Here is a 55063-nt window from a genome sequence, read left to right on the forward strand (position 1 = left end):
TGCAAGGGACACCTCATGACGCTCCGGAACCCCGGTCCCGACGGCTACCTGGGGCGCGACACGTTTCCCTGCGGAGGCAAGGTCACCGTGGAGACCGAGATCGGACGGCCGGCCATCGACACCGACCGCCTTCCCGTGGATCCGGAAACGCGTCCTCAGGCCTGAACCCCGCCGGGGGCGGCCCGGCGCCGGAGCCAGAACGCCGTCGCCACGCCCGTCGCCAGGCCGATCAGGTGGGCCTGCCAGCTGACGCCCGTCTGCAGTGGGGAGAGGCCGAACAGGATCGAGCCGCCCCAGACCGCACCCACCAACAGGCCGACCACGACGCCGAGCGGGCGGCGCTCCACGAAGCCGCTGACCAGCAGGAAGCCGAACAGGCCGAAGATCAGGCCGGAGGCGCCCGCCGTGTTGCTGTGCGCCGGGGCCACGAGCCACACACCCAGCCCGTCGGCCACGATGACGATCAGGCACACCGCGGCGAACCGGCGCAGGCCGCCCAGGGCCGCGAGAAACCCCATGACCAGCAGTGGCACGCTGTTGGCGGCCACATGGGCGAAGCCGAAGTGGATGAACGCGGCCGGGACGACGTCGATCAGTTCGGACGGCTCGCGCGGTGTGATGCCCAGGCCGTCCAGTGCGTGGCCGCTGACCACGTCGACCACTTCCAGCAGCCACAGCAGTGCGACCCAGCCCACCATCAGCTTGGCCGCGGCCTTCGCGCGATCCGCGCGCGACCACTCGAGTTCCGTACCCGACATGGCACCCCCACTGCTCCCTCGTCCCCTCCAGGGAACGCCCGGACCCCCTTGGCCGGTTCCCACCCCGCGACGCCGGATAGGCTCGGTGTCGTGAACCCAGTCAAGCCAGGAGAGACGCCGCGTACGCCTTGGATCGTAGGGGTCTCCGGCGCTTCCGGCACCCCCTATGCCGCCTCGGTGCTGCGCGCGCTGCTCGACGCCGGCGAGAGCGTGGACCTGGTGGTCAGCCGGGCCTCGCGGCTCACCCTGCTGGACGAGACGGGGATCTCCTTCCGGGACGCCCACTGGCAGGACGACCTGCGCGAATGGCTGTCCCGGGGCGCCGACGGAAAGCCCGGGACCTTTCCCGTGGACATCGAGGGCGTACGGCACTGGAGCGCGGGGGACCTCGCCGCCGGCCCGTCCTCGGGGTCGTATCCGAGCAAGGGCATGCTGATCGTGCCCGCCTCCACGGCCTGCGTTGCCGGTGTCGCGCTCGGCCTCTCCAAGGACCTGTTGCAGCGGGCGGCGAGTGTCGCCCTGAAGGAGCGCCGCCCGCTGGTCGTGGCCGTACGCGAGACCCCGCTCAGCGGCCAGACCCTGCGCCATCTCGTCACCCTGGACGACGCCGGCGCGAGTGTCGTACCGGCCTCACCGGGCTTCTACGCGGGCGCGACCCACATCCAGGACCTCGTGGACTTCGTCGCCGGACGGGTGCTGGACGCGGCGGGCGTCGAGCACGGCCTCTACCGGCGGTGGAAGGGCGAACTGGGCGGCGGTGCGCCGGGCCGGTAGCAGTACCTCTCACCTCTCATCACTTCGGGAACTCTTCAGCGGAAGGCTTCGATCGCATGGACGCGGTGGACAGGCAGCTCATCCAGGCCCTGAGGGAGAACGGCCGGGCCTCCTACGCGGAGCTGGGGCGCCTCGTCGGTCTGTCGGGACCCAGCGTCACCGACCGCATCAACCGGCTGGAGGCGGCCGGCGTCATCACCGGCTACCGCGCCACCGTCGACTCCGCCTCCCTCGGTCTCGGCGTCACCGCCCTCATCGGCATCTCGCTGTCCGACGCGGCCGACCACGAGGACGTGGCCCGCCGGCTGAAGGACCTCAGCGAGATCGAGGACTGCTGGTTCATCGCGGGCGACGACTCGTACATGCTCAAGGTGCGTTCGTCGGACGTGGACGGGCTGGAGAAGACCATCCGGCGGCTCAGCGGCACCAAGGGCGTGTCCCGGACCCGTACCACCATCGTGCTCTCCACGAAGTGGGAGAACCGGGTCGGGGAGCTGCCCGAAGAGGCGTAGACGTACGGTTGTCGAAGTGGTTCTTGCGGGGGTCGTCGGAGAGAGGTGTGGGCATGGACGTCGGGCTCAAGCGCGAGCTGGAGGAGAAGGTCAGGGCCGGTGAACGGCTGACCCGTGAGGACGGCGTCGCGCTGTACGAGTCGGACGACCTGGCGTGGCTCGGCGGCCTCGCGCACGAGGTGCGCACGCGCAAGAACGGCGACGTGGTTCATTTCAACGTCAACCGCCACCTCAACATGACCAACGTGTGCACCGCCTCCTGCGCCTACTGCTCCTTCCAGCGCAAGCCGGGCGAGAAGGACGCGTACACGATGCGCATCGAGGAGGCGGTGAAGCTCGCCAAGGCGATGGAGGGCGAGAACCTCACCGAGCTGCACATCGTCAACGGCCTGCACCCGAACCTGCCGTGGCGCTACTACCCGCGTTCGCTGCGGGAGCTGAAGGCCGCCCTGCCGGACGTCTCGCTCAAGGCGTTCACGGCCACCGAGATCCACCACTTCGAGACCATCAGCGGTCTGTCGGCGTCGGAGATCCTGGACGAGCTGATCGACGCGGGTCTGGAGTCGCTCACGGGCGGCGGCGCGGAGATCTTCGACTGGGAGGTCAGGCAGCACATCGTCGACCACCGCACGCACTGGGAGGACTGGTCGCGCATCCACCGCCTGGCGCACGAGAAGGGTCTCAAGACCCCGTGCACCATGCTGTACGGCCACATCGAGGAGCCCCGTCACCGCGTCGACCACGTCCTGCGGCTGCGTGAACTCCAGGACGAGACCGGCGGCTTCCAGGTCTTCATCCCGCTCCGCTACCAGCACGACTTCGTGGACCTGAAGGACGGCAAGGTACGCAACCGGCTGCAGGCCCGCACCCAGATGGCCACCGGTGCGGAAGCCCTCAAGACCTTCGCGGTCTCCCGGCTGCTCTTCGACAACGTCCCGCACGTCAAGGTCTTCTGGGTCATGCACGGCGTCCAGACCGCCCAGCTCGCCCTCCAGCACGGCGCGGACGACATGGACGGCTCGGTCGTCGAGTACAAGATCACCCACGACGCCGACAACTACGGCACGCCGAACAAGCTGACCCGCGAGGACCTCCTGGACCTCATCCGGGACGCGGGCTTCAGGCCGGTGGAGCGGAACACGCGGTACGAGATCATCAGGGAGTACGACGGCCCGGACGCGGCGCGTCGGGAGTCGCCGCAGCCGATGCGGGTGTGAGTCCTTCGGAGCGCAGGAGTACCCGGCGGGCGTGAGCCCTCGTACGACTGCGCCCGAGGACGCCTGCACGGCCGAGCCCTTTCCCTCGGCCGCGGCGGTCTCCCCGCCCACGCGCGCGTCATGTTCGTGGGCGAACAGCCCGGCGACCAGGAGGACCGACGCGAGCTGATCGTGGTGTCCGGGCGCGACGGCGGGGAGGCGCTGCTGGGCTCGTCGTTCAAGGTCACGCAGGTGCGCGGGACGGTGCTGGAGGAGGAGATCCACGGGCGCCGGGAGCGGCTGGTGCCGACCGTGCATCCGTTGTCGGTGCTGCGGGCGGACGACGGGGAGGCGGCGTACCGGGGCCTCGTCTCAGATTCCGAGGCGGCGGCGCGACCCTGGTAGGTAATCCGTACCATGACCCGGTGTCCCTTACTTTCACTCTTGACCCGGCCGTCGGACCCGTCCTGCGCGACGGCATCCTCGACCTGTGGACCGACGTCTCCAACGCGGGTGGTTCCGTGGGCTTCGTGCCGCCAGTGGCGCGCGAGGAGATACGTCCCGAGCTGGTCAGGCACTTCGTGGGGATGGCCGAGGGGCGCACCCGGCTGCTGGTCGGGCACGACGAGGAGGGGCGGGTGGCCGCCACCGCCTTCTTCAGCTTCAACACCCACCGGCTGATGACGCACTGGGTGTGGCTGTACACGGTGATGGTGCACCCCCGGCACCAGGGCCGCGGCTACGGCCGTGACCTGCTGGCGGCCGCCGCCGACGCCGCCCGCGGCTTCTCCGGCACCGAGGCGATACGGCTCACCTGCCGCGGCGGCAACGGCCTGGAGCGCTTCTACGGCTCCTGCGGCTACAAGGAGGTCGGCCGCGTTCCCGGCGCGATCCGCGTCGCTCCCGGCGACGACCGGGACGACATCTTCATGCTGCTGCCGCTCACCTGACCCCCGTCCGGCCCCGTCCGACCCCCGTCGAAGATCGCAGGCCCGGCGTGCTTCACTGGACGGTGCCCCTTTTTGGAACCGGAAGAGTGGATTGACATGCTCCGCTACACGCTGATGCGCCTCGGGATCTTCGCGGGCTGCCTCGTGGTCGTCTGGGGCCTCGTCTACTCCGGCGTCGTCCCGCGCGGACTCGGTGACTCCAACGGCATGTGGGTCGTCCTGCTGTCCCTCCTGATCTCGGCCCCGATCAGCTTCGTGGTGCTGCGCAAGGAGCGGGACCGGGCCTCGGTACAGGTCGTCGAGCGGGTCGACCGGATGAAGGCCAACCTTGAGGCGAACGCCGCCCAGGAGGACGGCGCGGACGACGCGGCGCGGGCGCAGGGGCAGACCTCGCAGTCGTAGTCGTTACGTGCGCGGGGGTTGGGAGTACGGCCGCCCAATTACCCTTGCCCCATGGGTGCCGTGAAGACCAAGCGGATGCCGCGCGCGGTCCGTGAGCAGCAGATGATCGACGCCGCCGTGCGGACCTTCGGGCAGCGCGGATACATGGCCGCGTCGATGGACGAGATCGCCGAACTGGCGGGCGTGTCCAAGCCGTTGGTCTATCTGTACCTGAACTCGAAGGAAGACCTGTTCACCGCCTGCATCCGCCGGGAGGCGAGAGCGCTGGTGGAGGCGGTCCGGGCCGGCGTACGGCCCGACGTGCCGGCCGACCGCCAACTCTGGGAAGGGCTGCGGGCGTTCTTCACGCACACCGGGCAGCACCCGGACGGCTGGGCGGTGCTGCACCTCCAGGCCCGTACCCGCGAACCGTTCGCGGCCGAGGTCACCGCGATGCGCGAGGAGATCGTCGCGTTCGTGACGGAGCTGATCGTGGTCGCGGCCCGGGAGGCCCACCGCGACCCCGACCTCCCCGAGCGTGAGGTCGCAGGCCTCGCCGAGGCCCTGGTCGGCGCCGCGGAGTCGCTGGCCGCCTGGGCGAACGCCACGCCCGCCACCACGGCCCGCCAGGCGGCGGCCACCCTGATGAACTTCGCCTGGGCGGGGCTGGGCAACCTCATGGAAGGGCGCCCGTGGGCGCCGCCCCCCACGCCGGAACCATGACACCTGTCACGCGGTAAGGCGGACGCCGGACACTGGGGGAGGGGAGGCCCGCGCCCGTACGTTCGTCCCATGACGCAGAGCGGCGGCGCGAACCCGCGGAAGACCGACATCAAGGTGAGCCTCCTCGGCGGTCACCGCCTCAAGGGCGAGACCCTCCACGAGCGCACCCTCACGGCCTCCCTCATCGGCGGCGCGGACATCGACCTGACGGACGTCGACATCCCGGACGGCGCCGAACCGCGCATCACCAAGCTGAGCCTGATCGGCGGCGTCAGCCTCAGGGTCCACCCCGACGTCCGCGTCGAGGTGCACGGCATCCGGCTGGGCGGTGTACAGGACGACGGTCCGGCCGAGCCCGGCGGCCCCTCGGTCCGCATCGACGCGTGGGGCCTGCTCGGCGGCGTCATCGTCCGCCGGGACTGAGGTGGTTCAGCCGGTCAGGGGTGTCACCCTCCCGCTCACGTGGACGCGGCCCTCGCTGCCGCGCAGCTCGAATCGCCCCCCGTCCGCCGCGTACGTGACGCTCCCCGGCAGCAGCACCGGAGCCCTGAACTCCGCTTCCAGCCGGGCCCGTTCGGGCGCCCCGTGTGCGGCGAGGCAGCGGGCCACCGTCCACATGCCGTGCGCGATGGCGCGGGGGAAGCCGAAGAGGTGGGCGGTGAGGGGGTGCAGATGGATGGGGTTGCGGTCGCCGGACGCCACGCCGTAGCGCCGGCCGATGTCCCCGCCCAGCTGCCACTCGGCGACCGCGGGCAGTGGCTCGGGCTCGTCCGCGGCCCGTGCGGGCATACGGCTCTGGGTCTGGTGCCGGGCCAGATACGTGCTCCGCGACTCCCACACCACATCCCCCTCGGCCCGCATCTCCGTGATCACCGAGGCCTCGGTGCCGCGCCGGTGAGGCTCCAACCCGCCGACGTGCACGGCGAGTTCGTACTCCCCGGTGGCCGCCGTCGCCCGCCGCCGGGTGATCTCGATCGACGTGTGGACGAGACCGAGCAGCGGCAGCGGGAAGCCCCGGTCGCTCATCAGCCGCATGGCCAGCGGAAAGCCCAGCACATGCGGATAGGTGAGCGGCAGCGCGTCGTCGCCGGTCGCGAAGCCGCAGACCCGCTCGTACGCCGCGAGCCGCGAGAGGTCGATGCGCAGTCCGGGCAGGACGAGCCGGTCGCGGGGGAACTCGGCGTCCGGGCGCGGGCGCTTGAACGGGGACAGCAGCGCCCCGCGGGCCAGCAGGGGACCGAGCGCGGGCGCACCGGGCAGGACGACGGACACCGACATCAGGCCCCCAGCAGGTGTTCTCCGGAGGAGGATCCCCCGGACCTCCACGGCGGATAGCGGTCGGCCATGTCCATAACTCCCCACGCGGACTGTCTGCTTACTCCAGAGTCAGGTTACCCGAGGTAAGGAGAGGTCAGAAGGTGAAAATCGCTCACCATACCGTCCGGTAGGGCTCGATCGGCAAGAAAAGCGACGAGGTTGCACATCCCCGACGCATCCCCACCGCCGGACAATCGCCGGACTTTCACTGTCCCATCACGCGAGCGCCGTACGATCTCCTCCCCTGACCTGCGGCAACTCTCCCGCAGGGCGCCTCCGTTGAACCTCTGGGGATCGCCCGTGTCCACCTCGCACCCGTCCACACCCGCGGCGGTCCACTCCACGACGTACGACGGCACACCGGTTCTCGTGGAACCCGAACTCCTGCGGCAGGACGGAGAGGTGCGCGAGGTCTCCGTACCGCCCTTCGTCCCGCGGCTGACGCACGGTTCGCTCGCCGACCTGCCCTTCGACAACGCGCGCATCGCCCCCGACGGCAACGTCCTCAGCCGCAGGACCGAGTCGGGCCGGTGGTCGGACGTGACGGCGGCCCGGTTCGCCGACGAGGTGCTGGCGGTGGCGAAGGGCCTGATCGCGGAGGGGCTGGCTCCCGGGGACCGGATCGCCGTCATGGCGCGGACCGTCTACGAGTGGACGCTCCTCGACTTCGCCGCCTGGGCCGCGGGCCTCGTCACCGTCCCGATCTACCCCACCTCCTCCGTCTTCCAGGCCCGGTGGATCCTCCAGGACTCCGGCGCCGCCGCGCTCGTCACGGAGACCGCCGCGCAGGCCGCGACCCTGGGCCCCGAACTCGACCGGGTGCCCGACCTGCGGCACCTGTGGGTCATCGACAAGGGCCATGTGGAGCGCCTGGGTGAGCACGGTGCGCAGGTGCCGGACCAGGAGGTGGCCGTACGGCGCGGGATGCTCGGCCCCGACACCCTGGCCACCGTCGTCTACACCTCGGGCACCACCGGCCGCCCCAAGGGCTGCGCGATCACGCACGGCAACTTCTTCGCCGAGGTCGACAACGCCGTAGAACTCCTCTATCCCGTGTTCCGGGCGCGCACGAGCGAGGAGGCCGCGGTCCTGCACTTCCTGCCGATGTCCCACATCTTCGGGCGCATGGTGGCGGTCGCCTGCATCCGCGCCCGGGTGCGCCTCGGGCACGCGCCGAGCCTGAAGTCGGAGGCACTGCTGCCCGACCTGGCGAGCTTCCGGCCGACCTGCCTGGTCGCCATCCCGTACATGCTGGAGAAGGTGTTCAACGTGGCCCGCGCCAGGGCCGAGGCCGGCGGCCGGGTCACGTCCTTCGACCGGGCGGTGGGCGTGGCCTGCCGCTACGGCGAGGCGAAGGAGGCCGGCAAGGCGGGCACCGGCCCCGGCCCGAGCGCCTCGCTGAAGGCGGCCCGCTCCTTCTACGACCCGCTCGTCTACCGCCGTATCCGCAACGCCATGGGCGGCAGGGTCCGTTACATGATCTCCGGCGGTTCCCCGCTGGGCCGGCGGCTGGCCTCCTTCTATGCCGGAGCCGGCATCGAGATCTACGAGGGCTACGGCCTGACGGAGACGACGGGCGCGTCCACCGTCTCCCCGCCCCTGAAACCCCGTCTGGGCACGGTGGGCTGGCCACTGCCCGGCACCAGGGTCCGCATAGCGGCCGACGGCGAGATCCTGCTGGCCGGCGACCACGTGCTGCGCGGCTACTGGGACCCGAACGCGGGCGGGGTCGTCCCGGCGACCCTCGACGGCTGGCTCGCCACCGGCGACATCGGCCGGCTGGACGAGGAGGGCTACCTCACCATCACCGGCCGCAAGAAGGAGATGCTGATCACGGCGGGCGGCAAGAGCGTCGCCCCGGCCCCGCTGGAGAACTGGCTGCGCGCCCACCCCCTCATCTCCCAGGTCATGGTCGTCGGCGACACCCGCCCCTTCGTCGGCGCCCTGATCACCCTCGACATGGAGGGCGTCAGCCACTGGCGCCGGATGCACGGCAAGCACCCGGTACCGGCCGAACTGCTCCTGGACAACGATGAGTTGAGGCAGGTCCTGCAGCGGGCGGTGGACGAGGCGAACAAGCTGGTCTCCCGCCCCGAGTCGATCCGCCGCTTCACGGTCCTCCCCGTCGACTTCACGGAGGAGGCCGGCCACCTGACCCCGTCGATGAAGCTGAAGAGGCAGACGATCGCAGAGCAGTTCGCGACCCAGATCGAGCAGCTCTACGACCCCTACGGCACGGGAGCGCCCCATTAGGGGCGCGGGAAACGGCGCAGTCTGTCAGGGGCGGGGGGAACAGGGCAGTGTTCTAGGGGCGCGGGGAACGGCGCAGTCTTTGAGGGGCGCGGGGAACAGGGCAGTGTTCTAGGGGCGCGGGGAACGGCGCAATCTTTGAGGGGCGCGGGGAACTGCGCGACCAGCCACGACGATCCCGCAGACGACAAACGGGCAGGCCACGGCACAACCCCACCGCAAAACCCCCGGAGGGCCCGCACCAACTCCCCATCCGGGCATCGTACGATCACCGTTCTAACCCGCGGTAACCCGTGAGCCGCGCACCGCCGGTGAACGTCTCGGCACGCACTGCACGTACTTCACAGCAGAGCGGGATCGAGCTGCACGCCCCAGGAGCTGAGCTGCCATGTCCGTGTCCGTGCCCTACCCGTCCGCGTCCGACTACGACGGCGTGCCCCAGCTCGTCGAGCCCGAGATCCGTCGGCTGGGCGGGGAGGTGCGCGAGGCGTCCGTGCCGCCGCTCGTCGCGCCGCCCACCCACGGCTCGCTCGCCGACCTGCCGTTCGACAACGCGGACGCCGCACCCGACGCGCGCGTCCTCAGCCACCGTACGCAGGACGGGGACTGGGCGGACGTGACGGCGACGGAGTTCGCGGCACAGGTCATGTCGCTGGCCAAGGGGCTGATCTCGGAAGGCCTGGTCGCCGGCGACCGTATCGCCGTCATGGCGCGGACGATCTACGAGTGGACGCTCCTCGACTTCGCCGCCTGGGCCGCCGGCCTCGTCACCGTGCCGATCTACCCGACGTCCTCCGTCTACCAGACGCGGTGGATCCTCCAGGACTCCGGCGCGGTCGCCCTGGTGACCGAGACCTCGGGTCAGGCCGCGGCCCTGGGCCCGGAGTTGAGCCGGCTGCCCGATCTGCGCCACATGTGGATCGTCGAGAAGGGGCACTTGGAGCGACTGGCCGAACTCGGGGCGCCCGTCCCCGAGCAGGAGGTCGCCGTACGCCGCGGCATGCTGGTCCCCGACACGCTCGCCACCGTCATCTACACCTCGGGCACCACCGGCCGCCCCAAGGGCTGCGTGCTCACGCACGGCAACTTCCTGGCGGAGGTCGACAACGCGACCGAACTCCTCTACCCGATCTTCAAATCGAAGTCGACGGAGGACCCGGCCACCCTCCTCTTCCTCCCCATGTCGCACGTCTTCGGCCGCATGGTGGCGATCGCCTGCATCCGGGCCCGGGTCCGCCTGGGCCACGCCCCGGGCCTGGACGCGGAAGGCCTCCTGGCCGACCTGGCCACGTTCCGCCCGACCTTCCTCCTCTGCATCCCCTACATGCTGGAGAAGATCTACAACAACGCGCGGGCCAAGGCGGAGTCCGGCGGCCGTGCTTCCGCCTTCGACCGCGCGGCGAGTGTCGCCGTCCGCTACGGCGAGGCGATGGAGGCCCGCCACGCCGGCACGGGCTCCGGCCCGAGCGCCGCACTGAAGACGTCCCGTGCCTTCTACGACCAGCTCGTCTACCGCCGCATCCGCAACGCCATGGGCGGCAGGATCCGCCACCTCATCTCCGGCGGCTCCCCGCTCGGCCGCCGCCTCGCGGCCTTCTACGCGGGCGCGGGCATGGAGATCTACGAGGGGTACGGCCTCACCGAGTCCACCGGCGCCGCCACGGTCACCCCACCCCTCAAACCCCGCCTGGGCACGGTCGGTTGGCCGATGCCCGGCACGAAGGTCCGTATCGCGGCCGACGGCGAGATCCTGCTCAGCGGCGGCCAGGTCTTCCGCGGCTACTGGGACCCGCAGGGCGGCGGGGTGATCCCGGCCCACACGGACGGCTGGTTCCCGACCGGCGACATCGGCCGCCTGGACGACGAGGGCTACCTCACCATCACCGGCCGCAAGAAGGAGATCCTGATCACCGCGGGCGGCAAGAACACGGCGCCGGCGCCCCTGGAGAACTGGCTCCGCTCGCACCCCCTGATCTCCCAGTGCATGGTCGTCGGGGACCGCCGCCCCTACATCGCCGCGCTCATCACCCTGGACATGGAGGGCGTCAGCCACTGGCGCCGGATGAACGGCAGGCACCCCGTTCCCGCCGAACTCCTGGTCGACGACGAAGAGTTGAGGGTGATCCTGCAGCGGGCGGTGGACGAGGCGAACAAACTGGTCTCCCGCCCGGAGTCCATCCGCCGCTTCGTCATCGTCCCCGGGGACTTCACGGAGGAGGCGGGCCATCTCACGCCGTCGATGAAACTGCGCCGGGAGACGGTGATGCGGGACTTCGCGGCGCACGTGGAAGCGTTGTACGAGCGCTGAGGTGCCCGCCCGCCCCCGTCACACGGTGAGCCCGGGCAGGGGCCGCGCCGGGCCGGTCACGGCGCCGTACCGCACGTACCACTCGGTGGACATCACCCTGGCCCGGACCTCCGGCGCGAGCGCGGCCAGCCGCCCCGGCAGGGCGCCCCGCTCCACCTCACTGCGATGAGCCAGTACGGCGTCCAGCTTCCGCCCGATCCACGGCCCGACGTCGACGGCCGCGGTGATCCACTCGTCCGGCACGCTGTACATCGCCCGGCCCGGCCGCAGCAGGACGCCGCCCAGCGCGCGGGCGGCGGAGTCGGGATGCGTGGCGAGGTGCAGGGCGCCCGGCCGCCAGGGCGCGCCGGCCTGCGGGTACAGCCCGCCCCAGCCGGCGGCCTGCACCGCGAGCACGGTCACCCGGTGGGCGTGGACATGGTCGGGATGCCCGCTCAGCCCGCCGTACGCGTCATGAGTGACGACGATGTCCGGCCTGAACTCCCGGATGTGCCCGACCAGCCGCCCCACCGCCTCGTCGAGCGGCGCGTCGCAGAAGCGGGGGCTGCCCGGAGCCGACTCCGGCACCTTCGCGTCGGCGTACCCGAGCATCCGGGGCCTTCCGGCCCCGAGGACGCGCAGCGCGTCGGCCAGCTCCGCGGCACGCCACGTCCCCTCGGCCCAGGTCGCCGTGACGACGGCGGTCCGAGCCCCCGAGGCCGCGTGCCGGGCGAGCACACCGCCTGCCGACAGGGACTCGTCGTCGGGGTGCGCGAAGACCGCGAGGAGGTTCGGCAGGGGCATCGAGGAGTCACCTTCCGCTGCGGGAGCCGGGCCACATCACCGTGCCATCTTCCGCCGACGGCGCACCGGAGGGAGCGGGTGCCGGACCGGCGTCCCGGCTAGTGCCCCGACAGGCAACGTTCGCCCCGCCGCGACGCCCGGCACGCTCCCCCACTGCCTCAAGGGCGTGGGAGGTGCCCCCACTCGCCGCACCGGGCACAGACCCGAGTACGTCCGTCCAGTACGAGGGCCCGCACCCGGCACTTCCCCCAGCCTCCGGCCGGGGGACCCCCAGAGCACGCACCGGACGCCGCTCCTCAAAGGGCAAATGTTGCCTGCCGGCGCACTACCCGCGGGGCTTGCGGGCGATGAGGCAGGCCTGCGGGACCAGCTCCGCGAGTTCCTCGTCCGGCTCGCGCACGGTCCGGGACAGCAGCGCGAACCCCGCCTCCGCCAGCAGGTCGGCCATGTGTTCCGGGCGGCGTCGCTGGAAGTCCAGCGAGACCGGGTGGCCCCACGGGTTGTCGTGGCGGCGCGGTACGTCTCCGGCCTGGAAGGCGAGCAGGAGGTGACCGCCGGGAGCCAGCACACGGTGGAACTCGGCGAACAGGGACGGGAGCCGGTCCACAGGGGTGTGGATGGAGGAGTAGTAGGAGACGACACCTGCCAGGCTGCCGTCCGCATGGCCGAGGTCCAGCATCGACCCCTGCTCGAACCGCAGCCCCGGGTTCTCGCGGCGCGCGATCGACAGCATCCCCTCCGACAGGTCCAGCCCGAACACCTGCAGACCGAGCGAGGCGAGGTACCCGGTGGTCCGGCCCGGTCCGCATCCCAGGTCGGCCACGGGCCCGTCACCGCCCACGAGTTCGGCGTAGGCGGTGAGCAGGGCCCGGTCCAGGGGCCGGTGGGTGAGTCCGTCGCGGAACTGGTCGGCGTAGTCGTCGGCCACGGCGTCGTAGAAGGTGCGGGTGGCGGTGAGGAAGTCGGTGTCGGTCATGGCCGGGGACGCTACCGGCGGCCACTGACAGCGCCGCCCCGCCCCGGCACCCGGCCGCTCACCCCACCCCGGTCATCCGCAGCACCGCCGTCGTCACCGCCGCCCCCAGCACCACCACTGCGAACGGCGCCCGCCGCCAGGCCAGCACACCCGCCACCAGCACGCCGCCCGGCCGCGCCCACCCGGCGAAAGCGCCGCCCTCGGTCAGCGCCCCCGTCGCCAACAGCGCGACGAGCAGGACGACCGCCCCGGCCGCCATCAACTCCTGCAGCCGGTCCGGGAGTTCCACCCGCCCGTGCAACACCGGCCCCACCAGCCGGAAGGCGTACGTCCCCACTGCCAGAGCCAGGATCAGCGCAACGGTCGCGGTCATTTCGCCGCCTCCTTACGGCCGTACAGGAACAGTCCGGCCAGTGCCATCAGCACCGGCACCCCCGCCGGAACGGCCGGTGTCACCGCCAGGGCCACAGCGGCTCCGAGCAGCGCACACCGGCGTATGCGCGCGTCCTCGCGCAGGGTGGGCAGGACCAGCGCCACGAGCACCGCGGGGAAGGCCGCGTCCAGGCCGTACGTCGCCGTGTCCCCGAGGGCGTCCCCGGCCAGCGCTCCGGCCAGGACGCCCACGTTCCACACGACGAACAGGCCGATGCCCGAGACCCAGAACGCCGCCCGGCGCCGTACCGGATCCGGCTGGGCGAGAGCGAAGGCCACCGTCTCGTCGGTGACCAGATGGGCGCCCAGCAGCCGCGCCGCGCGCCCCCGCCCGAGGATGTCCGCCACCGCGAGGCCGAACGCGGCCGTCCGGGTGTTCAGGAGCAGGCCCGTGGCTGCCGCGGCGAGCGGACCGCCCCCGGCCAACAGCACGCCCACCGCGCTGAACTGGGCCGATCCCGCGTACACCACCAGCGACATCACCACCGGAACCCACACCGGCAGACCGCCGGCCACGGAGATCGCGCCGAAGGACACACCGACGATGCCGCTCGCGAGCCAGACCAGTGAGCTGTCACGGACGAGGTCTTTGCTGAGGCCTGTGCCGATGCCTCTGTCCAGACCCCTGCTGAGTGTTCGTTGCAGCGAACGCATGTTCTCTAGAATGGACAACAGCTGCCGTGTTCGTCAAGGCGAACGATCGTACCGATGGAGCGAACAACATGTCCGACGCGCCTCCGCCCTCCCGGCTCCCCCTCGACTGGATCGCCGCGGCGCTGCGGCGCGAGCGCACCCGGGCCGGGCTCTCCCTGTCCGAGCTGGCCAAACGGGCCGGGATCGCCAAGTCCACGCTGTCCCAGCTGGAGGCGGCGAGCGGGAATCCGAGCATGGAGACGATCTGGGCGCTGGCGGTGGCGCTCGGCGTGCCGTTCAGCGCACTGGTGGAGCCGCCGGCACCGGCCGTTCAGGTGATCCGGGCGGGCGAGGGGCCCACCGTGCACTCCGAGCAGTCCAGCTATCTGGCCACCCTGCTGTCGGCCAGTCCGCCTGGAGCCCGCCGGGACATTTACTCCGTCCGGCTGGAGCCCGGCACCGTCCGCGACTCCCGACCGCACATTCCGGGGACCGTCGAGCACATCGTGGTCAGCGCCGGCCGGGTGAAGGCGGGCCCGCCGGACGACGAGGCGGAGCTCGGCCCGGGGGACTACATGGCGTACCGAGGAGACGTGCCGCACACGTACGAGGCGCTGGCGCCCGGGACGACATTCGTGCTGGTGATGCAGCACGTGTGAGTTCTCGCGCGGGACACGCGTGAGTTCTCGCCCACGAGCTGTGTGGCCGTGCGGGAAAGGCAGGAGCCCCGTTGCCTTGCGGCACGGGGCTCCTTGGGTACTGCTATCTGTTCCGGATCAAAGCACCAGGCTCCGAATACCGAAGACTCAGACGGGGGTGACGTTCTCCGCCTGCGGGCCCTTCGGACCCTGGGTCACGTCGAAGGAGACCTGCTGGTTCTCCTCCAGCGAGCGGAAGCCGCTCGCATTGATCGCGGAGTAGTGAACGAAGACGTCGGGGCCGCCGCCTTCTTGGGCGATGAAGCCAAAGCCCTTTTCGGCGTTGAACCACTTCACGGTTCCGGTAGCCATAAGCCCTCCTTGGGCCCAAAGGGTTGCCCTGCTCCAGAACCCTGCAAGTGTGAAAACAAGTCCCGCACTACTGCATACGTCTGAAAACGACTAGAGCCCGCGGTTACATGCTCCGCAGGCTCTGTACTGCAAGGGAAACCAAACTGCAACTTGCGGCGAGCCTAGCACGCAGGCAGCCGAAAGCAATAGAGGGCAAGATCACGTCACCCGAACGTTTGAAAGTGCCGCAAGGGGCTGACGGGACACCGGCAAAGGCGCCGCACCACCCTGAAGGGTGCACCGTACCCCATAGGGTCTAGCCTCGCGATGTGGACAATTCTCGCACCCGGCCGCGCGTCGGCCACATCCAGTTCCTGAACTGCCTGCCTCTGTACTGGGGGCTCGCGAGGACGGGCACGCTCCTCGACTTCGAGCTGACGAAGGACACCCCGGAGAAGCTCAGCGAGCAGTTGGTGCAAGGAGACCTCGACATCGGGCCCATCACCCTGGTCGAGTTCCTCAAGAACGCGGACGACCTGGTCGCCTTCCCGGACATCGCGGTGGGATGCGACGGCCCGGTGATGTCCTGCGTGATCGTCTCGCAGGTCCCGCTGGACCAGCTGGACGGCCGCCGGGTCGCCCTCGGGTCGACCTCGCGCACCTCCGTCCGTCTCGCCCAGCTGCTCCTCGCCGAGCGTTACGGCGTCCAGCCCGACTACTACACCTGCCCGCCCGACCTCAGCCTGATGATGCAGGAGGCCGAAGCGGCCGTACTCATCGGGGACGCGGCCCTGCGGGCGAACCTCCTCGACGGGCCGCGGTTCGGCCTCGAGGTGCACGACCTCGGCACGCTGTGGAAGGAGTGGACGGGCCTCCCCTTCGTCTTCGCCGTCTGGGCCGCCCGCCGCGACTACCTCGCGCGCGAACCGGAGATCACCCGCAAGGTCCACGAGGCCTTCCTCGCCTCCCGCAACCTCTCCCTGGAAGAGGTCGGCAAGGTCGCCGAGCAGGCGGCCCGCTGGGAGGAGTTCGACGAGCGGGTCCTGGAGCAGTACTTCACGACGCTGGACTTCCGCTTCGGAGGCCCGCAACTGGCGGCAGTCACGGAATTCGCCCGGCGCGTGGGGCCGACGACGGGGTTCCCGGCGGATGTGAAGGTGGATCTGCTGGAGCCGTAGGGAGAGCCATGGCCGGGCCCGACGGGGCGGCGAGGTCAGAGTTCGCCCCCCGCCAGGGTCGCCTCCTTCATGTACCCATGTACCGCGGCTCGGTCGATCTCCCGCCCGAGCCCCGCCACCCTCCCTCGTACCGTCGATCACTACTGTGTCTGCGATAGCGAACGCCAGCACGCGAAGTGAAGACGACGGGGGAACAGCTCGCCATGGACGCACTACAGCCTGACGATCCACGGGAGTTGGGCAGCTACCGCATGCTGAGGCGCCTCGGTGCCGGCGGCATGGGGCGCGTCTATCTCGCCCGTTCGCCCGGTGGCCGTACCGTCGCCGTGAAGGTCGTACGGCCCGATCTCGCGGCCGACGCCGACTTCCGTGGCCGCTTCCGGCACGAGGTCGAGATCGCGAGAGCTGTCTCCGGCCGCTACACGGCGCCCGTCGTCGACGCCGACCCGGACGCGCCGCTGCCCTGGCTCGCGACGTCGTACGTGCTCGGCCCGGACCTCACGGACGTGGTCGCCGCGCACGGCGCGCTGCCGGAGCGGACCGTGCGCGCGCTCGCCGCCGGGCTGGCCGCCGCGCTCCAGGAGATCCACGCGGCGGGCCTGATCCACCGCGACCTGAAGCCGTCCAACGTGCTGCTGGCCGCCGACGGCCCGCGTGTCATCGACTTCGGCATCGCGCGGGCGGTGGACGGAAACCGTATGACGCAGACGGGAGTTGTGGTCGGGTCTCCCGGTTACATGTCGCCGGAGCAGGCGCTCGGCCGGGATGCCGGTACCGCGGGCGACGTCTTCTCACTGGGCGCCGTGCTCGCCTTCGCGGCAACCGGACGCGGCGCCTTCGGAGATGGCGCTGTCTCGCACGCCGCGCTGCTGTACCAGGTCGTGCACGGGGAACCGGACCTCGACGGCGTACCGCAGTCCCTGATGGGGCTCGTCCGCGCGTGTCTGCAGAAGGACCCGGCGAACCGGCCCGCTCCCGCCGAGATCGTGGCCGGGCTGGCACCGCAGGGCGTCGAGCGCGTGCTCAACGACTGGCTCCCCTCGGCGGTGGCCTCGACGATCGCCACGCACGCGGCCGGGATCCTGGACCTGGAGGCGGAGGCCCCGCCTGCCCCGGTTCCTGCCGCAGCTTCCTTCGGACCGGCGCCGACCGGTATGCCCGCACCGGCATACGGCTATCCGCAAGCGCCCGGATACGGTGGCGCGCCCACCCCGGGCTACGGGACGCCGGCAGCCGTCAACCCCTACGCGACCCCCGCCGACGGCACCGTCCAACTGGGCGCTGCCCCAGCACCCGCTGGCAGATCGCCCTGTCGGGCAACCGGCTGCTGGTGACCGGCGGGCAGGAGGTCTACGCCTTGCCCGCCGTCTGACGCCGTCGTCCGCCGCTGACGCTGTCGTCCGCCGCCGGTCGCCCGATGCCCGATGCCCGGGCGGCCGAGCGCGGAAGCAGCCACTGCCATTAGTCTCCGTTAGCTGATGTAACGCACGTGGCCACAGGGGCCGACGGGAGGATGACCGCCATGCGGATGCTGGTCACGGTCGTGCAGGAAGGTGGTGAGCCGCACGACGTTGTGATCGCAACGGACGACATGGCCACCGCCGGCGATGTCGCGGAGGTGTTGGGGGCGGCCCTCGGGCACCCCGCACCGCACCCAGGCCACGGCACGGGGAACGTGGTGCAGATGCCGGGCACCACCGCGGTACCGATGCCCGGCTACGGAGCGGCCGACACCCGGGCTCCCTCGCTGTGGGCCGACGGTCTGTACTGCGATCCGGCGGCACCGGCCGCCACCGTACTGCGCGACGGCATGCGCGTCTCCGTGGACGACTCGATAGGCCCGCTCCTGCGCAAGGGCGAGCCGGTCGGCCAGTACGAGTTGAGGGTGGCCGGCGGACCCGCGGCCGGCCGGGTGGTCCGGCTGGGCGTGGGAGCGGCGACCGTGGGATCCGCGCCGACCTGCACGTTGCCCGTGTCCGACCCGTCGCTGCCGCAGGTCGCGCTCCGGGTGACGATCGACCTGCAGGGCGAGACCAAGGTCAGTGCCGAAGGCGGCGCCGAGGTACTGCTCGACGACGAAGCGGTGGAGACCGGGGCGTCCTGGCCGCTCGGCGGCGTCGTCCGGGTCGGCGACTCGCTCCTCGTCCTCGACCGGGTGGCCGAACCCGACGCCCATCTGTCCCTGATGAGCGAAGGCGGCCTCGCCTACAACCGCCCGCCCAGGCTGTCCCCCCTCAGACCACGACGAAGGCTCGTGGTGCCGGTCCCGCCCGGCAAGGGGGAGAAGGCCAAGTTCCAGCTCCTCATGGCGATCATGCCCCTGTTCTTCGGACTGGGCATGTACTTCGTCACCAAACAGGTCTACATGCTGGCGTTCTGCCTCATGAGCCCGCTGATGATGCTCGGCCAGTGGATCAGCGAGAACCGCGAGGGCAAGAAGAAGGACAAGACCTCGCTGAAGCAGTACAAGAAGGACCTCGCTCAACACAAGGCCGAACTGGTCGTCCTCGGCAAGGAGGAGCAGCGCGCCCGCCGTCAGGACGCCCCCGACCCGGCCGAGATCCTGCTCTTCGCCACCGGCCCGCGCCGTCGCCTGTGGGAGCGCCGTCTCACCGACCCGGACGCGATGCTGCTCAGGATCGGCGTCGGCGGGCTGGAGTCCGACGTCGAACTCGCCCTGGCGCGCGGCGGCCTGTCGGGCGACGAGGACACCCCGCAGCCCCCGGTGCTGCCGGACGTCCCGGTCACCCTCCCCTTCACCAGGCTCGGCGTCGTCGGCATCGCCGGTGACCGCGCGCGGGCGATGGCCACCGCCCGGTGGATCAGCGTCCAGGCCGCCGTCCTGCACAGCCCCCGCGACCTCTCCCTCGTGTCCCTGTCGGCGACCCAGGCAGCCGGAGCCGAGTGGCACTGGACCCACTGGCTGCCCCACACCAACCCCGAACAGGGGCAGGACTGCGTGGCGTTGGTCGGCTTCGACTCCGAAGGCATCACCCGCAGGGTCAACGAGCTGCTGAACGAGCTGACCCGCCGCAAGGCGGCCCGCGAACAGCAGAACGCGATGGGCCAGCTGTACCCGGACGCCAACATCCTGCTCATCCTGGACGGTGCACGCCTCCTCCGCCGCGTGCCCGGCGTCCCCCAACTCCTCACGGAGGGACCGCAGTACGGCATCATCGCCCTCTGCATCGACGAGGACGAGCGACTCCTCCCCGAGGAGTGCAAGGCCGTCGTCGCCTGGTCCCCCGACGCCGCCCACCACGTCCGGGTGCGCGGCTACGGCATGGAGGGCGTCGGCGACATCCTGGCGGACCAGGTCACCTACGAGTGGTGCGAGCTGCTCGCGCGCTCCCTGGCGCCGGTGCGGGACGTCAGCCGCGACGACGCCGGCGCCGCGCTGCCGACCTCGGCCCGGCTGCTGAACCTGCTGAACATGCCCAACCCCACGGGTGTGGACGTGGAGCGCATCTGGCACACGGGTGGCGCGACGACCGCCGCCCCGATCGGCATCGCGGCGGACGGTCCGTTCGTCCTGGACATCCGCAGGGACGGACCGCACGCCCTGGTGGCCGGTACGACGGGTGCCGGTAAGTCGGAGCTGCTGCAGACGATCATCGCCTCACTCGCGGTGGCGAACCGTCCGGACGCCCTGAACTACGTCCTCATCGACTACAAGGGCGGCAGCGCGTTCATGGACTGCGCCCGGCTGCCCCACACCGTCGGCATGGTCAGCGACCTCGACGCCCATCTGACCGAGCGGGCCCTGGCCTCGCTCGCGGCCGAGCTGCACCGGCGCGAGCGGATCCTCTTCGACGCGGCCGCCAAGGACATCGAGGACTACAACGACACCCGCAAGCTCCGCCCCGAGCTGGAGCCCATGCCCCGACTGGTGCTGGTGATCGACGAGTTCGCGTCCCTGGTCGCCGAACTCCCGGACTTCATCGCGGGCCTGGTCGACATCGCCCGTCGAGGCCGTTCACTGGGTGTGCACCTGGTGCTGGCGACGCAGCGCCCGGCGGGTGTGGTGAGCGCGGACATCCGGGCCAACACGAACCTCAGGATCGCGCTGCGCGTGACGGACGCCTCGGAATCCCAGGACGTCATCGACGCCCCGGACTCGGGCGCGATCGCGAAGTCGACGCCCGGTCGCATGTACGTCCGCTCCGGCGCCCAGTCCCTGGTCGGCGTGCAGTCGGCCCGTATCGGTGGACGCCGCCCGGCAACGGGCCAGACCGGCCCGAAGGCGACACTCCAGCCCCTGGCCTGGAACGCCTACGGCCGCCCGCTCCCCAAGCAGAACCAGGCCGACGACGACGGCACCATGGTCACCGACCTCGCGGTCCTGGTCGACGCGGTCCGCGACGGCGCGGCCCGCATGGGCTACGGCGAACAGCGCAGCCCGTGGCTGCCGCCGCTCGGGGAACAGGTGACCCTCCAGGAACTGGAGGGATACGGGGCGGCGGGCTCCGGTGCCGACGTCGCACCGATCCCGTACGGCCTCATCGACCTTCCCGCGAAGCAGAGCCGCACGCCGCTCGCCCTGGACCTGGTCCACGGCGAGCACACGCTGCTGCTCGGCGGTGCCCGCTCCGGCCGCTCGACGGCCCTGCGCACGCTGGCCGGTTCGCTGGCCCGCGCCACTTCCCCGCACGACGTGCACCTCTACGGCATCGACTGCGGCTCCAACGCCCTGCTGCCGCTGATGCGGCTGCCGCACGTGGGCGCCGTGGTCACCCGCGACGAACCCGATCGCGTACGACGCCTGATCGACCGCCTGCTCGCGGAGATCGCCCGCCGGCAGCGGCTGCTCGCGATGGAGGGCGCGTCCAGTACCGCCGAACAGCGCGCCTCAGCGGCGCCGGAGGACCGGCTGCCGTGGATGGTGCTCCTCCTGGACAGCTGGGAGGGCTTCGCCTCCACCTTCGAGAACTACAACTACGGCTCGCTGCTCGAAGCGGCCCAGCGAATTTTCCGTGAAGGTTCGGCAGTGGGGCTGAAAGTGGTCATGACGGCCGACCGCAGCGGCCTCAGCGGTCATGTCTCCTCCGCCTTCGCGGACCGGCTCGTCATGCGTTTCGCCGACCCGAGCGACTACGCCACGGCCGGGCTCCAGCCTCGCGAGGTCCCGAAGAACATGCCTCCGGGCCGTGCGCTGCGGATCACCGACACGGGCGTGAACGAGACCCAGATCGGCCTCCTGGCCGAGGACCCGGCGGGACAGGCGCAGGTGCGTGCCCTGCGTGAGATCGCGGAGGAGGCGCGAGCACAGTACGCCCGTATTCCCGCCAACCGCCGCCCTCTGCGGGTGGACGCGCTGCCGTCCCGCATCACGGCGTCGGAGGCACTGGCCCTGGACCTCGACTTCGCTCCGTCGTCCCGCCTCTGGGCGCTGATCGGCGTCGGCGGCGACGAACTCCACCCCGTCGGCGTCGACCTGGAGGAGAACGGCCCCGGCTTCGTCATCGCGGGCCCGCCGAAGTCCGGCCGCTCCACACTGCTGCTGGCCGCGACCGAGTCCCTGCTGCGTGCCGGAACCCCGGTAGTACTGGTCACCCCGCGACGCTCCCCGCTCCGTGACCTGGAGGGCAGGGACGGAGTCCTGGGGGTGCTCAACGCCGACAGTCGCGAGGACGACCTGGAAGAGCTGACCACCAAGGCGCCGAACGGCTCCTACGTGGTCGTCGCCGACGACGCCGAACTCCTCTACGACACAAGCCTCGACGAGGCCCTGGAGGCAGTCGTCCGCAAGGGCGCCGACGGCGGCATCGGCCTCATCGCGGCCGGCACGACGGACAGTCTCTCCGGCCAATACCGAGGCTTCGCCGTAGAGGCCCGAAAGTCCCGCAACGGCGTGCTGCTGACCCCCCAGAGCCCGTCGGACGGCGAACTCTTCGGCATCCGCCTCCCCGCGAACAGCGGGGGCGGCACGGCGGGCAGCGGACTGTTCGTGTCGGGTGGGTCGTTCATGCCGATTCAGGGGGTCATGAACGGCTGAGCGCACGAGGAAGAGCATGCCGTGGCCCCGCTCCACGCGCGGGCCACGGCATGTAATTCGAGATGAGAGGGAATTGCCCAAACCTTAGGGCGCTTCATACCTTGGCTGTGCGCCCTCCCCATACGCTGGCCGGATGAATTCGGCAAATCCCCCTCGTGAAGCCCCGGATGTACTCGTGCTGCCCACTATGAGGGACATGCCCCGGGACGAGGACGGGACACCGCTTCTGGAAGGAACCGTCGAGGTGATGCTCGTCCGTCTGGAGGCGGGGCCCGGAGAGGAGCGACGTGTGGCACTCGCATTCTCGACCGTGGCCGGCCTGGTAGAGGCGATGGGTGAGGAACAGCCCTGGGTTGCGATCCAGACCGAAAGGCTCGAAAGCGCGCTGCGCGGGTCGGGAGCCCAGGCCATTCTCCTCGATCCTCGGTCGGCCGAAGGAGCGGGAGCCGCGACGAATGGTTGACCCGAATTTCTCGGGAATCAATCCCGAAAACCTCCTCGGGACCATCAAAAGTCTGGAATCCGGCAGCAAGACACTGCACGAGAGTAAAAACGCCTATTCCAGCCGGTTCCAGAAGTTCGGACTCGACACCGGCGCCCTGACCGAGATCGGGAAGATCGCCTCTTGGGTCGACGACGAGCTTCCGATGCTACGACGCCGCCAAGCGCTGGCCGCCGCCATGGAGTTCGAGGGGGTGGGGCCCAAGCCCACCATGGTTCAGCTGCGTGAGCCGATATGGACCGTGCAGCAGGCGCGGCAAGAGGGCGCCAACCTGGCCAAGGAGGCCAACGGGCTGGCGGACATGGATCCCGCCAAGGCCGGTCCGGTGTTCCATCGCATCGCCCAGGAACTGGCCGCGCACAAAGGCGATCCGGACTTCGACTCGTCCTTCTACGCCAAGATGGACCCGAACCTCGTCAAGCACCTCCCCATGGCCATCGTGATGTCGAACGCGCCGACGGCCGAGGACGACACCAAGGTTTTCGGTGCTGCGTTCACCGCGGCGGTGAACGCGGACAATCCGGCTCCGGGCTTCAACAAGGTGCTCGACCTCTTCCACGGTGACATCCCCAAGGACGATCCGGGCGCAGTCTTCAACCGGGCCCTGATGCAGGGGGACGACCCCGATATGTGGGACGTCGCCTGGAAGCATCTGAAGAAGGCAGTCACGGACCTGGGCGACCCCAAGGCGACATGGACCGTGCATGCTGGACTCGTGGCCGGCGTCATCGGTTTCCAGTCGCACTTGTCCGAGAAGCTCTGGGGCGAGGCGGAGAAGTTCTCGCAGGAGGCCAAGGCCGCCTATGAGAAACGCATCAACGCCATGAGCCCGAAGGAGAGGGCTCAGTTCAGGAAGGAGACGCGCGCCGCCGCCAAGGCACGCAACGCTGCGTCCCGCGAAGCCGAGCGCATCTACGGCAAGTACGGCCTGGGGCCCATGTCACGCTTCATGGAGGCGTCGGTCGGAGATTCGGCCCGCTGGCTCATCGACACGGCTCCCTTCATCAGGGGAGGATCGGCGAGCGCGGAAGCCGGGTGGCTCGGCAAGGTCTTCAAGACAGGGGACCGGCTGCCGTTGGTCGGCACACTGCTGACCATCGGCGGTATCGCGTACGACATCAAGGTCAACCATTCCGACGCGGACGTCGCCGTCACCTCGAATGTCGCGTCTCTCGGCGTCGGAATGGCCGCCACTTGGGGAACTGAGGCGCTGATCGTGGCCGCTGCCGGTGGCCCGGTCGGCTGGGCCGTGGGAGCGGGCATCCTGGTGGGTGCCGGCCTTGGTTACGCCGCCTATTACGTCCTCAACACCGAGACGGGTAAGAAGGCCATTCACGCCGTCACCAACGCGGTCAAGGATGTCGGCAAGAGTATCGGCGGCGCTGCCAAGACAGTCGGCGGCTGGCTCGGGTTGTGACTCACGGAAACCGGATCTCACAGTGAAGAAGAGGACGAAGCGGTCGCGGAACGATTGGACTCCGCCTCCGAACACCGCCGAGCAGAAAGCCCGGTTGGACGAGTCACGTAGGAAGATCGCCCTTGCGCGACGGCCGGTGCCACAGCGGCGACTGATCCTGACGCTACTCACCCTGTTCCTCGTGGCCCTCGGTATTTTCCTCGGGTTCTCCCTCCCCGCGCACTCGCTCGTCAGCGACCTGCGTTCGCGCGGAGTCGCCACGTGGGCGGAGGTGACGTCCTCACCGAGGGACCACTTCGGTAGCCCCGGTAACATTAAAATCCAGTTCAAGGGCCCCAAGGGCGAGGTCGAGACGACGCTGAGTGACTGGGGCGGCAGGCGTCCCGGTGGCCTGGCGGCCGGAGATCCCGTACCGGTGACTTACGACCCGCACGACCCCACCCGAGTGCTGACGACTGCCTGGGTGAAACACCCGCCGGTCATGACGCTGCCGATGTTCGTGTGCTTGGTGCTGTCCCCGTTCTTCCTGGCGGGGGCGATCTTCCTCACCGTGCTGCGGCGCAGATTGCTGGCCGCGCGCAACACCGACCCGACGATGGGCGACCCGAAGGACGAAAGGGAACACACGTGACCGATCCCGAGCCGAAGGTCCCCAACCCGAGGAAGGCGGACCTCGTCAAGCTCCGCGGTGAACTCGCCAAGGAGGTCGACACCTTCCGCAAGGCACTCAAGGGCCCCACCAAGGACATCGGCGGCGACAAGGTCTGGGTCGGCAAGAACGCCCGGGCCTGGCAAAAGGAGTTGGACGGCCGTAACAAGCGACTGGGCGACCAGGTGGACAAGTTGCTGCCCGTGATCGACGCGGCCATCCGCAATGAGCCGGACAAGGTGTCGGCGACCGAGGCTCGGATGTACCACCAGGCGATCTAGGGATCGGAGTTCTCCACGAGACCGGATCCCTGGGCTGGGATGTCGAACTTTGGCCGTCGTGGCCGGCCAGGCCCCTTCCGGAATGCGATCGCATTCGCGCCCGCTCGCAAAGCCCGTCTCCGAGGTGCGTGCCTCGGGCGACAACAGGAGTGACGGGCGGCGGGTTGCTCCAGGGGCGAGCAGGTGTCACCAAGGGGCCTGAACGCGCCGCCGGGGCGCCGACTCGGAACCGTGGGTTCTCGGCCGGCGCCCCGGGGGCAGTGTCATCCGCGCGGGCAGCCAGGAATCAGGTGGCGCGCTCGATGTTGTCGGCACTCGTCTGCGCCGACTTGCTGGCCTCGTTCAGAGTGTCGACCCACTTCGAGAACGTCGGCTTGACGTCGTGCCAGTCGTGGCGGAAGCGGTCGGCCTTGGGGCCCTTCCAGAAGCCCTCGCTGTGGCTCGTCTTGCCGTCCAGGTCCTTGATCAGGACCTGAAGGTCGTGAGCCTTGTGAGCGAAGAGCTTGGAAAGCTCCCGGAGTTGCTGAAGATCTGCACCGCGATCCATGGCGATCCTCCCCGTGTGGTTCAGAGGCAACCGGACTGTCCGTTTGCAACAGTGGACGCTACCGCACCACACATAGGCGTCGTCCAGTGCTGCCGGAGATCTGATCATCCGGTGAACAAACCGTGGTCATCCGGGCCAGAGGGCCAGGTAAAAGGGGACCCATGGGTCGGTATGCTGAGGCTCTTGAGTCAGCGGGGGAGGCTGCTATGGCAAATCCTGACATTCAGGAACTCAACCACCGCGCCAGCCAGTTGAGGTCGCTGGCCGACCACATCGACGCGCTCGTCGACACCGCCAAGAAGCACAGCACGGTCGGCATGAAATCCTGGTCGGGCCCGAACGCGGATCACGTGCGCGGCAAACTGAAGAGCTGGCAGACGACGTGCGGCACGGTTGCCCAGGCGCTCCGCGACGAGGCGCACCAGTGCACCAAGGACGCCAAGGACCTGCAGAACCAGAAGAAGTGAGCCGGCGCTGACGCCGCCTCGCGGAAGGAACCCAGCCCAGTGCCTTCGTACGACAGCTCCCGAGCCCGTTTCCGCCTGGCCGACCGCCACATCGCCGTCTTCGCGCACCTCCTGGACGGTGACACACCACCCGAGGAACTGTGGGAGTCGCTCGTCGAGCTCCAGCGCATCGGCCTGGTCGGCGAAGAGGGGGAACTGGCGCCGCTGCTGCGCGATTTGCTCGGCACGCTGGCCGACCCCATGGTGCTGATCCAGGTCGAGATCACTGGCGAGCACGGCCCGGTCAACCACGGCGTGGTCGTGGGCCAGGAAGCCGTCATCTCGCACGACGGTTGGCCGGGCGAGGAGGAGTCGGAGTACGTCTCCATCGAGCCCAACACCCTCGTCTGGGAACTGGCCCGCAAGGTCAACCTGCACCGCGGGGAGAAGCCCGAGGAGGGCGCCACCGAGGTTCGCCTGGAGACGAAGATGGCCGCGCTGGACGCCGCGTTCGTCGCCCTGGAGGAGCCCGGTGCCGACGACGACGCGACGCGCGAGACCGTCCGCAAGGCGCTCGTCGAGGCCGACGCCGACCTCAAGGACCCTGCCCTCGGCCAGTTCCTGGACCTGGTCGTCTCCCTCAACGCCACCTGGCGTGTCACGACCGCCTGGGACGGCAAGCACGACGGCAAGACGTCCACCATGATCCGCGCCCTCGCCGTCTGGGACTGTGGCCCCCTCGGCTACTGGATCCGCGAACAGCCCGAAGAGCCCATCATGCCGGGCCAGGTCGGCCCGGACAGCCCACTCGTTCTGGTTCGGTCCAATTCGGCCGAGGTCTGGGAGAAGATCACGGATTTGCTGCCGGACAAGGACGAGCTGATCGACGAGGCCTAGGGTTTCATGCATTCATGGTCAATCCCGACGATTTCCAATAGCTTGCAGGTCTTTCGGTTTGAATTGGAGCATTTTCGGGCGATCGATGAAATCGCCGGAGTGACGCGGTCGTTGACCGGGTCTCAAGGGCAAATGGTTCCGAAAGGGGTCCCGCTGGCTGGAGATGCCAGGCCGCCGAGTGACGCTTGTCGCCGACCCGGAGGGCTGGCTGGTGCCCCGGCTGGGCAGCGAGGTCGACGGCCTGGCGCCCTGGCTGATCCGTACCTGCGCCGGGCTGCTCACTGCGATGGAGGCGTTCGTGCTGTACGGGCGGCTGCGGCCGCGCCGGGGCTGATCCGGCGCGCGCCGATCACTGTCCGGTCAGAACCAGTTCATGGGATTCGCTTTGGACTTGGCGATGTTCTTGCCCAGGTCATGAACCTTGTCGCCGACCCACTTCTTCGCCTCTCCGGCACCCTTCTTGATGTCGTCCCAGTGCTCGACGACCTTGGCGCCGACATAGACCGCTCCGAAGCCGACGGCGAGGCCGATGGTGACGGGGTTGGGAGCGATCATCGCCGCGGTCATGGAGGCGTTGAAGCCGGCCTCGGCAACGTCACCGACGTAAGCAGCGCCGTTGCGCTGGAAGGCCTTGACGGGGTTGCCCTGCGCGACCACGTTCGCGGTGCTGAAGACCGTCGCGGCCGCGCTTCCGGCGATGCCCGCACCGCGCAGGACGCCGGCCACCTTGCCCGCACCGGCCAGTCCCTTGCCCAGAGACGCCGTGCGGCTGAATCCGAGACCGCGGGCCTTTGAGTAGATGTTGCCCGACACCTTGAAGAGGCTCGCGTTGCCGGCACGCGCGACCGCTTGTCCCGAGTGAGTGAGCCCTCCATACCGAGCCGCAATCGAGTCGGAACCGACGACGAAGTCGATGGCCTTGTTGGCCGAAACGCTCTTCCAGATGGGCGACTTCATGAACTTCAGGCCACGGATGGCGTCGTAGCCCTTGCCCGTCCACTCGGCGACCTTGCCCTTGGTGCCCGGGACAGTCTGGGCCCACTGACTGAGCTTGCTCGGGAACCAGCTGCCGGGAGCGCCGAGGGAGCGGATCGGAGGGGTGTACTTGATGAGCTTGGTGCCCGACCATCGCAGCAGGCCGTTGTCGGTCCCGCGGAGCGTGACTCCGATACGGGTCTTCCAGGTCCGCAGCATGCCCCTCTTGAACGAGTTGCCGAGCAGGACTTTGGTCAGGGCCGCACCCTGAATGGTCACGGTGGCCGTGGTTCCGTTGACCGACTTCCAGTCGCCGTACAGGTCGATCACGCTCATGATCGTCGCAGCGTGCGGCTTGAGACCCGGGATCTGTTCCAGGGCATGCGTCTTGATCCGCGAGATCCAGTCGTTCAGGGATTCGTTGGACTTCCGCTTGAAGACGTCGGCGTCCGGATCGTCGCTGGCGGCCACGGAGTTGGCAAGGAGGATCTCGTCGGGGGAGAGCCCCTCGCCCTTGTGGTCCTTGAGGTACTTGTCGAGGTCCTTGGCGCTGAAGCCGGCCCAGAGCACACCGGCTTCAGGGTCACCGCTCTCCAGCCGGGCGATCGTCGCACGCTTGCGCAGATCGGGGGCGGTGTCGGAAACCCAGCTCCGCAGCGGCTTGAGGGCGGTCAGTTTGCTGGAAACACCCAGACGTGAGGCTCTGGTGAAGGCTTCGTCGATCTTGTCCTGGACGCCGCCCCGACCGTCCAAGAGCTTGGCGAGCTGCTCCACGTCATCCGGGTTTACGGTCCTCACGCTCTTGCCCCCTCAAAAGTGCGGACCCTGCGTATACCGCTGATTTTCACCATGACTGTTCGATTCGGCGCAGGAGCTTCATCGTACGCACGCGCACCACACGGCACACGAAACGGGCAGGCTCAGCGCAGGTGTTCCACGGGACTGTTACTTGTCGCCGACGAGCGCGAACGCGAACGCCAGCCGGCGGTCGAGCCAGTTCGCCTCGATCTTGACCTGCACGCTGCCCTCGGAGGTCATGACGACGTTGTCCCCGGCCCGCCATTCCAGCGACCGCGCCTTCTTCTTCGCTCCGTCGTCATTGCCGGTGCTGAACAGGCCGTCCACTGCCTCGAAGGTGGCACGGATGGCCACACGTGCGGCCACCTCCCCGGTGCTTCCGCTCGCCCACTCGTTGCGCCCGACGATTTCCGGCTGACCGGGCTGGTCGATGCGCCAGGTGTGCTTGAAGGGACGCTTGGGCGGAACACGGCGAAGGGTCCCGATGAGCTGCCCCTGCGCGTCACGCACTGCATGGTGCTGTTCTCCGTCCACTTCCCGGGCCTCCTCCACGTAGCAGAGCAGGCGCCGCGCGTCGACATCCTCGAAGAGCGTGAGCTCGGGACGTGACGGCAGGTTCGGGACGGACGACGAGCCGAGGAACGCGCAAGGGGCCAGAACCGGATAGTCCTTGCTGCCGGTCGGCACGCGCACAGCGGGCTTTCCCCATACCGACCGCAGCCGCTTGGGAGACTTGGGACGCTCAACGGACCCGACGGCGAACCTGAACACGGTTTCCCAGGAGACAGGCTCCACCGGCGCTTCTTCCGCTGCCTTCGCCTTGTTGTTCCTGCCGAACGCCACTTCTGCCTCCATGACCGCGCTTCGCACCGGACAGCATGACTCTACCCAGGCGGGTTTACGATCCCTTGGGGGCGGGCGAGAGCCGGCCGTCGATCAGCGTCCGGCCCGCAGGAGTCCGTACGAGAAGGCGAGCCGACGGTCGAGCCAGGCGGCCCTGATCAGGAAGCGGTGGTGTGCGTCCGACGTCATCACCGGCTCGCCGTCGGCCTTCCACACGAGCACGCGCGACTTGCCGGGCTGGTCGCCGCCCTCCGCCCCCATGTCTGCCAGCGCCTGCACGGCCCCCAGCAGGAACTTGCCGGCGCCCTTCTGGACCATCTCGGTCACCCCGCCCTTGGCCCACTCCGAGCACGGGCTGCTGGGCTGGCGCATGTTACCCAGGCTGATGCGACTTGCTGTCCATCTGCGCCTGCTTGTGGCGGGCCTGCTCCACCAGTCGGTTCTCCTCCGCGGGGAAGGAGTCGAACAGTGTCTTGAGGCGCTTCATGCGGCCCTCGTGGTCGGTGCGCCAGTTGTCGGCCTTCTTGCCGATCCAGGTCTTCGGCAGCATGTTGTCGACGTTCTTCATGGCGGTGCGGATCTCGTTCACCGCGCTCTCGATCGCGTTCATGTCCTGGCGGCACATGTAGTCCAGGCGGTCTTCCTGGGGTATGGCCATGAGTGGGCCCCAATCTTTCGTTCGTCTGTCTCGTTCGTCTGTTTGGTGCCGAAGGCCTCAGCAATTGCCCGAGGTGACTTTGGTCCGGATGGCGTAGTCGTGAACGTCCTGGCTGATACCGGAGGTTGTCGGCAGGCCGTTGGGGACGGGGTCCGCCGAGGTGATGACGAGACAGGCCCGGTACTTGGTGGGCTCGGCCTCCCCTGTGCGGTCGTCGGCCTTGGTGCCGGTGATGACGTAGCTGTCCACGGCGCCCGGGGGAGGGGTGGCGAAGTCGTCCGTCAGGCCGAGGCCGTTGCCCTTCACGACGGCCTGCACCTCGGTGTCCACCAGGGTCTTGAAGCTGCCCGCACCCGGTGTGGCGCCGTCGCCGGGTGTCTGCCCGCCGGCCTGCATGTCGGCCGCGATCTTCTCGGCCTCGTGCAGGACCTTGTCCTGGGTCCAGTGCTGGGCGTCCTCGGCACTCCAGAGCAAGCCCGCCGCGATGACGGCGAGGGCGACGAACACGGCTCGGGAGGCGAGGACGAGGCCGAAGTTCCGCTCGGCGGTGGCCGCTTGGGTGTTCGGCGGAACCGTTTCAGCGGGTACGGAATCGACGGCCGCCGCCTCGCCGTCGGCGAGCCGCTTCGGCAACCGCCGATACACGCGGATCACGTCGAACGCCGCGGCGGCAACGGCGACGCTCACGATGAGAACGGCATACGAGTGGCCGTCCACGTCTCCCTCCTTCCCCGTGGACCGGGTCTAATTCGCCGGCGTGGGGACCACGAGGGCGGGATACGGATGGTCTTTGTCCTCCAGAGCCACCGAGGGCCCGCCCAGGGCGATGATTCGCCTGTTGCTCTGCACGACGTGCCACGGTACGAAGCACGGCGAATCGAGTGCCGGATAGCTTTGCTTCGGTCGACAGGTCGCGTTACCGGCAGTGCCTTTGGCGAGCGCCGTGACAGACCCGTCGGCTTTCATGTGCACGATGTATGCCGAGCCGTGCTCCCCTGAATCCACATCCAACAGTGTTGCGTACACGCCGGCATGGCCGTATGCGGGAGTCATGGTGAAAACAGAAAGAGCGGAAAATGGCTTGTTGAATCCTGGGAGCTTTCCCGTCAGTGACAGGCTGCGCGGGTTATGTCCTGGAGTGAGGATGACGAATTCGTTGGATTGCTTGGCCTGAAGATAGATCGCCCCATCGGCGTCGACGGTCCCGGAGGGAATTCCTTCCTTCTTCGGGAAGGTGTAGACCTTCGCCGCCTGCGCGCCCTTGAGCGACCAGACGGAACCGCCGTCCACGACGATGAACGATCCGTCGGGGCGCATCCCGATCGGCTGTGGCTGCTTGATCTCGTCCGGAGCGGTGAGAGGCTTCGAGGTGCCGTGTCGATCGATGTGGATCAGGCCCGAGGGACCGGCCGTGAACACCCCGTCGTTCCCGGCTGTCGCCATGCCGTAGGAGCCGTAGTCCGCATCGATGTGCGCAAATCGGCTGATCTCGCCGGACGGCGTCACCTTCAGTACATCGGCGCCGGGCGAATCGTCGCCGTTGAGCGCGTAGATGTTTCCCGAGCGATCCGACACCACCGAGCTGTGGGGGTTCTCGGCCGCGCTGTCCAGGTCGCCCTTCTTGTCGATGGCGCTGAGGGCGAAGGTCGACAACTTGCCGGGCTTCGGAGCGGGAATGACGTCCGCCTGGTGGCCGGCGGAACCGTCCGAACAACCGGCGAGCGCCAGGACCAGCAGGAAGGGGACAGCTCCGCGGCGCAGAGTCGCGTGCATCGCCTTACTTCCCGTCCTTGGACACCTCTGCATGATTGAACCCCCTCTCGAAGGGCTCAGTCTCGTCGAGGTGCTTCTCGTTCTTCTCCGTGTTGAACCAACCCTGGAAATCGGCAGACTTCATGGCATCGGGGTTGATGGTCTTGGTTTGCGGGTCGTACCAGTCCCTGTTTGCGGGAGGGCTCCACTTGCCTGCACGGATCATGCCTTGCGCGATCGACGGAGAGAACGTCGTGTACTGCGTCTCGGCTTCTTTTCGGTTCAGCGATTCCTGCTTGCCGGCGTTGTCGGTGGAGAAGGGGTCGCCGAGCGACTTGAAGGTCCTTCCCAGACTGACCATGTTCTGGGAGTACTTCAGCGCCTTGGCGGCGATCTTTGCCACGCCTTCGGGATCCTTCGGCCCGGGAATGAAGCCGAACAGCGTGCCGGCCGAGTCGACGATCACGGCGTTCATCTTGTGCTGCTCATCGATTTGCTGGGCCTCCGTGTAGCTGATGCCGACCTTGGCCTTCGTCAGCATCCCTGCGGTGTTGCCCATGGCAGTGAGCATCTCGTCCGGCTCGCCAAGAGCAGCCGCCTCGGACACCTGCGCATGGAGCGTGGCGTCGAACATGGCGGCGGCACTTGAGTTGTCCTTGACGAAGAGCTGCATCACCTTCACCATGTCGTCCTTGTTCTCGACGAGAGCGTGATCGTTCGCGTCGTAGCCACTGGTACCGCCGGGTGTCGTCATCCCGGTGCCACCGATGTCCGCGGACCACGTGCCGGTGATCCCCGCCAGCGCAATGGCAGTTCCGTTGGGATACGTCGGGTACTCGTCCTTCTCGTGGCCGTTGCGCTGATCGAAGGCGTCCTTCTCCTTGACCGCCGCGGCAAGAATGTTGGCCGCCGCCTGCCCCGACTGGTCGAAGTGCGCCGCACTGCGATCCGTTGCCGCGAGGGTCAGGACACGACGGGCGCCGTCGGAGTCGTCGACCGTCGTGGGACCCGGCGTCTGCCACTTGAAGTCGAGCAGGTCCTGCGCGTACCTCTTGCTCGCGGCATCGTCATGGCCCAGGAGGTCGCGTGAGGCGTCGGCGTTCTCCCCGGTGCGGTTGATGACCGCCAGCACCGGGTCGTTGGCCTCGATCCCGTCGACGATCCTCTGGTTGTCGTCCGCTCCCTTGACGAGGTAATCGGGGTTCAGCCCCCAGGCGTGGTACCAGCCGCCGTCGTCCTTCCCCGCGTAGCCACCGGCGCTGTAAGGGAAGTCGGGCTTTGAGTAGCTCGGCCGCATTGTCTTCTGCTTGTCACGCCAGTCCAGCATCGCCCCGCTGACCTTCGACAGCGTGTGGGGCTCCCACTGGTCGCCCGGGGGGCCGTACTTGAAGAGCATGCCCACGGAGACCATGTCGCCGCCCGGAGGGTCGGTGAGGGCCTTGATGTAGTCCGGGTTCGGCGGGATCTTTCCCGCCTCCTGGAGGGTGAATACGCGGTTGATGCCCGTGGCGTACACACCGACCAGCCTCTGGGAGTCCTTGCTGAGCACGTCACCGCCGTGCGTGCCGTCTTCCTCGTGCAGTGCACGGGCGACGCGCGCGGCGTCCACGATGCCACCAGCCCCTGCGAAGGCGGCCAGATAGGCCGGGTCGTCCTGGTGGTCGGCGAGCGAGCGGCCAATCGCGTCGATGTCCGCACGCGAGCCGTCGGCCTTGGGGTTGTCGAGCGCCTTCTTGAGGGTCGCGGCTTCCTGCTGCGCCTCCTTGGCGCTCTGCGCGGAGACGTCCTTCATGTCCCAGGGGATGTCGATGATGTCCCCGTCGGGGGTGCACATGCCCGCCGCGCCGCCGACCTCCTCCAGGTTGCGGGCCAGATCGGCGCGCTTGGACATGTCGCGGGCGTCGTCGCCGACCGCACCCGTCTGCTGGGCCAGCAGGGACAGATCGAGGCCGCTGTCCCAGGACTTGAAGTTCTTACGGATCAACGCCCCGTGCTTCGCCAGAGCCTGTTCCAGGTCCCCGAGCCGGTCGGCCAGTTTTCGCACCCGCACCGGATCGACGCCGACGTAGTCCCCCATGAACGCAATGCCCCTTCGTGTGCCTGCTGCCAGCAAAAGACCGCGGTCAGCGGCGGTCTTCACCGTAGGCCGGGTTCGGGGCGTCTTACCGTTTCTTTGTGCGCCTCTTAACGAAATCCAACCAGGGCTTGCAATAGCAACAATCGCCTGGAAGGGGCCATCTGGTCGAAGAGACGGACAATTCGCGGCGTCGGCGCGTGCGTCGTGCCCCTACGCGCCCGAGCGCGTCATCCGTCCCCTACGCGCCCGAGCGCGTCATCCGTCCCCTACGCGCTCGTGCGCGTCATTCGCACGACGCCCTCCGCCAGCCCCGACACCTTGAACAGAACGCCCGCGAACTCGACCGTGTCGCCGACCCGGACGTCCTTGTACATGGCTACGGGGATCGCCGCGCAGTTCGCCCCGAAGCCGGCGGTGTGTGTCTTGGTGTCGACGTAGGAGACGGTGATCGACAGACCGGTGGGGAAGCGCGTCACGCCGCCGTTGCGCAGGACGGACAGGGTGCTCCCCTTTGCCGGGAAACCCTTGGCGGCCGCGGCCAGGACGGACGGGTTGGTGGAGAAGCAGAGGCCGTTGTCCGCCTCGCCGCCCTTCGACTCCAGGGACTTGGGGGCCGCTGCCGCCGCTGCCTTGTCCTTCGCGTCCTGAGGCGCCAGGACGACCCGGTAGGAGCACACCTGGCTGACCTTGTACGCATGCCCGGACACGGTGATCTGCTGCCCGGCCCTGACGGTCTGCTTCTTCTGGCCGTCCGCGTAGCTCGCACCGTCGCGCAGGGACGCCGTACGCGTCGTACCGTCGGCGGTCGCGGTGTCGTACTGGACGCCTCCGCCACCCGGCAGCCGGTACCCGCCGCCGCGCAGCACGTGCAGCCCGCCGGCCGTGGCCTCGCCCACGCATTCCGGGCCCTTGTCCTTGGCCGCCGCCTGTGCGGTCGCGGTCGCGGGTGCGGGTGACGGGTCGCCGCCGGTCGCGTCGTCCGACGACGAACCGCAGCCGGTCAGCGCCAGCAGGGCCGTAATGGCTCCCGCGATGCCGTACTTACTCGCCGGCCTGAGCACCGGTCGCCTCCTCGTTGCTGTCGGCCACGCGCTCCAGCGTGATGTGGGTGCGGTACTCGACCTCCGTGACGCGCCAGGCGTCACCGGTGATCTCCACGACGTCGCCAGGGGTCAGCTCGTCGTACTCGGCGACGGGCCGGCCTTCGCAGCCGACCTGGATCCGGCCGTGCACCGACGGCTCCTTGAAGATCGTCACCACGATGTGGTGGGTCCGGCCGTCGTACTGGACCTCGTAGGGGATGTGGTAGCGGAGCACCCAGCGGCCGTCGAACTCGAAGGGGTACTTCACGTGCGGTCGCTCGGGCACTTCACTCACCTGCGGGGGAACGTGTCGGACATCAGGGGACATCGAATGCCTCGGCTCCCCCGAAGTACTTGTTGAACTGCTCCTGCGACACCGTAATCGGTGGGTATCCCGACGTCCCCCAGGGGTTGCCGAGGATGACCTTGCCGTCTGCGGTGAAGCCGCGCACGTAGTACGCGTGGTTGGTGCAGTAGGTGTTGCCCCACTCCTTGGGGTGGTCCTTGTCCAGCTTCTCGTCGGCCGGCGTGGAGACGGTGACGACCTTGCCGGAGTCGAAGGCCTTCTTCAGCCCGTCCAGGCTCTTGTCCTCGTGCTCGCCGATGCCCAGGAAGCCGCCGGTGGTGAGGTCCTCGCCCTCCTTGCCGGTCAGATACGGCGCGGACTTCTTGGGGTCGTCGCCCTCGACACCGCCGTAGCCGCGCTCGCCGTCACCGTCGTCCGAGTAGGCGATCGCGAAGGCCTTCTCGTAGTACGCCGGCCAGGACTCGCCACTGCCGTACGTGGTGATGGGGGAGCCGTTCTTGTCGGTCGGCAGATCAGGGGTCATGGTGACCCACTGATAGTTGCCGTCCTTGTCCCAGACCCGGACGCTGACCGTGCCGTTCGGGTTCTGCTTGATGCCTTCCTGGAGGAACTTGGGGTCCTTCTGCGCCAAGCCGGCCAACGAGGCGACGTACCAGCAGTCGCCGAACTGCCGCTGGTTGACGTCATCGGCCGAGACGCCGTCGACGAACAGCGGGTCGGTGGGCGTCTCCCAGTGGATGCCGTCGTTGGTCTGGCCGTTCTGGTCGTTGCCGCCCTTCTCCCAGGCGCCGGTGTTCGTGACGTCCGGCTGCATGCCGGGGAAGGCGGCCTGGAACTTGCCGAAGTTCTCCGGGCTGATCTTGGACAGCATCCCGCCCAGCGTCGCCCGGCGCTTGTCCTCGGGCAGACCGTTCTCGTCGAACGGATTCCAGCCGGAGTCGTCGGTGCAGCTGACGAGCTGGTTGTAGAACGCGAGATCCTTGGGGGAGGCCTTCGACACGAGTGCGTCCATCTCGGCGGCCGTCAGCCCGTCGAGCTCACCGGATACCTTCTCCAGGTCGTCACGGTTGCCGTTGGTCCCGAAGTCCTTGCCCTGCAGCTCCTGAAGGTGACGCAAGGCATCGTCGACCTTCTTCCCATCGGCCGGCTTCTCGTCGAGGAAGATGCTGCTGTCGCTGACGGGATAGCCCCGATCCGCCAGCTCCTGCGCCCCTTCCAACTGCTTGATACGACGCTTCATCGACGACTGCATGTCGCCCAGCTCCCCGCCGAGGGAACCGGGCAGACGCCGCCGGCCTCCGAAGAACGACGGCATCGGGATCACGTCACCGACGAGATCCTGGAGATCGGGATCGCGCGAGGCGTTCTGCCCGGCCGGAAGGTTCTGCTGGGCGCTGGTCAGGACGGAGGCGAGCTGGGTGTGCAGTCGCCCGGATTGCCCGGCGAGCGTGTCGAGGTCGCCTGCGAGCGCCGTGAGCTTGGCGGCGTCGAAGCCCCTGAAGACCATCAGTGGCCGCCCGTTCCGGCCTTGGCCTTGTCCTTCTCCTTGGCCTGCCGGTCCAGCTCGTCGGCCTGGCTCTCCCACCGCGTGGCATCGACGAGCAGCGAACTCGCCATACTGCTCAGCGAGTTCTGCTGCTTCTGCAGCTTCGCCGTGCACTCGTCGGCGAAGGGCCCCTGCCAGATCGCGCCCTCGTCAACACCGGTGCGGAAGGCGTCGGTACGAGGAGTGGCCTTCTTCACCGCGTCGTCGAGATACGGCCCGAGCCGCCGGGCTATCGACCGGGCCTCCCGAGCACACCCGCGCAGATTCTCCGCCCGCCTCTTCAGTTCGGCGGCGTCCTCGCCGTCCTTGGCCGCCATGCGCGGTCCTCTCCCCGTTGACTGCTGCTGCGTCGTGTATTGATCGATGACTTGATCTACGACGTCGGTGGTGAAGCATACGAGGGGGGCGGAGACCTCGCGATTCGCGACTGGAATCTCCCTAGACCGTCACATGGTCGCCACATGGGTTGGGCGCGATCGTGGGGGCTTGCGGACGTGTCGGCTCAGTGCGCGAGCCTTGGCGGTGGCGACGAATCTGAAGGAGGTTTCGCCTCCGGTGAGGTGCGCACCCTCGGGATGCGGAACCGAATGGAAGTTCATCTCTCAGCGGATGGTGAACTGGGCTGACGTGCCTGTGGAGGCCCACGGGCCAGGGCCTTGCGCTCCGGAGTCCGCGTCGACATTAAGGTCAACAGTACTGCCGGGGGGTGCCGTGGTGGTCGCGGCGATTCTGAGCCGGAACTGGCGGGAAGTGCCGACGGGCACGGACACCCGGGTCAGCACGGTGGTCTTGTCGACATCGACGCCGGGCTTGTTTGGCGATAGATAGGCGCGGACGGCCCGCCAACGGCCTCCGGTAAACCACTGCAGCCTGAACGATGACTTGGGGCAGGCGCTGTAGTTCGGTCCGAGGCAGTTCAGGTAGGTGTGCACGGTAACCGTGCGGTATTGCGTTCCGCCGAGACAGGACTCTTGCCCGCCGAGAACCGGCATCCCGCCACACTCAACGCGATCACGGCAATCACTATTGCCCCAGCAGACACCCGCCTGTGCATCTTCTTCTCCGGTCAGTCAGTTCGCTGATTGCGACAGGGGCGCAGAGTCGACACAGGCACCCTCACTCTGCTGGGCGTTGTCAGTGTTGGCCCCTCAGGTCCTGGTTGGCTCCGACCGGCGCTTCGATTCTCAGCCGCTCACGGCCCGCGAACTGGAAGGCCCGAAGCTCTTCGCCGAACGCTCCGCCGCACGGCACCACTGCTCGGTACCTGCTCTGCCTGGGGCAGAGGGGAACGCACACGCCAGCAAGGGCGGCCCGCGGACTCGGAGTCCGCAAGCCGCCCAAGTTGATTAACGGTTGACGGCTTGGATTTCCTGGACGGTGATGTCCTGGGTGGTGCCGAAATTGCCGTCCGGCAGGTCGCCACCCGCGCCGCCGGTTCCGGTCCAGTTGACCTGCCAGGTGATGGTCGCCTTGAGCTTGAACGTGCCGTCGCCGGAGGAGCGCAGGTACTTGAGGCCGCACGGTGGGGTCTGGTGGGCTTTGCCCTTGGCGTAGGGCTCGCCGATGGAGCCGTCGGCGTTGATGGTGCATTCGCCGGAGGCCGGGTAGGTCTCGGCGTCGCTCGTGCCCGGCTCCAGCTTGAGGGACACCGGCTTGGCGGTGGTCGTGGCCTGGATGTTGAAGCCGGGGACGTTGATGGCGGCCGTGGCCGTGACCTCGTCGAAGACGGCCTTGTCGAGCCACGCCCAGGTCGGCAGATTCACCTTGGTGACGGCCTGAGGAGCGAGGGTGACTTTGGTGTCGGGCAGTTCGATGTGCTGGTAGGCGAGCGCAGCGAGGATCTTCGGGGTGATCGCCTCTTCGTACCGGGGTGGCGGGGGTTCGCCGTTGTCGACCCAGAAGGGGATGTCGTTGCACGAGCTCCGCTTCAGAATGTCGGGCTCGTTGGGGTTTTCGACGGAGGCCCAGAACATCCCCTTGCCGTCCTTCTCGACGTTGTAGTCCTTGTAGCCAGGGGTGTCGGTCCAGCCGTAGTCGTCCTCGTAGTGGCGCTGTAGTTCGCCGAGCGCCGCGCCTGCTGTGCCGCCCATACCGGGCGTGTTCATTTGGCTCTCGATGTTCTTGGACATCTTCTTCTTGAAGTCCTTGGCGCCGAGGTACGGGGCGTACCAGCAGGGCGGTGGCGTCCAGTTGACGTCGGAGGATGCCATGTTGCCGGTGCCGCCGTTCTTGGCGACGGAGCCGGAGTACTGGATGCGAGCGGCAGCGAAGATGCCCTTTTTATCGCCCCCGCCCCTTTCCTTCGTGCTGGTGCCGTGGGTGTTGCTCGACGGCTCTGCCGCGTGGGCCGGTTCCGCGAGGGCCATGATGCTGAAGGCCAGCGTCAGGGTCGCGATGCTGGTAGTGAGAGTCGTGCGCCTTGACCTGCTCACTGGCACTGCGCCGCCTTCGCCTCGACGTACACCTTCGACGCCTGCCACAGATTCTCATCCGTGGGGTACTTGACCATGACAATCTTGAAGTAGTCGTAGTCCGCGATGCTGGGCTCGCTCCTCAGGACTTTCCCGGTCTTGACCTCCTTGCCGTAGAACTTGCTGGAGTCCACACAGAACGCAACCTCCACCGACTGGCCGTTCGAGGCCGACCGCGTGGTGACGTCGTAATGGCGTCGAGTGCCGGTCGCTGTCCAACCGCCCTTGACTCTGTCGCCGATTTGCGTCTGCGCGTAGGTCAGCCCATCGCCTGTGGAGTAGGCGGTCACGGCCGCGACCTTGGATGTGCGCTTGTCGACGCCGTGGTAGATAGCGCGGATGTAGTTGGCGGCGTCGTCCATCGCCGCCGACTCGTTCTTGTCCTTAGGCTTGTCCCAGTTGAAGACCAGGTTTATGTCCTTGGGCAGGGATACGTCCACGCCGTCCGGCTTGTCCTCCGTCGGCGCCCCCGACGATTTTGCCGACTCCTTCGGCGTCTGCGAGCCCTGGTCGGCGCCCGCGATCTTGTCGCTGTTGGTGGACTTGTCGTCCCCGCTCCCGCATGCCGTCAGCAGCAGGGCTGCGGTCGCGGCAAGCGCGGCGGCGGCGGGCAATGTGCGGCGCTTCACTGTGGACTCCCCGTGAGACTGAAGTTTGGCAAGAGCACAAACGGTATCGGCGGGGTTCCTGGTTTCGCCAGCGCGAACTTCCCTGCGAACCGGGGCAATTATGGACGCAGCGGGCTGCTGCGGGGTGTGGGGTGTGTGGCGATCGTGCTCAACGGGAGGCGGCTCCTGACGCGTTGGGTGTGACGCGCTCGGAGCCGTTGGTGCTGGGAATTTCGGTTCGCTATCGCGGCATGCTGCACCTCGGGCAGGCGCACGGCGGTTACGCCGACGTATGCGGCACCGATTCGGCCCGTCCGCTGGTCAGGATCTCGCCCCTTCCTCTGTCGGTGGCCACGGTGCGACCATCGGCGCCTGGGACTCTTGGACGGAGGCCGGTTTATCCGTGATGCGCTGATAGCGGGCGCACATCCGTAGGGCGAGGTGTGTCATCGGGCGGATCCCCGCCGGTGCCCGCACGCCGTGGATGTGCTTCGGGCGGGCCTGCATCAAAAGACGTTACTCACGTCCCGGTTGTGAGGGGGGCGATCCAGTCCTCAGCTCGGGAGCTTGGAGGGGAGGTCGCACTTTGCATCCTTGTGGGCCTGGCGGGCGAAGGACGTTGCCAGGTCGATGAGAGTCTGACGTGCTTCCTTGTCCGAGGCTTCGAGTGGTTTCAGGGCGTCGGCGAAAACGGTCATGTTGTAGCGTGCATTGCTTGTCTTCTCATGGTCGTAGCAGGGGACCCAGATCGCGGCAACCTCGGAATTGGAGATTCCCTTGAGGCCTGCGTTGAAGTAGCTGATCTTGCCGCCATCGTTCGGTGGGATATGCGTCTTGGCCCACTGCGGCCAAGGGGTGGCGGGACCTGCCTTGGCGTCCAGGTAGAAGAGTGCCTTGTTGTCATCATCTTCAACTCCGCACACGCTCCTGAAGCCCCAGTCAGCGTCTGGTCTCCATGTCTCGACGAAGTGGTACTTGGGGGACCCGGGCAGTACGGAATTGAGGGTTTTGGCAGCCTCTGGTCGATCGGGCACATTGCGGCAGACGTTGTCAGCTTTGATGTCTTCGCGTTTTTCGAAGGCCCCAAGGAGGTAAGCGACGAACAGTGCGATGGCAGCACAAGCAATCGCCGCGCCGTAGATGAAGGGGTTTCGTATATATTTACGGTTCCTCAGGTCAGACAAGATCGATCACCCATTCACTTCCGAACCGGACCACTACTCGCCAGCTTTGCTTTTGTTGATCAAGGAAACAGCGTCGGCGAAGCCCCTGCCTGCCTGGTCGCCGGCCCTGGACGCGGCCGCATCGTCGCCGGTGGCGGCCTTGACGGACTTTTGGGTCGTCAGGATCGCAGAGTGTTCGTTCTGATCCGCGCTCTTTACGTTCTGGTAGACCTGCTGTTTCTCTTCGGAACCGTCGCCGTCGAAACCGTCGAGAATTCCATTGAAGATCTCGCCCGCGGCCGTGCCAGCCAAGCCCCCGGCATAGACCCCCGCTGGGCCGGTGAACGGAGCCATCGCGATGGACGTTGCGCTGCCCACCAAGGAGCCGCCCCACAGGCTCGCATGTTCTTTCCAGGCACCGTCTCGTGCGTCCTTATCGGCGTCATTCTTGTCGGCCTGGAAATGTTGACCCTCTCCGATGACACCCTGGAATAGGCCAGTTTCATAGGATATTTTATCGATGGTGGCATCGTTCGGCTGTGGGTACGCATCGGGATGCTTTGCCTGCGCTTCCATCAACGCGGCAGCGTATACGTGTTGCGAGACGACGAGTCGCTCATACCCCTCCTCGTTGCGAGAGACCGCATGCAGGAATCGCACGGCATCTGACGGATCTATCTTGGCTGCGGCGCCAGGCGTCGGATAGAGCTTGTCTCCGAACATGATGTCTGCATCCAGGCCGCGGTGCAGATCGGGCATGTACTCGGCCGAGATGTTCGCGAAACTGTCCGACAGGAACGCGTGATCCCGCAGACGGTCCTGGTCCTCGGACACCGACTTCACGAGGGCACTGAACAGGCCGGCCTGTTCCTTCGAGTGCTTGATGTCTTCCGCGGTGGCCTGCTCGCCGGGCCGGTGCCCGGTGGTGGCCGCCTCCAGGGCGTGGCCCATCGAGTTGAGGCCAGTCACGCTCTCCTTGCCCGGCATGCTGTCGTCCGGCCACTTGCGCTCTTCGAAGAGGTACTTGAAGTTCGTCTCCGCCTTGCCGTCGTCGCCCTTCTGCTTGGCGGTGAAGAAGTTGGTCGCCGCGTCGGGGCTGTTGGCGAGGGCCTTCATGTAGCCGGTGAGCGGGTCGTTGCCCTCGTCGTTGCCCAGGTGGTTGACCGTGCTCGTGGTTCCCCAGCCTGAGCTGTAGGGCTGGCCGGCATTCTCCAGGATGCGCCGGTCTTCCTTGACGAGTGCCGTTCCGTAGTCCTCAAGGAACTTGTCGTCGTAGTCGCCGTAGCGCATGAGGTTGCTCATGACGATGAAGCCTTCGGGGCCGCCCGAGTCGCCGTAGGGGGGAGCACCCTTTTCACCGACCGGCTGATCACCGATCGCGACCATGTCCTTCTTCCACTTCTTCATGGTCGGCGAGTCGGAGTTGGTGGCAGCGGCCACGGTGAGGCTCAGGTTCTTCTGCATATCGTCGAGCTTGTCGGCACGAGCGAAGTCGGAGGTCTCGCCATAACCGGCAGGCTTGTCGAGGTTGCTCATCTTCTCCCAGAGCTGCAGCGTCTTCTTCGCTCCGAGAGCCCCTACGACCTTCTCGGCGAAGGGGTATTCGTCGTAGTTCTGGGCAAAGAGTTCGTTCAGCTCGTCGAACTCTTCAGGGCTCAGGTCCTCGGGGTCCTTCTTCGCAAGCTCGGTGGCACGCTTGGCGGCCTTGGCCGCCGCGGCGTTGGCGGCCCGGCTCACGGCGGCCTCGTTGATCTGGACCATGCCTTTGACGCCGGGGTACGGGTCGTTGTCCATTTTCATGGCCAGGTGGTAACGGCGCTTCAACATGGGCAGTTCGTCCTGCGCCCAGGACGCCACGTGCAGGACATCGGCGAACTCCTTGGTGCCGATGCCGTAGTAGGCGAGCTGTGTCTTGTAGTAGGAGGCCCGGTCCTGAAGCGTCGACTGGTCCCGCCGTACGGAGTCGATCGTGCCGTTGAGCTTGTCCGGGTCTATCCCCGAGAAGACTCCGCCGCTGCTTCCCCTGTCGTCCGGGCGCATCCCGTTCCCCGTTTCCCTCTGTCGCTGTCAGATCTGCTGTTGCGCTTGGAGCGATCAGTACATACGTCTGTTGCGGTTCATGGAGTTGGCTTCCTCCTGCGTGACCTTCTCCGGCATGCTGTCGATTTCGCGCTGAATGTCTCCGAGCACCGTGGTGATCCGGGTGTGCACCGTCTTGCGGTGGCCGACTGCGTCGTTGTGCCACTTGTCAGCATTCTTGCCGACCCAGGACTTCGACGAGTCCCGGCCCCCTTTGCCGATGTCTCCAGCTGCCCTCTTGAAGGCGTCGACGAAGTCGCCCCGCTCCTTCTCGAGTTGTTGCTTCAGTTTCTGCAGTCTTTCCCGCTCTGGGTTGTCCACCTTTGGCTTGTCGCCGTCGGTTGCTATGTCTCTCACTCCTGTAACCGGGTGGCGCCTCGTGTCTTCGAGGTGCAGGACACTCACCGCGGATTCCGGTCCTTCGGGCGGCCGGTGGACTCGGACTCCGCGGTTCGCGCGCGTTTGATCAGCGGTTGACGGCCTGGATTTCCTGGACGGTGACGTCCTGGGTGGCGCCGAACGTGCCGTCGGGCAGGTCGCCGCCCGCGCCGCCGGAGCCGGTCCAGTGGATCTTCCAGGTGATGGTGGCCTTGAGCGGGTAGGTGCCGTCCCCGGAGGAGCGCAGGTATTCCACGCCGCACGGCGGGGTGTCATGTGCCTTGCCCTTGGCGTAGGGCTCGCCGATCCGGCCGTTGTTGATCTGGCAGACGCCGGAGGCCGGGTAGGTCTGGGCATCGGTGGTGCCCGGCTCGATCTTCAGGGAGACCGGCTCGGCGGTTGTCGTCGCGAAGATGCCGAGCACCGGGACGGAGGCGGTGACGGAGACAGGTTTGAACGCGGCGCCGTCCAGCCAGGCCCAGGTCGGCAGGTTGACCTTGGTCGTGCCCGCCGGGGCGAGGGTCACCTTGGTGCCGGGGACGCGGATCTCGTTGTACGCGAGTTCGGCGAGGATCTTCGGGGTCACGGCGTTGTCGATGTCGGCAGGTGGCGGATCGCCCTTGTCCACCCAGAAGATGGGCTTGGTGCACTTGTCCCAGCCGGGCGGGAAGGACTCGTTGACGTACGAGTCCCACCAGTAGCCCTTGCCAGTCTTGTCCTTGTTGAAGTCCTTGTACGTGTCGGGGGCTTCGCCGCCCTTCTCGTACTTGTTGCGTTGCTCCAGGTCCCATTGAGACCCGGTCGACTCGGCGTTCCAGATCGGTTCGAGGTATGCCTTGAGCTGTGCGGGCGTGTACTTCGGGGCGTACCAGCAGGCTGGTGGGGTCCAGGAGGTGGAGGAGGTGACGGGGCCGGCGGAGGCGCCGGTGCCGTTCTTGGAACGGTCGAAGACGATGACGCCCGCATTGAGCGTGCCATCATCGGCACCGCCCGACGTCTTCTGCCCTGGGTCGGGCGGAGTCTTCGAACCTCCACCAATCCCGGTGTCAGCCGCGGCAGGCCCCGCGCCTGCCAGGATTGAGCTGACCAGCGCCAGCGCGATCAGCAACCGTGAGCCAGATCTCATGGCTGGCACTTGGAACTCCCCCTCACGGACATGAGCTTCTGGACGGCCCAGACACTCTTTTCGCTTTTGTGCAGCTGGGCGCTGTAGAGCACGTAGCTGTTCTTGCTGACGGCCGTCTTGTCGACCTTCTTGGTCTTCAGGTGGAGGTCGTAGGCCTTGCCCTGGTCCTCGCAGTACACCAGCGATGCCTGATTCGAGCCGCTGACGTTCACCACCGGGTCGTAGTAGCGGTAGTGGCCTGTCGTGCGTGCATCCGCCTTTACGTACGCCTGAACGTATCGCTGGATCTGTGCGGCGGCTTCCCCCTCGTAGTAGAAGCGGTAGGCCTTGTCCAGCGAGTCCTGGTTAGCGATGGCGAGGTCGACCGCTTTGATGGACTGCTCACCGTCCGCCAACACGGCATCCTTGGCCGCGTCGCCTGTAGTGGGCCAGTCGAAGGTGTACGACAGATCCGGCGGCAACTTGATCTGCGGACGGTCGGCGCCGCTGGAAGCCGAGGCACTCGGCGAAGCTGCTGTCGGGCTCCCCGCGTCCGCTCCCGCGATCTTGTCGTTGTTGCTGGACTTGTCGTCCCCGCTCCCGCATGCCGTCAGCAGCAGGGCTGCGGTCGCGGCAAGCGCGGCGGCGGGCAATGTGCGGCGCTTCACTGTGGACTCCCCGTGAGACTGAAGTTTGGCAAGAGCACAAACGGTATCGGCGGGGTTCCTGGTTTCGCCAGGGCGAACTTCCCTGCGAACCTGGGCAATTGTGAACATAATGGCCCGCTCCGGGGTGTGGGATATGTGTCGATCGTGCTCAACGGGCGACGGCTCCGGGCGCGTTGGGTGTGACGCGCCCGGAGCCGCAGTTGCCTAGAGATTTCGGTTCGCTATCGCGGCATGCTGCACCTGGGGCAGGCGCACGGCGGATACGCCGACGTACGCGGCACCTGTTCGGCCCGTTCGCTGGTCAGGATCTCGACCCTTCCGCTGTCGGCGGTCACGGTGCCGGCTGTGTCGATCCGGTAGACGCGGATGGTGAGGCGGGAGCGGGAGCGGCGGTGGGCGGATTCCAGGAGTTCGAGTGTGTCCGGTTGGGGCGGGTAGTGGACGGCGCACGGAGGGCATGCGTAGACGTTGAAGCCGGGGCCCGTGGCGGCGTGGACCTCGTGGACCAGGACTGGTTCGTCCGTGATGCGCTGGCAGCGGGTGCACATCCGCATCGCTGGGCGGGTCATCGAGCGGCCTCTGTCGGTACCCGTACGCCGTGGATGTGTTTCGGGCCTGCGTCGATTCCGAGCGTTGCCAGGCAGGCTGCCCGGCGGCGTTCGCGTTGGCGGCGGTGTTCGGTGGGGTCCAGGACGTAGGGGCGTACGAGGCGGGATGCGTTGCCGTCGAGGATTTCGGTGAAGAGGGGAGGGGGCGCGAGCGGGGTGATCCGTAGCGGCGGCAGCGTTCCGAGGCGGTGTCGCCCGCGGGGGCGTGGGGTGCAGAGGGTCAGCATCCGCGTGAGGGTGCGGACGATAAGGTCCAGCATGTCGACGCTCCAATACAGCGTTGGCCATGCCCCGGGACGGTTGCCTCCGTCGCCGGGGTCTCTTGTTGGAGCTAGCACGCTACTGGGTGATGCTGGGAGGTGTATAGCGGTTAGCCGCACTCCACCCATCCGTGGAACTGAACACTGTCGTACGTTGTTCGATATGACGCCAGAGTCAGGCCAGTCGCCGATCGATCCGAGCAAGATCGCGTACGTGTACATGCAGATGGCTGACCACATTGCCGAACGGATCGCCAAAGGGGAGCTTCAGCCTGGTGCCCGACTGCCGGGGGAGCGTGACCTTGCAGGAGAGTACGGAGTCGCGCATCTGACTGCCCGTCGCGCCACCCGCGAACTGCGCGAACGCGGCCTCGTAGTCACGCTCCCGGCGAAGGGCACCTTCGTCGCCTACCCCGACGAAGCTGCCGAGCCGGCAGATGGCGGTCAGGAATAGCGGCCGTACTTCTGGACCTCGATGACCTTCTCCGGGGCCGCGAGCCCATCTCCCTGCATACTCCGCTCGGCGAGGACGGCGACACGCGCGGACACAGCGGCCAGTGCGGCTCGCTTCATGTGGGGGGGGGGCTCCTCGGTGATGCGCGCATGGGCTCTTACGGGTGAAGCCGGGGAGAAGCGGGCCCCCCAGCGCGTGTGCCCGCCCGTGGCGATCCATGATCATGGCACGGCGCTTCCGCGCCTTCGTGAGTGAATCGTGCAGGCATCATGGCCGCCGTGTGAGGGGTGCCGCAGTTCGGGCAACATGTCGGCGCGGCAACGGATTCGCTTCCGCACAGGTCGCGACCCTCGGAGGCGGTGCCCGCAACTGGGAAAGCTGCACTTCAAGTTGCAGATGAATAACGGTGGACGCGCTGCGGTCCATGGGGCAGGACGCACCTTGAGGGGCTTATGTGCGGCTGATACGGTGCCATGGCTTGACACTCACCCCAGCGATGGCTAATCGCCCAGGTCGGGTGGTACGTCCGACAGATCCCGGACGTCTCCGCACGGGCGACCTCGGGTGAAGTGTCCGGATTTGTAAAGAACTTGGCAGACGTAGCAGACAATTTCTTGGCTGTACGGGGAGCGGTTGCGTGAAGATCCAAGAGCGTACGGGGGCGGGCGCGGGACGTTCCGCCGCTCCGGCTCAGCCGTCGGTCGGTGACCGGCTTCCCACCCCGCCTCGCGAGCGCAAACCGGCGTTGGCCGCACTGGCGGTGCTGTTGATCCTGGTGGGCGCGCTCGGGGCGACGATGCTCGTGCTGCGGGCCGGGGACCGGGTCGAGGTCGTCAAGGTGACGAAGGAGATCCAGGCCGGTGAGTCCGTCAGCGACAGTGACGTGACCTCCGTCATGGTCGCGGCCGACGACGGCATCAACTACGTCAAGTGGTCACAGCTGAGCAGCCTCAAGGCCCTCAAGGCCAGGTCCACGATCTACAAGGACACGGTCGTGATGGGCCAGATGTTCGCCGGGGGCAGCAGCCTCCCGGCAGGCAAGGCCGCTGTCGGTGTGGCCCTCAAGGAGGGCCAGTACCCCGCCGACATCAAGCCGGGTGACGTCGTTGCCGTCTACAACGTCGACACCAACGGCTCCGGTTCGGACAAGACCAGCCCCAGCACCGGTTCCTCCTCCGGGTCGTCCGGCGGTCTCCTCGTCGGCAACGCGAAGGTCAACACCAAGGCCGATGACAGCGACGCCACCGTGAGCACCGGCAACCTCTCGCTCACGCTGCTCGTCGCCCAGAGCGACGCGGCCGCGGTGGCCCGGGCCGCGTCCGCCGGCGCGGTCGCCATCGTGCACGTCTCCGGCAACGGCAACTAAAGGCGGCTCCACACCCATGGCCCTCATCGCCCTCGCCGCCGACAAGGGTTCCCCCGGCGTCACCACCGCGGCCGTCGCCCTTGCGGCGGTCTGGCCGCGTCGCGTCCTGCTCGCCGAGACCGACCCGGCGGGCGGCGACCTGGTGTACCGCAGTGCCGCCGCGCACGGCGGACCGCTCAACCCCAACACCGGCATGCTGTCCATCGCGGCCACGGCCCGCCGCGGTCTGGTCCCCGACCAACTCTGGGACCACGTCCAGCCGTTGAGCGGCGGCCTCGAAGTCCTCGTCGGGCTCGGAAGCTCCGAGCACGCCGCCGGTCTCGCCGGTCTCTGGCCGACCCTCGGGCACGCCTTCGCCTCGCTCGCCGACTCCCCGAACGCGCCCGCCGACGTCATCGCCGACTGCGGACGTATCAGCGGGGACACCCCCGCCGTCGACCTGTTCTCGCACGCCGCCCTGGTGCTGCTGATCAGCCGCACCGAGCCGGAGGCCATCGCACGCGTCCGCGACCGCGCCGCCGCCCTCTCCACCAAGCTGCACGGCGGCCCGCGCGGCGCCGCGAGCCTCGCCACTCCGCTGATCGGCGTGATCCTCATCGCCGACACGAACAACGCCGCCAAGCTCGCCGGCCAGGTCAACGACATGCTCGTACACGCGCAGACCGGTGCCCGTGTCGTCGGCACGATCGCCGACGACCCGGCCGGCGCCGACCAGTTGGCCGGACGCAAGCGCGGCCGTCTCGACAAGTCCCTGCTCATCCGCTCGGCCCGCAAGGTCACCGCGGACATCTACCAGCAGTACGGCGCCGCCTGGTCCGTCTCGGCGCAGGCCCAGCACGGCCATGTCAACGGCCATGCGGGGGCGGGGGCATGACCGCTGTCGACCACCAGTTGGTCAAGCGGTTCCGCCAGGACGCCGGTGACCGCATCGCGGAGCAGCGTCGTCTCGACCAGACGAACAACGTCACGCCGATGTCCACCGAGGACGAGCGGCAGTACGCCCGCGCGGTCATAGCCCAGATCCTGGAGGACTACGCCCGGACGGAGATCAACGCCGGGCGCACGCCGCTCGACGCGGAGACCGAGGAGCAGTACGCGGCCGCCGTGCACGCGGCGCTCTTCGGCGTCGGCCGGCTCCAGCCACTGCTCGACAACCCCGAGGTCGAGAACATCGACATCAACGGGGCGGACCAGGTGTTCGTCGGGTACGCGGACGGCCGGGAGGTCACGGGCGATCCCGTCGCCGAGACCGACGAGGAGCTCATCGAGCTCATCCAGGTGTTGGGTGCCTACTCGGGTCTCTCCTCCCGCCCCTTCGACTCCGCCAACCCGCAGCTCGACCTCCGACTGCCGGACGGTTCGCGTCTGTCGGCCGTCATGGACGTGACGCGGCGCCCGGCGCTCTCCATCCGTCGCGCCCGCATGGGCAAGGTCTTCATCTCCGACCTGGTCGGCAACGGCACCGTCGTCCCCGAGGTCGCGCACTTCCTGGCCTGCGCGGTCCGCGCCCGCAAGAACATCATGATCGCGGGCGCCACCAACGCCGGCAAGACGACGCTGCTGCGCGCCCTGGCCAACGAAATCCCGCCGCACGAGCGCCTCATCACCGTCGAGCGGGCGCTGGAACTCGGCCTGGACACCTTCCCCGACCTGCACCCGAACGTCGTCGCCTTCGAGGAGCGCCTGCCCAACTCCGAGGGCCAGGGCATGATTTCGATGGCCGAGCTGGTCCGCCGGTCCCTCCGTATGAACCCCTCCCGCGTCATCGTCGGTGAGGTCCTCGGCGACGAGATCGTGACCATGCTGAACGCGATGTCACAGGGCAACGACGGCTCGCTGTCCACGATCCACGCCAACAGCTCCAGCGAGGTCTTCAACCGTATTTCGACGTACGCGCTGCAGGCCAGGGAGCGGCTGCCCATCGAGGCCAGCCAGATGCTGATCGCGGGTGCGGTGAACTTCGTCGTCTTCATCCAGCGGCGCAACAACTTCCAGACGGGCGGCCGCCTCCAGCGCATGGTCACCTCGGTCCGCGAGGTCAACGGCGTCGACGGCCGGGTGCTGTCCAGCGAGGTGTTCGCGGAGACCTCCGACGGGCGGGTCGTACCGCACGCGCCCCTCGCCTGCCTGGAGGACCTGATCGCGCAGGGCTACCGGCCCACCGGAACGTGGGGATGAACATGATGCCTGTCGCACTCGGTTCGCTCGGTTCCATGGGCGGCCTGTTCTCTACGACCGTCCTGTACTCGCTCGGCAGCGGCGTCGCCGTCGGCGGCGGACTCGCGCTGCTCATGGTCGCCGTACGCGGACTGCCCGTGAAGCCCGACCACGAGAAGCAGAAGGCCGCCGAGCGGGCGAGCGAGCTGGTCCGGTTCGCCGGACAGCGCGGCTCGCTGGCGGCCATCGTCGGCCTCGTCGTACTGCTGCTGACCCGCTGGGCGGTGGCCGGCATCGCGGCCGGCATCCTCGTCTTCTTCTGGGACCGCCTCTTCGGCGGCGCCGCGGAGGAGAAGGCCGGCATGCGCCGCGTCGAGGCCCTCGCCTCCTGGACGGAGTCGCTGCGCGACACGATCGCCGGCGCGGTGGGCCTGGAGCAGGCCATCCCGGCATCGGCCCGCGCGTCCGCACCCGTCCTGCGTCCTCACCTGGACGCGCTCGTCGACCGGCTCCGGTCCCGTACCCCGCTCCCCGACGCGCTCCAGCAGCTCGCCGACGAGATCAACGACGCGTCCGCCGACATCATCGTCGCCGCCCTCATCCTCAACGCCCGCCTGCGCGGCCCGGGTCTGCGCCAGGTTCTGGGCGCGCTCGCCAAGTCGGCGCGCGAGGAAGTGGACATGCGCCAGCGCGTGATGGCGCAGCGGGCGTCGACGCGGCGTTCGGTGCAGATCGTCATCGCGGTCTCGATCGCCTTCGTCCTCGGCCTGTCCGTCTTCAACCGCGACTTCGTGGCGCCGTACGGGACGGCCGTCGGCCAGCTCGTACTCGCCGGTGTGTGCGGCCTCTTCGCCCTCGGGTTCTGGTGGCTGCGCAAGCTGTCGACCATCGAGACACCGGAGCGGTTCCTGGTGCGGGACGAGTCGTCGGTCCAGTTCGTGCGACCCCGCACTCCCGCCCAGCACGCCCAGCACGAAGAGGGGGTACGACGGTGAACCTGACGATGCCGATCGTCATCGGCGCGGTCCTGGGCCTGGGCATCTACGCTCTCGTACGCGCCCTCATGCCGTCGAAGCGCAGCGCGGTCTCGCAGGTCGCGCGGATCGACGCGATGCGGGCCAGGGGAGCTGCGTACGAGTCCGCGCGGACGACTGCGGACAAGGGCCGCCTCGGCGCGCTGCGGGCCGAAGTCGGCCAGCGCGTGGCCGAGTTCTACCTGCAGCAGGGCTGGGAACAGCGCTCGCTGCGCGCCGACCTGTCGGTGCTGGAGCGCAGCTGGGAGAAGTTCCTGGCGACGAAGGTTCTGCTGGCCGTGGCGGGGCTGTTCTTCGGCCCGTTCATGTTCGCGGTGGTGTGGACGCTGGGTTTCGGCAGCAGCCCGGCCATCCCGGTCTGGCTGGCTCTGGCGTTCGCCCTCGTCTTCTTCTTCCTGCCCGATCTGGAGGTCCGGCGGGACGCGGCGGAGAAGCGGCGTGACCTGCGGCGCGTGATCGGTGCCTACCTGGACCTGGTGTCGATGAGCCTCGCCGGCGGCCGCGGTCTTCCCGAGGCGCTCATGGCCGCGGCGGAGGTCTCCGACGGCTGGGCGACCCAGCGCATCCGCAACGTGCTGGCCGACGCCCGCATCACCGGTATCAGCCAGTGGCAGGCACTGGGGCAACTCGGCGAGGAGATCGGCGTGGAGGAGCTCAAGGACCTCTCCGCCTCGCTCGCCCTGGTCGCGGACGACGGCGCCAAGGTACGTGAGTCCCTCGCCTCCCGCGCCGAGACCATGCGGCACCGCGAACTCGCCGAGATCGAGGGCAGCGCGGGCGAGAAGTCGCAGTCGATGCTCGTGGCCCAGCTGCTGCTGTGCGCGGGCTTCCTGGTGTTCCTGATCTATCCGGCGGCGATGCGGGTGTTCCAGGTGCAATGACGCACCGCGGACGACCCAAGACTACGAACGACTACCGGCGAACTGCTTCTGAGAGGACAACTCACCATGATGGGACGGAACTTCAACACCGGAATCCCGGCCGTGGACTTCCTGGTCACCTTCCTGCAGGGCCGCGTGCAGCGCGTCCGCTCCGGCGAACTGGACCGCGGTGCCTCCGCCGTCGAGTGGGTCATCATCTCCGCGGTCGTCGTGGCGATCGTCGGCGTGGTGGCCGCGATCATCAACGCGGCGTTGAGCAAGGGCGCCACCAAGGTCAGCACCTGCATCGACGGCGCCAAGGCGACCGGCACCTGCTGATCGCACGTACGTACCTAAGAAGTTGACGGGGGTGCCGGCAGACGTGGGCAGATGGATGCGCCGCAGGGTGGGGACCGCACGCAGGGCCGCGGCCACCCGTGGTGATTCCGGAATGACCGCGATCGAGTTCGTGCTGCTCACGCCGGTCCTGTTCTTCATGATCTTCGCTACGGTGCAGTTCGCGCTGTACTTCTTCGCCGACCACGTGGCCCAGGCGGCCGCCCAGGCCGGCGCTCGCAAGGCCCGCGCCACCGCGCACGATTCCCCGGGCGGGTGGCGGGGCGAGGCGCAGAGCGTGGTGGACAGCTACATCAGCCAGCTGGGCCCGCAGTTGGTCCTCTCGCCGAACGTGAAGATGCTCCAGCCCGAGCAGAACACGGTCGGCGTGGAGATCACGGCGAAGGTGCCGACGGTGTTCCCGGGGCTGGACTTCACGGTGCACGCGCAGTCGGAAGGCCCGGTGGAGAGGTTCGTAAGGGACGACGGGAACTAGGAATGACACTCTCTGCCCTCAGGGATCTCCTCCACAGCCGTATGCCCCGGGACGACCGTGGCCTCTCCGCGATCGAGGTGGTGATCCTCGCTCCGGTGATGATCCTCTTCATCCTCGTCCTGGTGGCCTTCGGCCAGATGGTGGACGGACGGGGAGCGATCGACGGGGCGGCCCGGGACGCGGCTCGTTCCGGATCCCTCCAGTGGGACCAGGGCAACGCCATGGCCGAGGCACGCAAGGCCGCCGAGGCCGACCTGTCCGATGTCTGCTCCGGCCCGGTCACGGTGACCAAAACCAGCCTCGGCTTCGCGAACGCCGACCTCTTCACCGTCGACGTGAGCTGCGAGATACGGGGGCTTGCCATGCTCGGCCTGGACATCCAGACCCGGATGTCGGGCTCGTTCACCGCCCCGCTGGACCCGTACAAGAGGAAGGCGTGAGGAAGGCGTGATGGGCGCGCAACAGGAAAACCGGATGGGCGAGTCGAGCAGGCCCGCCAAGGCCGCGACCGCCGCCCTGCGCACCTGGCTGTCCGCCCGCCGCGCCCACCTCGACGACCGCGGATCGGGCGCCGGCGCGGTCATCATCTTCGCGCTCGTCTTCCTCTCCCTCTCGGCCTTCGTCATCGACGGCGGCCTGTCCATCTCGAAGCGGGAGCGCGCGGCCGACATCGCGGAGCAGGCCGCCCGTTACGCCGCCCAGGACATCGACATCAATGGTCTGTACGAGAACGGAGGCGGCGACGCCCCGATCAACTACCAGAACTGCGATGCCCGCGTGAAGGCCTTCGCCCGCCAGATGGACATGTCCGGCGCGGACACCGCCGCGACCCACTGCGTGGCGGCGAACGCCCAACAGGTGCAGGTCGATGTGCAGTTGACGTACTCGCCGATCTTCACGGGGATGTTCTACGGCGGTGACGTGATCGTGCACGGGCAGGGCGTGGCGGAGAACCAGGTCGGCTGAGGCGTGTTCGGACGGAAACAGGCGGAGCCGGTCGTCGAGCCGGTGCCGTGGGAACGCGCGGGATGGTTCGCGGTCACCGACATGGTGCGGCAGGCGACGCTGCGCCGTAAGAAGCTGACCGGACAGCGGGCCGTGCGCATGGCCACGGCACAGGGAGGAGTCCGGTACTTCGCCCCGGTCGCGCTCGTCTCCGCCACCGAGGACGAGATCCCGTCGTACACCCTGTACGAGGCCACGCGGCCGGAGTCCCTGCTGTGCGCACTCACCCCGGAGAAGCGCGGCGCACGCTACCGGGTGACCGACGGACAGGGCATCGAACTGGGCCTGGCTCACCGGACCCCGGCCCCCAAGCGCACCATCCAGCACAGCTGGTGGCTCCAGCAGCCCGGCCACGCCGACATCGTGGCCCGCTACCACTGGGCGCGGGGCAACGCGAAGGACGTCGCGGAGCGGGGCAAGGAGACCGTGGTCCGCGGGGCCGGAAAGCTCGCCGAAGGTGTCGTCGACTCGCTGCTCAGCTTCGGTGCCGACGAGGACAGCGGAGGGGCCGGTTCCTACACCGCCAAGCCGATCACCTGGCGCGCGGAGGGCGAGGAGGAACCCGTGGCCCTGACGGCCGGTCGTGTGGAGGGTGCCACGACCTACCTCCCGCAAGCGGCCTGGCTGGACCGTCGACTCGCCTTCGCGTTGGGCGTGTTGCGGGAGGTGTGACGGCGGTCAGTGGTGCGGTCCGGCGCCGAACCCTTGTCCGTGCCCGTCCGCGCAGCCGTCCCCGGGGGGTGCGGGGGGCGATGGCGCGGACGGCTCGGACGGCTCGGACGGCTCGGGAACGGGTTGGTGTTCGGATCCGGTGGACTGGTCCGTGGACCCGGGGGGCGTGCTCGGCGACGGGTCCGGGGTGCCCTCGACAGGCGGGGTGTCCTCGACAGGCGGAGCGTCGTCAAGGGGCGGGGTGTCCTCGACAGGCGGAGCGTCGTCAAGAGGCGGAGTGTCCTCAACAGGCTGGGGGTCCGCGGGGGTTGGGGTCTCGGAGGGCGGCGTGGGCGGGGGAGTCGGGGAGCTCGGCGCGCTCGGGGTGCCCGGGGTGCCCGGGACTGTGGGTTCGGGGGCGTTGTCGGTGGG

Annotated in this window: 63 protein-coding genes and 1 pseudogene (1 of these 64 cut by a window edge); 33 read left to right on the plus strand and 31 right to left on the minus strand. The window is 68.3% G+C overall.

Annotation, left to right across the window (positions count from 1 at the left end; genetic code table 11):
* Window positions 1-15 precede the first annotated feature (15 nt).
* On the plus strand, window positions 16-165 hold the full coding sequence (locus OG870_RS26960; RefSeq protein WP_266519285.1) for a hypothetical protein: 150 nt from the start codon (window positions 16-18) through the stop codon (window positions 163-165).
* Here the strand turns inward: OG870_RS26960 and OG870_RS26965 are convergent.
* Window positions 156-758 carry a rhomboid family intramembrane serine protease gene (locus OG870_RS26965; protein WP_266519290.1) on the minus strand — a complete coding sequence of 201 codons (603 nt, stop codon included), beginning with the start codon at window positions 756-758 and terminating at the stop codon, window positions 156-158. The genes OG870_RS26960 and OG870_RS26965 overlap by 10 nt on opposite strands.
* A 90-nt stretch (window positions 759-848) precedes the next feature.
* On the opposite strand from OG870_RS26965, the gene OG870_RS26970 reads away from it, so the two are divergent.
* The 8 genes and pseudogenes from OG870_RS26970 (at window position 849) to OG870_RS27005 (ending at window position 5717) form a co-directional block, all read left to right on the plus strand.
* Window positions 849-1532 (plus strand): UbiX family flavin prenyltransferase, encoded by a 684-nt coding sequence (locus OG870_RS26970; protein ID WP_266589210.1) that lies wholly within the window; start codon window positions 849-851, stop codon window positions 1530-1532.
* 56 nt (window positions 1533-1588) lie between these two features.
* Window positions 1589-2044, plus strand: coding sequence for an Lrp/AsnC family transcriptional regulator (locus tag OG870_RS26975; RefSeq protein ID WP_266519294.1), 456 nt, complete (start codon window positions 1589-1591; stop codon window positions 2042-2044).
* A 53-nt stretch (window positions 2045-2097) separates the two neighbouring features.
* Window positions 2098-3261 (plus strand): aminofutalosine synthase MqnE, encoded by a 1164-nt coding sequence (mqnE, locus tag OG870_RS26980; protein ID WP_266519296.1) that lies wholly within the window; start codon window positions 2098-2100, stop codon window positions 3259-3261.
* A gap of 15 nt (window positions 3262-3276) precedes the next feature.
* A pseudogene (locus tag OG870_RS26985) lies at window positions 3277-3645 on the plus strand (hypothetical protein); the annotation flags it as partial.
* Window positions 3646-3665: 20 nt separating this feature from the next.
* The gene (locus OG870_RS26990; protein ID WP_266844582.1) at window positions 3666-4190 is read left to right on the plus strand and encodes a GNAT family N-acetyltransferase; all 525 of its coding nucleotides are present in this window, start codon (window positions 3666-3668) and stop codon (window positions 4188-4190) included.
* A gap of 96 nt (window positions 4191-4286) precedes the next feature.
* Window positions 4287-4592, plus strand: a complete 306-nt coding sequence (locus tag OG870_RS26995; RefSeq protein ID WP_266519300.1) for a DUF4229 domain-containing protein — start codon at window positions 4287-4289, stop codon at window positions 4590-4592.
* A 51-nt stretch (window positions 4593-4643) separates the two neighbouring features.
* A complete protein-coding gene (locus OG870_RS27000) occupies window positions 4644-5294 on the plus strand; it encodes a TetR/AcrR family transcriptional regulator (protein WP_266519302.1) in 651 nt (216 codons plus the stop codon).
* A 69-nt stretch (window positions 5295-5363) separates the two neighbouring features.
* Window positions 5364-5717 (plus strand): hypothetical protein, encoded by a 354-nt coding sequence (locus OG870_RS27005; RefSeq protein ID WP_266589214.1) that lies wholly within the window; start codon window positions 5364-5366, stop codon window positions 5715-5717.
* A gap of 6 nt (window positions 5718-5723) precedes the next feature.
* On the opposite strand, the gene OG870_RS27010 is transcribed toward OG870_RS27005, so the two are convergent.
* Entirely contained in the window at window positions 5724-6572 is an 849-nt protein-coding gene (locus tag OG870_RS27010) for a MaoC/PaaZ C-terminal domain-containing protein (protein WP_327691586.1), read from the minus strand.
* A gap of 339 nt (window positions 6573-6911) precedes the next feature.
* Here OG870_RS27010 and OG870_RS27015 point away from each other — a divergent pair, with 339 nt between their 5' ends.
* Window positions 6912-8864 carry an AMP-dependent synthetase/ligase gene (locus OG870_RS27015; protein WP_266589218.1) on the plus strand — a complete coding sequence of 651 codons (1953 nt, stop codon included), beginning with the start codon at window positions 6912-6914 and terminating at the stop codon, window positions 8862-8864.
* Window positions 8865-9249: 385 nt separating this feature from the next.
* On the plus strand, window positions 9250-11169 hold the full coding sequence (locus OG870_RS27020; protein WP_266519310.1) for an AMP-dependent synthetase/ligase: 1920 nt from the start codon (window positions 9250-9252) through the stop codon (window positions 11167-11169).
* 18 nt (window positions 11170-11187) lie between these two features.
* On the opposite strand, the gene OG870_RS27025 is transcribed toward OG870_RS27020, so the two are convergent.
* From OG870_RS27025 to OG870_RS27040, 4 genes are all read right to left on the minus strand, one after another.
* Window positions 11188-11952 (minus strand): PIG-L deacetylase family protein, encoded by a 765-nt coding sequence (locus OG870_RS27025; RefSeq protein ID WP_266589220.1) that lies wholly within the window; start codon window positions 11950-11952, stop codon window positions 11188-11190.
* A gap of 325 nt (window positions 11953-12277) precedes the next feature.
* Window positions 12278-12928, minus strand: a complete 651-nt coding sequence (locus tag OG870_RS27030) for a class I SAM-dependent DNA methyltransferase (RefSeq protein WP_266589222.1) — start codon at window positions 12926-12928, stop codon at window positions 12278-12280.
* Between the two features lie 58 nt (window positions 12929-12986).
* The gene (locus tag OG870_RS27035) at window positions 12987-13301 is read right to left on the minus strand and encodes an AzlD domain-containing protein (RefSeq protein WP_266519316.1); all 315 of its coding nucleotides are present in this window, start codon (window positions 13299-13301) and stop codon (window positions 12987-12989) included.
* Complete coding sequence (locus tag OG870_RS27040; RefSeq protein ID WP_266589224.1) at window positions 13298-14014, minus strand: AzlC family ABC transporter permease; 717 nt, start codon at window positions 14012-14014, stop codon at window positions 13298-13300. The genes OG870_RS27035 and OG870_RS27040 overlap by 4 nt, the downstream gene beginning before the upstream one ends.
* Before the next feature lie 68 nt (window positions 14015-14082).
* Here OG870_RS27040 and OG870_RS27045 point away from each other — a divergent pair, with 68 nt between their 5' ends.
* Window positions 14083-14652 carry a helix-turn-helix domain-containing protein gene (locus OG870_RS27045; protein WP_266589226.1) on the plus strand — a complete coding sequence of 190 codons (570 nt, stop codon included), beginning with the start codon at window positions 14083-14085 and terminating at the stop codon, window positions 14650-14652.
* Window positions 14653-14799: 147 nt separating this feature from the next.
* Here OG870_RS27045 and OG870_RS27050 read toward each other — a convergent pair whose 3' ends face one another.
* Window positions 14800-15003, minus strand: a complete 204-nt coding sequence (locus OG870_RS27050; protein WP_003992177.1) for a cold-shock protein — start codon at window positions 15001-15003, stop codon at window positions 14800-14802.
* Window positions 15004-15311: 308 nt separating this feature from the next.
* Here OG870_RS27050 and OG870_RS27055 point away from each other — a divergent pair, with 308 nt between their 5' ends.
* From OG870_RS27055 to OG870_RS27085, 7 genes are all read left to right on the plus strand, one after another.
* Window positions 15312-16160 carry a menaquinone biosynthetic enzyme MqnA/MqnD family protein gene (locus OG870_RS27055; protein ID WP_266519322.1) on the plus strand — a complete coding sequence of 283 codons (849 nt, stop codon included), beginning with the start codon at window positions 15312-15314 and terminating at the stop codon, window positions 16158-16160.
* 203 nt (window positions 16161-16363) lie between these two features.
* Window positions 16364-17494: a serine/threonine-protein kinase gene (locus OG870_RS27060; protein WP_405624670.1), complete on the plus strand. Its 1131-nt coding sequence runs from the start codon at window positions 16364-16366 to the stop codon at window positions 17492-17494.
* 188 nt (window positions 17495-17682) lie between these two features.
* Entirely contained in the window at window positions 17683-22155 is a 4473-nt protein-coding gene (locus OG870_RS27065; protein WP_266844883.1) for an FtsK/SpoIIIE domain-containing protein, read from the plus strand.
* 196 nt (window positions 22156-22351) lie between these two features.
* Window positions 22352-22618, plus strand: a complete 267-nt coding sequence (locus OG870_RS27070) for an SAV_915 family protein (protein WP_266844575.1) — start codon at window positions 22352-22354, stop codon at window positions 22616-22618.
* Window positions 22611-24074, plus strand: a complete 1464-nt coding sequence (locus tag OG870_RS27075; protein WP_266844573.1) for a hypothetical protein — start codon at window positions 22611-22613, stop codon at window positions 24072-24074. The genes OG870_RS27070 and OG870_RS27075 overlap by 8 nt, the downstream gene beginning before the upstream one ends.
* A 181-nt stretch (window positions 24075-24255) precedes the next feature.
* Window positions 24256-24705 (plus strand): hypothetical protein, encoded by a 450-nt coding sequence (locus tag OG870_RS27080; protein ID WP_443063440.1) that lies wholly within the window; start codon window positions 24256-24258, stop codon window positions 24703-24705.
* Window positions 24702-25004 (plus strand): hypothetical protein, encoded by a 303-nt coding sequence (locus tag OG870_RS27085; RefSeq protein WP_266844569.1) that lies wholly within the window; start codon window positions 24702-24704, stop codon window positions 25002-25004. Before OG870_RS27080 ends, OG870_RS27085 begins: the two co-directional genes overlap by 4 nt.
* 286 nt (window positions 25005-25290) lie before the next feature.
* Here OG870_RS27085 and OG870_RS27090 read toward each other — a convergent pair whose 3' ends face one another.
* A complete protein-coding gene (locus OG870_RS27090) occupies window positions 25291-25551 on the minus strand; it encodes a WXG100 family type VII secretion target (protein ID WP_266519330.1) in 261 nt (86 codons plus the stop codon).
* A 206-nt stretch (window positions 25552-25757) separates the two neighbouring features.
* On the opposite strand from OG870_RS27090, the gene OG870_RS27095 reads away from it, so the two are divergent.
* The 3 genes from OG870_RS27095 to OG870_RS27105 all read left to right on the plus strand — a co-directional run bounded on the left by OG870_RS27095 (window position 25758) and on the right by OG870_RS27105 (window position 27228).
* Complete coding sequence (locus OG870_RS27095; RefSeq protein ID WP_266844567.1) at window positions 25758-26018, plus strand: hypothetical protein; 261 nt, start codon at window positions 25758-25760, stop codon at window positions 26016-26018.
* Window positions 26019-26057: 39 nt separating this feature from the next.
* Entirely contained in the window at window positions 26058-26894 is an 837-nt protein-coding gene (locus OG870_RS27100) for a hypothetical protein (protein WP_266844565.1), read from the plus strand.
* Between the two features lie 163 nt (window positions 26895-27057).
* Window positions 27058-27228: a hypothetical protein gene (locus OG870_RS27105; protein ID WP_327691597.1), complete on the plus strand. Its 171-nt coding sequence runs from the start codon at window positions 27058-27060 to the stop codon at window positions 27226-27228.
* Window positions 27229-27254: 26 nt separating this feature from the next.
* Here the strand turns inward: OG870_RS27105 and OG870_RS27110 are convergent, their stop codons facing one another.
* The 21 genes from OG870_RS27110 to OG870_RS27210 form a co-directional block, all read right to left on the minus strand.
* Window positions 27255-28667, minus strand: a complete 1413-nt coding sequence (locus OG870_RS27110; protein ID WP_266844561.1) for a PE-PGRS family protein — start codon at window positions 28665-28667, stop codon at window positions 27255-27257.
* Between the two features lie 147 nt (window positions 28668-28814).
* Entirely contained in the window at window positions 28815-29522 is a 708-nt protein-coding gene (locus tag OG870_RS27115) for a hypothetical protein (protein ID WP_266844559.1), read from the minus strand.
* An 81-nt stretch (window positions 29523-29603) separates the two neighbouring features.
* A complete protein-coding gene (locus OG870_RS27120) occupies window positions 29604-29882 on the minus strand; it encodes a hypothetical protein (RefSeq protein ID WP_266844557.1) in 279 nt (92 codons plus the stop codon).
* 1 nt (window position 29883) lies between these two features.
* Entirely contained in the window at window positions 29884-30168 is a 285-nt protein-coding gene (locus OG870_RS27125; protein WP_266798662.1) for a hypothetical protein, read from the minus strand.
* Window positions 30169-30225: 57 nt separating this feature from the next.
* A complete protein-coding gene (locus OG870_RS27130; RefSeq protein WP_266844555.1) occupies window positions 30226-30885 on the minus strand; it encodes a hypothetical protein in 660 nt (219 codons plus the stop codon).
* Between the two features lie 27 nt (window positions 30886-30912).
* Window positions 30913-31941 carry a hypothetical protein gene (locus tag OG870_RS27135; protein ID WP_266589236.1) on the minus strand — a complete coding sequence of 343 codons (1029 nt, stop codon included), beginning with the start codon at window positions 31939-31941 and terminating at the stop codon, window positions 30913-30915.
* A 4-nt stretch (window positions 31942-31945) separates the two neighbouring features.
* The gene (locus OG870_RS27140; RefSeq protein ID WP_266844553.1) at window positions 31946-33997 is read right to left on the minus strand and encodes a hypothetical protein; all 2052 of its coding nucleotides are present in this window, start codon (window positions 33995-33997) and stop codon (window positions 31946-31948) included.
* Window positions 33998-34263: 266 nt separating this feature from the next.
* Window positions 34264-35058: a hypothetical protein gene (locus OG870_RS27145; RefSeq protein WP_266844551.1), complete on the minus strand. Its 795-nt coding sequence runs from the start codon at window positions 35056-35058 to the stop codon at window positions 34264-34266.
* Entirely contained in the window at window positions 35039-35365 is a 327-nt protein-coding gene (locus tag OG870_RS27150) for a DUF6406 domain-containing protein (protein WP_266519347.1), read from the minus strand. The genes OG870_RS27145 and OG870_RS27150 overlap by 20 nt, the downstream gene beginning before the upstream one ends.
* A gap of 31 nt (window positions 35366-35396) precedes the next feature.
* A complete protein-coding gene (locus tag OG870_RS27155; protein WP_266519349.1) occupies window positions 35397-36893 on the minus strand; it encodes a C2 family cysteine protease in 1497 nt (498 codons plus the stop codon).
* Window positions 36893-37249: a hypothetical protein gene (locus OG870_RS27160; RefSeq protein ID WP_266519351.1), complete on the minus strand. Its 357-nt coding sequence runs from the start codon at window positions 37247-37249 to the stop codon at window positions 36893-36895. Before OG870_RS27160 ends, OG870_RS27155 begins: the two co-directional genes overlap by 1 nt.
* A 285-nt stretch (window positions 37250-37534) precedes the next feature.
* Complete coding sequence (locus tag OG870_RS27165) at window positions 37535-37924, minus strand: hypothetical protein (protein WP_266844548.1); 390 nt, start codon at window positions 37922-37924, stop codon at window positions 37535-37537.
* A gap of 354 nt (window positions 37925-38278) precedes the next feature.
* Window positions 38279-39370, minus strand: coding sequence for a hypothetical protein (locus OG870_RS27170; RefSeq protein ID WP_405624671.1), 1092 nt, complete (start codon window positions 39368-39370; stop codon window positions 38279-38281).
* Window positions 39361-40032, minus strand: a complete 672-nt coding sequence (locus OG870_RS27175) for a hypothetical protein (protein WP_266844544.1) — start codon at window positions 40030-40032, stop codon at window positions 39361-39363. The genes OG870_RS27170 and OG870_RS27175 overlap by 10 nt, the downstream gene beginning before the upstream one ends.
* A gap of 533 nt (window positions 40033-40565) precedes the next feature.
* A complete protein-coding gene (locus OG870_RS27180) occupies window positions 40566-41195 on the minus strand; it encodes a hypothetical protein (protein ID WP_266844542.1) in 630 nt (209 codons plus the stop codon).
* A gap of 33 nt (window positions 41196-41228) precedes the next feature.
* On the minus strand, window positions 41229-43214 hold the full coding sequence (locus tag OG870_RS27185; protein WP_266844540.1) for a DUF6571 family protein: 1986 nt from the start codon (window positions 43212-43214) through the stop codon (window positions 41229-41231).
* 54 nt (window positions 43215-43268) lie between these two features.
* Window positions 43269-43658 carry a hypothetical protein gene (locus OG870_RS27190; RefSeq protein ID WP_266844538.1) on the minus strand — a complete coding sequence of 130 codons (390 nt, stop codon included), beginning with the start codon at window positions 43656-43658 and terminating at the stop codon, window positions 43269-43271.
* A 61-nt stretch (window positions 43659-43719) separates the two neighbouring features.
* The gene (locus tag OG870_RS27195; RefSeq protein ID WP_266844536.1) at window positions 43720-44757 is read right to left on the minus strand and encodes a hypothetical protein; all 1038 of its coding nucleotides are present in this window, start codon (window positions 44755-44757) and stop codon (window positions 43720-43722) included.
* Window positions 44754-45404: a hypothetical protein gene (locus tag OG870_RS27200; protein WP_266519369.1), complete on the minus strand. Its 651-nt coding sequence runs from the start codon at window positions 45402-45404 to the stop codon at window positions 44754-44756. Before OG870_RS27200 ends, OG870_RS27195 begins: the two co-directional genes overlap by 4 nt.
* A gap of 221 nt (window positions 45405-45625) precedes the next feature.
* Window positions 45626-45973 (minus strand): hypothetical protein, encoded by a 348-nt coding sequence (locus OG870_RS27205; RefSeq protein ID WP_266844533.1) that lies wholly within the window; start codon window positions 45971-45973, stop codon window positions 45626-45628.
* The gene (locus OG870_RS27210) at window positions 45970-46272 is read right to left on the minus strand and encodes a hypothetical protein (protein WP_266844531.1); all 303 of its coding nucleotides are present in this window, start codon (window positions 46270-46272) and stop codon (window positions 45970-45972) included. The genes OG870_RS27205 and OG870_RS27210 overlap by 4 nt, the downstream gene beginning before the upstream one ends.
* Before the next feature lie 163 nt (window positions 46273-46435).
* On the opposite strand from OG870_RS27210, the gene OG870_RS27215 reads away from it, so the two are divergent.
* The gene (locus tag OG870_RS27215; protein WP_266519374.1) at window positions 46436-46726 is read left to right on the plus strand and encodes a GntR family transcriptional regulator; all 291 of its coding nucleotides are present in this window, start codon (window positions 46436-46438) and stop codon (window positions 46724-46726) included.
* Here the strand turns inward: OG870_RS27215 and OG870_RS27220 are convergent.
* The gene (locus OG870_RS27220; protein WP_266844527.1) at window positions 46717-46845 is read right to left on the minus strand and encodes a hypothetical protein; all 129 of its coding nucleotides are present in this window, start codon (window positions 46843-46845) and stop codon (window positions 46717-46719) included. The genes OG870_RS27215 and OG870_RS27220 overlap by 10 nt on opposite strands.
* A 518-nt stretch (window positions 46846-47363) precedes the next feature.
* On the opposite strand from OG870_RS27220, the gene OG870_RS27225 reads away from it, so the two are divergent.
* The 10 genes from OG870_RS27225 to OG870_RS27270 all read left to right on the plus strand — a co-directional run bounded on the left by OG870_RS27225 (window position 47364) and on the right by OG870_RS27270 (window position 54652).
* The gene (locus OG870_RS27225) at window positions 47364-48092 is read left to right on the plus strand and encodes a hypothetical protein (RefSeq protein WP_266519383.1); all 729 of its coding nucleotides are present in this window, start codon (window positions 47364-47366) and stop codon (window positions 48090-48092) included.
* A 16-nt stretch (window positions 48093-48108) separates the two neighbouring features.
* Window positions 48109-48966, plus strand: a complete 858-nt coding sequence (locus OG870_RS27230) for a hypothetical protein (RefSeq protein ID WP_266519385.1) — start codon at window positions 48109-48111, stop codon at window positions 48964-48966.
* Complete coding sequence (locus tag OG870_RS27235; protein WP_266519387.1) at window positions 48963-50270, plus strand: CpaF family protein; 1308 nt, start codon at window positions 48963-48965, stop codon at window positions 50268-50270. Before OG870_RS27230 ends, OG870_RS27235 begins: the two co-directional genes overlap by 4 nt.
* Window positions 50271-50272: 2 nt before the next feature.
* Window positions 50273-51244: a type II secretion system F family protein gene (locus OG870_RS27240; protein ID WP_266519389.1), complete on the plus strand. Its 972-nt coding sequence runs from the start codon at window positions 50273-50275 to the stop codon at window positions 51242-51244.
* On the plus strand, window positions 51241-52164 hold the full coding sequence (locus OG870_RS27245) for a type II secretion system F family protein (RefSeq protein ID WP_266519391.1): 924 nt from the start codon (window positions 51241-51243) through the stop codon (window positions 52162-52164). The genes OG870_RS27240 and OG870_RS27245 overlap by 4 nt, the downstream gene beginning before the upstream one ends.
* 66 nt (window positions 52165-52230) lie before the next feature.
* Entirely contained in the window at window positions 52231-52482 is a 252-nt protein-coding gene (locus OG870_RS27250) for a hypothetical protein (RefSeq protein ID WP_266519392.1), read from the plus strand.
* A gap of 55 nt (window positions 52483-52537) precedes the next feature.
* A complete protein-coding gene (locus tag OG870_RS27255; protein ID WP_266520544.1) occupies window positions 52538-52975 on the plus strand; it encodes a TadE/TadG family type IV pilus assembly protein in 438 nt (145 codons plus the stop codon).
* 2 nt (window positions 52976-52977) lie between these two features.
* A complete protein-coding gene (locus tag OG870_RS27260) occupies window positions 52978-53415 on the plus strand; it encodes a TadE/TadG family type IV pilus assembly protein (RefSeq protein WP_266589270.1) in 438 nt (145 codons plus the stop codon).
* Window positions 53416-53449: 34 nt separating this feature from the next.
* Window positions 53450-53941, plus strand: coding sequence for a pilus assembly protein TadG-related protein (locus OG870_RS27265; protein WP_266520549.1), 492 nt, complete (start codon window positions 53450-53452; stop codon window positions 53939-53941).
* Between the two features lie 3 nt (window positions 53942-53944).
* Window positions 53945-54652: a hypothetical protein gene (locus OG870_RS27270; RefSeq protein WP_327691603.1), complete on the plus strand. Its 708-nt coding sequence runs from the start codon at window positions 53945-53947 to the stop codon at window positions 54650-54652.
* A gap of 6 nt (window positions 54653-54658) precedes the next feature.
* Here the strand turns inward: OG870_RS27270 and OG870_RS27275 are convergent, their stop codons facing one another.
* Window positions 54659-55063: the 3' portion of a sigma-70 family RNA polymerase sigma factor gene (locus OG870_RS27275; RefSeq protein ID WP_327691605.1), read on the minus strand. 1467 nt of this gene lie beyond the right edge of the window; 405 of the gene's 1872 nt are visible here — the last part of the coding sequence; its start codon lies beyond the right edge, outside the window — the gene reads right to left on this strand; it ends in the stop codon at window positions 54659-54661.

The sequence above is a fragment of the Streptomyces sp. NBC_00461 genome (assembly GCF_036013935.1).
Taxonomy (GTDB): domain Bacteria; phylum Actinomycetota; class Actinomycetes; order Streptomycetales; family Streptomycetaceae; genus Streptomyces.

Excerpts from the sequence above, each read along its gene's own strand:
- OG870_RS27260 (WP_266589270.1), top strand. The coding sequence starts at position 52,978 with ATGACACTCTCTGCCCTCAGGGATCTCCTCCACAGCCGTATGCCCCGG.
- OG870_RS27025 (WP_266589220.1), bottom strand. The coding sequence starts at position 11,952 with ATGCCCCTGCCGAACCTCCTCGCGGTCTTCGCGCACCCCGACGACGAG.
- OG870_RS27075 (WP_266844573.1), top strand. The coding sequence starts at position 22,611 with ATGGTTGACCCGAATTTCTCGGGAATCAATCCCGAAAACCTCCTCGGG.
- OG870_RS27155 (WP_266519349.1), bottom strand. The coding sequence starts at position 36,893 with ATGGTCTTCAGGGGCTTCGACGCCGCCAAGCTCACGGCGCTCGCAGGC.
- OG870_RS27095 (WP_266844567.1), top strand. The coding sequence starts at position 25,758 with ATGGCAAATCCTGACATTCAGGAACTCAACCACCGCGCCAGCCAGTTG.
- OG870_RS27235 (WP_266519387.1), top strand. The coding sequence starts at position 48,963 with ATGACCGCTGTCGACCACCAGTTGGTCAAGCGGTTCCGCCAGGACGCC.
- OG870_RS27135 (WP_266589236.1), bottom strand. The coding sequence starts at position 31,941 with ATGCACGCGACTCTGCGCCGCGGAGCTGTCCCCTTCCTGCTGGTCCTG.
- OG870_RS27065 (WP_266844883.1), top strand. The coding sequence starts at position 17,683 with ATGCGGATGCTGGTCACGGTCGTGCAGGAAGGTGGTGAGCCGCACGAC.
- OG870_RS27000 (WP_266519302.1), top strand. The coding sequence starts at position 4,644 with ATGGGTGCCGTGAAGACCAAGCGGATGCCGCGCGCGGTCCGTGAGCAG.
- OG870_RS26960 (WP_266519285.1), top strand. The coding sequence starts at position 16 with ATGACGCTCCGGAACCCCGGTCCCGACGGCTACCTGGGGCGCGACACG.
- OG870_RS27050 (WP_003992177.1), bottom strand. The coding sequence starts at position 15,003 with ATGGCTACCGGAACCGTGAAGTGGTTCAACGCCGAAAAGGGCTTTGGC.
- OG870_RS27165 (WP_266844548.1), bottom strand. The coding sequence starts at position 37,924 with ATGCCGGTTCTCGGCGGGCAAGAGTCCTGTCTCGGCGGAACGCAATAC.
- mqnE (WP_266519296.1), top strand. The coding sequence starts at position 2,098 with ATGGACGTCGGGCTCAAGCGCGAGCTGGAGGAGAAGGTCAGGGCCGGT.
- OG870_RS27240 (WP_266519389.1), top strand. The coding sequence starts at position 50,273 with ATGATGCCTGTCGCACTCGGTTCGCTCGGTTCCATGGGCGGCCTGTTC.
- OG870_RS27040 (WP_266589224.1), bottom strand. The coding sequence starts at position 14,014 with ATGCGTTCGCTGCAACGAACACTCAGCAGGGGTCTGGACAGAGGCATC.
- OG870_RS26995 (WP_266519300.1), top strand. The coding sequence starts at position 4,287 with ATGCTCCGCTACACGCTGATGCGCCTCGGGATCTTCGCGGGCTGCCTC.
- OG870_RS27125 (WP_266798662.1), bottom strand. The coding sequence starts at position 30,168 with ATGGCCATACCCCAGGAAGACCGCCTGGACTACATGTGCCGCCAGGAC.
- OG870_RS27035 (WP_266519316.1), bottom strand. The coding sequence starts at position 13,301 with ATGACCGCGACCGTTGCGCTGATCCTGGCTCTGGCAGTGGGGACGTAC.
- OG870_RS27140 (WP_266844553.1), bottom strand. The coding sequence starts at position 33,997 with ATGGGGGACTACGTCGGCGTCGATCCGGTGCGGGTGCGAAAACTGGCC.
- OG870_RS27215 (WP_266519374.1), top strand. The coding sequence starts at position 46,436 with ATGACGCCAGAGTCAGGCCAGTCGCCGATCGATCCGAGCAAGATCGCG.
- OG870_RS27005 (WP_266589214.1), top strand. The coding sequence starts at position 5,364 with ATGACGCAGAGCGGCGGCGCGAACCCGCGGAAGACCGACATCAAGGTG.
- OG870_RS27105 (WP_327691597.1), top strand. The coding sequence starts at position 27,058 with ATGCCAGGCCGCCGAGTGACGCTTGTCGCCGACCCGGAGGGCTGGCTG.
- OG870_RS27060 (WP_405624670.1), top strand. The coding sequence starts at position 16,364 with ATGGACGCACTACAGCCTGACGATCCACGGGAGTTGGGCAGCTACCGC.
- OG870_RS27115 (WP_266844559.1), bottom strand. The coding sequence starts at position 29,522 with ATGGAGGCAGAAGTGGCGTTCGGCAGGAACAACAAGGCGAAGGCAGCG.
- OG870_RS27045 (WP_266589226.1), top strand. The coding sequence starts at position 14,083 with ATGTCCGACGCGCCTCCGCCCTCCCGGCTCCCCCTCGACTGGATCGCC.
- OG870_RS27120 (WP_266844557.1), bottom strand. The coding sequence starts at position 29,882 with ATGCGCCAGCCCAGCAGCCCGTGCTCGGAGTGGGCCAAGGGCGGGGTG.
- OG870_RS27250 (WP_266519392.1), top strand. The coding sequence starts at position 52,231 with ATGATGGGACGGAACTTCAACACCGGAATCCCGGCCGTGGACTTCCTG.
- OG870_RS27090 (WP_266519330.1), bottom strand. The coding sequence starts at position 25,551 with ATGGATCGCGGTGCAGATCTTCAGCAACTCCGGGAGCTTTCCAAGCTC.
- OG870_RS27020 (WP_266519310.1), top strand. The coding sequence starts at position 9,250 with ATGTCCGTGTCCGTGCCCTACCCGTCCGCGTCCGACTACGACGGCGTG.
- OG870_RS27030 (WP_266589222.1), bottom strand. The coding sequence starts at position 12,928 with ATGACCGACACCGACTTCCTCACCGCCACCCGCACCTTCTACGACGCC.
- OG870_RS27265 (WP_266520549.1), top strand. The coding sequence starts at position 53,450 with ATGGGCGAGTCGAGCAGGCCCGCCAAGGCCGCGACCGCCGCCCTGCGC.
- OG870_RS27195 (WP_266844536.1), bottom strand. The coding sequence starts at position 44,757 with ATGAGATCTGGCTCACGGTTGCTGATCGCGCTGGCGCTGGTCAGCTCA.
- OG870_RS27210 (WP_266844531.1), bottom strand. The coding sequence starts at position 46,272 with ATGCTGGACCTTATCGTCCGCACCCTCACGCGGATGCTGACCCTCTGC.
- OG870_RS26975 (WP_266519294.1), top strand. The coding sequence starts at position 1,589 with ATGGACGCGGTGGACAGGCAGCTCATCCAGGCCCTGAGGGAGAACGGC.
- OG870_RS27230 (WP_266519385.1), top strand. The coding sequence starts at position 48,109 with ATGGCCCTCATCGCCCTCGCCGCCGACAAGGGTTCCCCCGGCGTCACC.
- OG870_RS26965 (WP_266519290.1), bottom strand. The coding sequence starts at position 758 with ATGTCGGGTACGGAACTCGAGTGGTCGCGCGCGGATCGCGCGAAGGCC.
- OG870_RS27205 (WP_266844533.1), bottom strand. The coding sequence starts at position 45,973 with ATGACCCGCCCAGCGATGCGGATGTGCACCCGCTGCCAGCGCATCACG.
- OG870_RS27255 (WP_266520544.1), top strand. The coding sequence starts at position 52,538 with ATGCGCCGCAGGGTGGGGACCGCACGCAGGGCCGCGGCCACCCGTGGT.
- OG870_RS27220 (WP_266844527.1), bottom strand. The coding sequence starts at position 46,845 with ATGAAGCGAGCCGCACTGGCCGCTGTGTCCGCGCGTGTCGCCGTCCTC.
- OG870_RS27160 (WP_266519351.1), bottom strand. The coding sequence starts at position 37,249 with ATGGCGGCCAAGGACGGCGAGGACGCCGCCGAACTGAAGAGGCGGGCG.
- OG870_RS27070 (WP_266844575.1), top strand. The coding sequence starts at position 22,352 with ATGCCCCGGGACGAGGACGGGACACCGCTTCTGGAAGGAACCGTCGAG.
- OG870_RS27010 (WP_327691586.1), bottom strand. The coding sequence starts at position 6,572 with ATGTCGGTGTCCGTCGTCCTGCCCGGTGCGCCCGCGCTCGGTCCCCTG.
- OG870_RS27185 (WP_266844540.1), bottom strand. The coding sequence starts at position 43,214 with ATGCGCCCGGACGACAGGGGAAGCAGCGGCGGAGTCTTCTCGGGGATA.